The 46,690-nt window shown below is 35.8% G+C and carries 43 protein-coding genes, 2 tRNA genes, 1 pseudogene and 1 riboswitch; of the genes and pseudogenes, 12 read left to right on the top strand and 34 right to left on the bottom strand.

Translation table 11 applies throughout. The features are described from left to right. The first annotated feature begins 447 nt into the window (after window positions 1-447). From G5W_RS0115495 to G5W_RS0115485, 4 genes are all read left to right on the top strand, one after another. A complete protein-coding gene (locus G5W_RS0115495; RefSeq protein ID WP_010098079.1) occupies window positions 448-1,701 on the top strand; it encodes a methyl-accepting chemotaxis protein in 1,254 nt (417 codons plus the stop codon). A gap of 201 nt (window positions 1,702-1,902) precedes the next feature. After that, entirely contained in the window at window positions 1,903-2,433 is a 531-nt protein-coding gene (locus G5W_RS22950) for a LytR/AlgR family response regulator transcription factor (RefSeq protein WP_050801687.1), read from the top strand. Between the two features lie 15 nt (window positions 2,434-2,448). Next, window positions 2,449-3,048: an AfsR/SARP family transcriptional regulator gene (locus G5W_RS22945; protein ID WP_157998056.1), complete on the top strand. Its 600-nt coding sequence runs from the start codon at window positions 2,449-2,451 to the stop codon at window positions 3,046-3,048. A gap of 305 nt (window positions 3,049-3,353) precedes the next feature. Next, window positions 3,354-5,348, top strand: a complete 1,995-nt coding sequence (locus tag G5W_RS0115485; protein WP_033445727.1) for a bifunctional diguanylate cyclase/phosphodiesterase — start codon at window positions 3,354-3,356, stop codon at window positions 5,346-5,348. A gap of 102 nt (window positions 5,349-5,450) precedes the next feature. Here G5W_RS0115485 and G5W_RS0115480 read toward each other — a convergent pair whose 3' ends face one another. From G5W_RS0115480 to G5W_RS21345, 16 genes are all read right to left on the bottom strand, one after another. Beyond that, window positions 5,451-6,092, bottom strand: a complete 642-nt coding sequence (locus G5W_RS0115480) for a class D sortase (RefSeq protein ID WP_010098075.1) — start codon at window positions 6,090-6,092, stop codon at window positions 5,451-5,453. A 24-nt stretch (window positions 6,093-6,116) separates the two neighbouring features. Beyond that, window positions 6,117-11,084 (bottom strand): SpaA isopeptide-forming pilin-related protein, encoded by a 4,968-nt coding sequence (locus tag G5W_RS21365; RefSeq protein WP_010098073.1) that lies wholly within the window; start codon window positions 11,082-11,084, stop codon window positions 6,117-6,119. Between the two features lie 277 nt (window positions 11,085-11,361). Beyond that, window positions 11,362-12,510: a Ger(x)C family spore germination protein gene (locus tag G5W_RS0115470; RefSeq protein WP_010098072.1), complete on the bottom strand. Its 1,149-nt coding sequence runs from the start codon at window positions 12,508-12,510 to the stop codon at window positions 11,362-11,364. A gap of 1 nt (window position 12,511) precedes the next feature. Then, window positions 12,512-13,948 carry a spore germination protein gene (locus G5W_RS21360; protein ID WP_010098070.1) on the bottom strand — a complete coding sequence of 479 codons (1,437 nt, stop codon included), beginning with the start codon at window positions 13,946-13,948 and terminating at the stop codon, window positions 12,512-12,514. Window positions 13,949-13,964: 16 nt separating this feature from the next. Continuing rightward, on the bottom strand, window positions 13,965-15,026 hold the full coding sequence (locus G5W_RS0115460) for an endospore germination permease (RefSeq protein ID WP_010098068.1): 1,062 nt from the start codon (window positions 15,024-15,026) through the stop codon (window positions 13,965-13,967). A gap of 190 nt (window positions 15,027-15,216) precedes the next feature. Further along, window positions 15,217-16,419: an aspartate kinase gene (locus tag G5W_RS0115455; protein ID WP_010098066.1), complete on the bottom strand. Its 1,203-nt coding sequence runs from the start codon at window positions 16,417-16,419 to the stop codon at window positions 15,217-15,219. Between the two features lie 130 nt (window positions 16,420-16,549). Further along, window positions 16,550-16,727: riboswitch (Lysine riboswitch) on the bottom strand. A gap of 267 nt (window positions 16,728-16,994) precedes the next feature. Continuing rightward, the gene (locus G5W_RS0115450; protein ID WP_010098064.1) at window positions 16,995-17,630 is read right to left on the bottom strand and encodes a hypothetical protein; all 636 of its coding nucleotides are present in this window, start codon (window positions 17,628-17,630) and stop codon (window positions 16,995-16,997) included. Window positions 17,631-17,680: 50 nt separating this feature from the next. Then, the gene (locus tag G5W_RS0115445; RefSeq protein ID WP_010098062.1) at window positions 17,681-17,998 is read right to left on the bottom strand and encodes a hypothetical protein; all 318 of its coding nucleotides are present in this window, start codon (window positions 17,996-17,998) and stop codon (window positions 17,681-17,683) included. A gap of 133 nt (window positions 17,999-18,131) precedes the next feature. After that, window positions 18,132-18,356 carry a hypothetical protein gene (locus tag G5W_RS24030; RefSeq protein ID WP_010098061.1) on the bottom strand — a complete coding sequence of 75 codons (225 nt, stop codon included), beginning with the start codon at window positions 18,354-18,356 and terminating at the stop codon, window positions 18,132-18,134. 311 nt (window positions 18,357-18,667) lie between these two features. Next, on the bottom strand, window positions 18,668-19,450 hold the full coding sequence (locus G5W_RS0115430; protein WP_010098060.1) for an ABC transporter permease: 783 nt from the start codon (window positions 19,448-19,450) through the stop codon (window positions 18,668-18,670). Next, on the bottom strand, window positions 19,447-20,184 hold the full coding sequence (locus G5W_RS21350; protein ID WP_010098059.1) for a fluoroquinolone export ABC transporter permease subunit: 738 nt from the start codon (window positions 20,182-20,184) through the stop codon (window positions 19,447-19,449). The genes G5W_RS0115430 and G5W_RS21350 overlap by 4 nt, the downstream gene beginning before the upstream one ends. Continuing rightward, entirely contained in the window at window positions 20,165-21,034 is an 870-nt protein-coding gene (locus G5W_RS0115420) for an ABC transporter ATP-binding protein (RefSeq protein WP_010098058.1), read from the bottom strand. Before G5W_RS0115420 ends, G5W_RS21350 begins: the two co-directional genes overlap by 20 nt. Then, window positions 21,031-21,528 carry a TetR/AcrR family transcriptional regulator gene (locus G5W_RS0115415; protein ID WP_010098056.1) on the bottom strand — a complete coding sequence of 166 codons (498 nt, stop codon included), beginning with the start codon at window positions 21,526-21,528 and terminating at the stop codon, window positions 21,031-21,033. Before G5W_RS0115415 ends, G5W_RS0115420 begins: the two co-directional genes overlap by 4 nt. A 410-nt stretch (window positions 21,529-21,938) precedes the next feature. Continuing rightward, the gene (locus G5W_RS0115405) at window positions 21,939-22,193 is read right to left on the bottom strand and encodes a hypothetical protein (protein WP_010098053.1); all 255 of its coding nucleotides are present in this window, start codon (window positions 22,191-22,193) and stop codon (window positions 21,939-21,941) included. After that, on the bottom strand, window positions 22,150-23,049 hold the full coding sequence (locus G5W_RS0115400; protein WP_010098052.1) for a hypothetical protein: 900 nt from the start codon (window positions 23,047-23,049) through the stop codon (window positions 22,150-22,152). Before G5W_RS0115400 ends, G5W_RS0115405 begins: the two co-directional genes overlap by 44 nt. A 101-nt stretch (window positions 23,050-23,150) precedes the next feature. Beyond that, entirely contained in the window at window positions 23,151-23,915 is a 765-nt protein-coding gene (locus G5W_RS21345; RefSeq protein WP_010098051.1) for a DUF7683 domain-containing protein, read from the bottom strand. A gap of 353 nt (window positions 23,916-24,268) precedes the next feature. Between G5W_RS21345 and G5W_RS0115390 the strand changes: the two genes are divergently transcribed. Further along, a complete protein-coding gene (locus G5W_RS0115390) occupies window positions 24,269-25,123 on the top strand; it encodes a hypothetical protein (protein WP_010098050.1) in 855 nt (284 codons plus the stop codon). A 149-nt stretch (window positions 25,124-25,272) separates the two neighbouring features. On the opposite strand, the gene G5W_RS22940 is transcribed toward G5W_RS0115390, so the two are convergent. Further along, window positions 25,273-26,256 carry a DUF5667 domain-containing protein gene (locus tag G5W_RS22940; protein ID WP_010098048.1) on the bottom strand — a complete coding sequence of 328 codons (984 nt, stop codon included), beginning with the start codon at window positions 26,254-26,256 and terminating at the stop codon, window positions 25,273-25,275. Further along, the gene (locus tag G5W_RS0115380; protein ID WP_010098046.1) at window positions 26,226-26,762 is read right to left on the bottom strand and encodes a hypothetical protein; all 537 of its coding nucleotides are present in this window, start codon (window positions 26,760-26,762) and stop codon (window positions 26,226-26,228) included. Before G5W_RS0115380 ends, G5W_RS22940 begins: the two co-directional genes overlap by 31 nt. Window positions 26,763-26,966: 204 nt before the next feature. Between G5W_RS0115380 and G5W_RS0115375 the strand changes: the two genes are divergently transcribed. After that, entirely contained in the window at window positions 26,967-27,815 is an 849-nt protein-coding gene (locus G5W_RS0115375; RefSeq protein WP_010098044.1) for a hypothetical protein, read from the top strand. A 499-nt stretch (window positions 27,816-28,314) separates the two neighbouring features. Here the strand turns inward: G5W_RS0115375 and G5W_RS0115370 are convergent, their stop codons facing one another. The 6 genes from G5W_RS0115370 to G5W_RS0115345 all read right to left on the bottom strand — a co-directional run bounded on the left by G5W_RS0115370 (window position 28,315) and on the right by G5W_RS0115345 (window position 32,991). Then, window positions 28,315-29,292 (bottom strand): ketoacyl-ACP synthase III, encoded by a 978-nt coding sequence (locus tag G5W_RS0115370; RefSeq protein ID WP_029191161.1) that lies wholly within the window; start codon window positions 29,290-29,292, stop codon window positions 28,315-28,317. Between the two features lie 233 nt (window positions 29,293-29,525). Next, on the bottom strand, window positions 29,526-29,870 hold the full coding sequence (locus G5W_RS0115365) for a hypothetical protein (protein ID WP_010098040.1): 345 nt from the start codon (window positions 29,868-29,870) through the stop codon (window positions 29,526-29,528). Between the two features lie 318 nt (window positions 29,871-30,188). Further along, on the bottom strand, window positions 30,189-30,551 hold the full coding sequence (locus tag G5W_RS22935; RefSeq protein WP_010098038.1) for a YxeA family protein: 363 nt from the start codon (window positions 30,549-30,551) through the stop codon (window positions 30,189-30,191). A 212-nt stretch (window positions 30,552-30,763) separates the two neighbouring features. Further along, a complete protein-coding gene (locus G5W_RS0115355) occupies window positions 30,764-31,480 on the bottom strand; it encodes an ABC transporter membrane protein (RefSeq protein WP_010098036.1) in 717 nt (238 codons plus the stop codon). Continuing rightward, window positions 31,480-32,271: an ABC transporter permease gene (locus tag G5W_RS0115350; RefSeq protein ID WP_010098035.1), complete on the bottom strand. Its 792-nt coding sequence runs from the start codon at window positions 32,269-32,271 to the stop codon at window positions 31,480-31,482. The genes G5W_RS0115355 and G5W_RS0115350 overlap by 1 nt, the downstream gene beginning before the upstream one ends. A 3-nt stretch (window positions 32,272-32,274) precedes the next feature. After that, a complete protein-coding gene (locus tag G5W_RS0115345; RefSeq protein WP_010098034.1) occupies window positions 32,275-32,991 on the bottom strand; it encodes an ABC transporter ATP-binding protein in 717 nt (238 codons plus the stop codon). A gap of 525 nt (window positions 32,992-33,516) precedes the next feature. Between G5W_RS0115345 and G5W_RS0115340 the strand changes: the two genes are divergently transcribed. Both G5W_RS0115340 and G5W_RS0115335 read left to right on the top strand, forming a co-directional pair. Further along, entirely contained in the window at window positions 33,517-34,233 is a 717-nt protein-coding gene (locus G5W_RS0115340) for a LytR/AlgR family response regulator transcription factor (protein WP_010098033.1), read from the top strand. A 64-nt stretch (window positions 34,234-34,297) separates the two neighbouring features. Next, window positions 34,298-35,215 (top strand): sensor histidine kinase, encoded by a 918-nt coding sequence (locus G5W_RS0115335; RefSeq protein ID WP_010098031.1) that lies wholly within the window; start codon window positions 34,298-34,300, stop codon window positions 35,213-35,215. Window positions 35,216-35,443: 228 nt separating this feature from the next. Here G5W_RS0115335 and groL read toward each other — a convergent pair whose 3' ends face one another. Continuing rightward, on the bottom strand, window positions 35,444-37,066 hold the full coding sequence (groL, locus tag G5W_RS0115330; protein ID WP_010098030.1) for a chaperonin GroEL: 1,623 nt from the start codon (window positions 37,064-37,066) through the stop codon (window positions 35,444-35,446). A 51-nt stretch (window positions 37,067-37,117) separates the two neighbouring features. Continuing rightward, window positions 37,118-37,402, bottom strand: a complete 285-nt coding sequence (gene groES, locus G5W_RS0115325; RefSeq protein ID WP_010098028.1) for a co-chaperone GroES — start codon at window positions 37,400-37,402, stop codon at window positions 37,118-37,120. 252 nt (window positions 37,403-37,654) lie between these two features. Here groES and G5W_RS0115320 point away from each other — a divergent pair, with 252 nt between their 5' ends. From G5W_RS0115320 to G5W_RS21330, 3 genes are all read left to right on the top strand, one after another. Beyond that, window positions 37,655-38,365, top strand: coding sequence for a CPBP family intramembrane glutamic endopeptidase (locus tag G5W_RS0115320; RefSeq protein WP_010098026.1), 711 nt, complete (start codon window positions 37,655-37,657; stop codon window positions 38,363-38,365). Between the two features lie 6 nt (window positions 38,366-38,371). After that, the gene (locus G5W_RS0115315; protein ID WP_010098024.1) at window positions 38,372-38,566 is read left to right on the top strand and encodes a YdiK family protein; all 195 of its coding nucleotides are present in this window, start codon (window positions 38,372-38,374) and stop codon (window positions 38,564-38,566) included. A 71-nt stretch (window positions 38,567-38,637) separates the two neighbouring features. Beyond that, window positions 38,638-39,450 carry an aminoglycoside adenylyltransferase domain-containing protein gene (locus G5W_RS21330; protein WP_010098022.1) on the top strand — a complete coding sequence of 271 codons (813 nt, stop codon included), beginning with the start codon at window positions 38,638-38,640 and terminating at the stop codon, window positions 39,448-39,450. Window positions 39,451-39,525: 75 nt separating this feature from the next. Here G5W_RS21330 and G5W_RS22415 read toward each other — a convergent pair. Beyond that, window positions 39,526-40,180, bottom strand: a pseudogene (locus G5W_RS22415) (redox-sensing transcriptional repressor Rex). A gap of 279 nt (window positions 40,181-40,459) precedes the next feature. Here G5W_RS22415 and G5W_RS0115300 point away from each other — a divergent pair. Further along, window positions 40,460-42,385, top strand: coding sequence for an ABC-F family ATP-binding cassette domain-containing protein (locus tag G5W_RS0115300; RefSeq protein WP_010098017.1), 1,926 nt, complete (start codon window positions 40,460-40,462; stop codon window positions 42,383-42,385). Window positions 42,386-42,609: 224 nt separating this feature from the next. Here the strand turns inward: G5W_RS0115300 and tsaD are convergent, their stop codons facing one another. From tsaD to G5W_RS0115265, 7 genes are all read right to left on the bottom strand, one after another. Beyond that, window positions 42,610-43,617: a tRNA (adenosine(37)-N6)-threonylcarbamoyltransferase complex transferase subunit TsaD gene (gene tsaD, locus G5W_RS0115295; RefSeq protein ID WP_010098014.1), complete on the bottom strand. Its 1,008-nt coding sequence runs from the start codon at window positions 43,615-43,617 to the stop codon at window positions 42,610-42,612. Next, complete coding sequence (gene rimI / locus G5W_RS0115290; protein WP_010098012.1) at window positions 43,614-44,063, bottom strand: ribosomal protein S18-alanine N-acetyltransferase; 450 nt, start codon at window positions 44,061-44,063, stop codon at window positions 43,614-43,616. Before rimI ends, tsaD begins: the two co-directional genes overlap by 4 nt. A gap of 1 nt (window position 44,064) precedes the next feature. After that, a complete protein-coding gene (tsaB, locus tag G5W_RS0115285) occupies window positions 44,065-44,760 on the bottom strand; it encodes a tRNA (adenosine(37)-N6)-threonylcarbamoyltransferase complex dimerization subunit type 1 TsaB (protein WP_010098011.1) in 696 nt (231 codons plus the stop codon). A gap of 17 nt (window positions 44,761-44,777) precedes the next feature. After that, a complete protein-coding gene (gene tsaE / locus G5W_RS0115280) occupies window positions 44,778-45,233 on the bottom strand; it encodes a tRNA (adenosine(37)-N6)-threonylcarbamoyltransferase complex ATPase subunit type 1 TsaE (protein WP_010098010.1) in 456 nt (151 codons plus the stop codon). Window positions 45,234-45,237: 4 nt separating this feature from the next. After that, on the bottom strand, window positions 45,238-46,209 hold the full coding sequence (gene thiL, locus G5W_RS0115275) for a thiamine-phosphate kinase (protein WP_010098009.1): 972 nt from the start codon (window positions 46,207-46,209) through the stop codon (window positions 45,238-45,240). Window positions 46,210-46,352: 143 nt separating this feature from the next. Further along, a tRNA-Asp gene (locus G5W_RS0115270) sits at window positions 46,353-46,429 on the bottom strand. 4 nt (window positions 46,430-46,433) lie between these two features. Then, a tRNA-Met gene (locus G5W_RS0115265) sits at window positions 46,434-46,510 on the bottom strand. Window positions 46,511-46,690: the final 180 nt, after the last annotated feature.

The following is a 46,690-nucleotide window of genomic DNA, read 5'->3' as shown; positions in this document are numbered from 1 at the left end:
TATATAAGAGGGTATTACAACATGTATAAAGCGGTAAAACGAACATATTTTTAGCATTAATAATACTTGTACAGAAATTGTAAAGTTGAAAGTGTAAAAATAGTACTACCTTAATATTTCAACAGCAAAGGAAAGTGTTTAGATGCAAAGATATAAAAATAAAATCATGTTATATTTCTCAGCCTTAATCGGTCTGATTTCGGTAATTGTACATATTCTGCACAGAAATATTGGCTGGTTAGATACCTATTTAAGTATTTCGCCGTATCATACTTTACAGACCAATCACTATTTTCTTTAATTAATATCTTATTGACCATTCCTATTTTACTTGTAGTCATAACGGGCGTATTATTCAGAAAGGACCCAACCCACATTGCCATACCGTGGCTAGTAATGTTTTCATTGACATTTGGTAGTATTTCTATCATTGCAGGTGGCAATGGTATGGTAGAATATCATTTTTCTATTTTTATGATACTGGCAAGCTTAGTATATTTTGAGAATATTTATTTAATTATTGTAAGTACCGTAATTTTCGCTATCCAACATCTGCTTGGATATTTTGCTGTCCCTGAATTAATTTGTGGTACTGACAATTATCCATTCTTACTACTCATGATACATGCCTTTTTCCTTATTATTACTTCAACTGTAACCATTATACAGTTAAAAGCAAGGCAAAACTTTAATAAGATTATGATAGAAAAGGAAGAAAAGCAAAACTCTATCATAGCGGAATTAATGGAGAAAATTTCAACTACTTCTACCGAACTTCTAACAACCGTAAATAAGTTGGAAAAAGACGGCATAGATTCTAATAATACTTCGAATGAAATTAACAAATCTGTACAAAAGATGGTTTCTGGTACTTTACATCAACTGGAAGAATCCGAAAATAGCTTTACCATACTTGATAAAATACACATAGATGTACAACAAATTATTGAACAGACAACATATACAGTCGATTCCTCTAAGCGAACATTAGACCAGGCATACAACGGGAATGAAAGTATGTTAATTACGGAACAGATGATGAATCATATTAACGGTGCTGTTCAACAAATAGACCATGTAACAGATCAATTAAATCGTAATTCTAATCAGATGCATGATTCCTTATCTCAAATAAGCAGAATCGCAAGCCAAACCCATCTATTAGCACTAAATGCTAGTATAGAAGCTTCTCATGCAGGTGAGGCAGGAAAGGGATTTGCTGTTGTTGCTAAGGAAGTAAGAAAACTAGCAAATCAATCACAGCAGTATGCTACAATGATATCCAGTGTATTAAACAATTTATTTGAAGATACGAAGAACATGAGCACTGTTATGGATATGGGTAAAGAACAAGTTAATCGTGGAATTGAACAAGTACGATTAACTGGTGAACTATTTAATAAAATTGTTCTAGATATTAAAGATGTTGTAATGGAGACAACTAAATCATCACAGCTAACGAATGCAATTGAGCTTCAAATAGCTAATATTCAACAATCTTTATCTAACATGCAAAACGTTGCAACAGAAAATAACGCCGGAATTCAAAGCATATCGGCATCTGTTTCAAATCAACTAGAAACTACAGAAAAGTACAAAGAGGTAACAGCAGACCTTAAGGAGACGGCTATTTCTCTTATCAAACAGCTAAATACAATTAAAGATGAGCAGCTGCTGATTCACCAAGTGAAAAAAATCTAATAATTAGAAGTTACTTTCTTTATTCCCTCCCAAATTAAATAATACAGGAAACACACTCGCACTAAAATTTATTCATTTGTGCGAGTGTAACTATTTACATCTATAATATGTATATCCCTTCTCCTTCGATTAGATCCCGTTAGACATAAAATAAAGACTTGGGTAAAATTACTATATAATTACTAGGGGGGGTTAACGAGCGTGAAAGCAATTCTTGTGGATGATGAACCACTTGCATTAGATTTCTTAGAAATACAATTAAAAAGGGTTAGCAAGATTTCTATCGAAGGGAAATATAGCTGCTTCAACCTAGAGGAGAATAAGGAGCTAATAAAGCAAGTTGACATCGCTTTTCTAGATATTGATATGCCAAATGTAAAAGGAATCGAACTGGCAGCGGAAATGCTCCATATCAATCCAGATCTACTAATCATTTTCGTAACTGCTTATAATGATTACGCCACGGAAGCTTTTGAGCTTACCGCCTTTGACTATCTAATCAAACCAATTCATCTCGATCGTTTACGTAAAACTTGTGAACGAATTAATTCTACATTGTCTTCAAACATTACTTCTCCAGAAGCAATGGATAAAGATTTCATGATTCAAGTCGGGGGAGAATTAACATTTAAACTATCGGACGGTACAATTATTAGACCGGAATGGCGTACGTTTAAGGTAAAAGAGCTTTTCCTCTATCTACTCCACGAGAGAGGCAGAAGCATTTTATAATCTGAATTGGCTGAGTTGCTTTGGCCTGACATACTCCCTGAAAAAAGCCATTCACGTTTATATACAGCAATCTACCACATTAGAAAAGCGATAGCGCCTTATGATAATCATTTGTCGTTAGAAAGCACGGATGAAGGATACATACTTTATATAAAAAACTCTTCTATTGATTTAGTAGAATGGGAGCATCAACTTAGTTTATTACACCAGTTAAACTCTGAAAATATCATTCTATTTGAGAAAGCAATGGAGTTATACAGCGGTCCCTACTTAGGAAAGTACGACTATATATGGGCGGAATCGGAACGCTACCGGCTAGAACAACTTTACATCAATCATGCTCTACAAGCGGCTCGTTTTTATGAACAACAGGCAAATTATCAACAGGCTATTCAGTGGTATTTCAATGTATGTAATATGCGACCTGATCATGAGGAAGCAGTCCTTTCATTGCTAAAATCCTTAGACAGATTGGATAATTCCCCTCTTATCACCTACTACTATCAACAATTAGAAAAGGCGATGGCTGGATTACAATTAGAAGTAGATAAAGAGATTAAGGATTGGTATATGAAATGGATTAGAAAGTCTCCCGCTATCCAAGAGAAAAATTAAAACATTTACACGATGCTTCTACAAGTTCAACTGACTTGTGAGAAGCATCTTTTTTGTATTTTGGCATACCATTCAAGGTTTGGTTACATTTCTTTAGAGATTATCTTTTTTCACTCCTATCAATCTTGCCAATTCTTGTAATATCCTTTCCATAAGACTATTAACCATTTATAAACATGATGTTGTAGAGAAATTGTATAGATATAGGGACTAAACTGTAATAACTAGTTTATATAGGACTATAAACCTAGTTCTCTCTTTATATTCGGAAAGATTAGACAGATTTGGAGTGAAATACAGTGTATATGGAAGGAAGTTATAACTATTATATCGTTGCGCTCTCCGTATTGATCGCAATTTTAGCATCTTATTCAACCTTAAATATTACAGCAAAAATTTCCTTTGCACGTGGAAGAAATAAATATTTCTGGTTATTGGCAGGCTCAATAGTCATGGGAGCTGGCGTATGGTCAATGCACTTTATAGGAATGCTAGCATTTCATTTACATGTTTCCATGGAATACGATGTATGGCTCACCTTAATATCGATGTTAGCTAGTGCAGCATCCTCATTTATTGCCCTTTATATCACCATGCCTAAAAATATAAGTGCGAACAAAATAGCATTAGGTGGCTTTTTCATGGGGAGTGGAATTGTAGCAATGCATTATATTGGTATGAAAGCTATGATCATGCCTGTTACACTAACATATGACATAGGATTAGTAATACTATCCATTGTAATAGCGCTAATTGCCTCTTATGCAGCATTATTTTTGTTTCTTCGTTTTAGAAATCAATCTTCTTCCAGTTGGTTAAAATGGTTGTCAGCAATCATAATGGGATTTGCCATCTGTGGGATGCACTATACAGGGATGAAAGCGGCTAAGTTTCATAATAATTCAGGATTGATGGAGCACGAGCACTCCTCTGATCCTTTTCTTCTGTATGGCGTAACAATTACTATTTTTATTCTCTTGTTGATTTCATGGGGAGCGATATTCTTTGATCGGAATGTGTTAGAGAAAATGGCTTATCAAGATGCGCTAACAGGCTTACCTAACCGTCATGAAATGAATCGTTTTTTTGACCAGCATGTAGATGATGAAGTAATTGGAGTACTGTTCATAGACCTAGATCAATTTAAAGCAATAAATGACACATTAGGACATGATATAGGGGATATTCTCGTTCAAGAAGTTGCCTCTCGATTGCGACAGTTTATCAGTAAAGACCAGAAAGCCTACCGGATTGGCGGCGATGAATTTCTAATCATTGTGAAGCAATGTAACGAGGACCGAGCTGAAAAATTAGCGGAAGAAATTCTCCAAAGTATTAAGCAAGTATACTATATTGAGGGAAACCAATTATATATAACAGCTAGCGTTGGAATTAGTATTGGTCACGTAAACAACTCGACGATTCTTAAAACAGCGGATACAGCTATGTACAAAGCCAAAGGTTTGGGAAAGAACCGATATTGTATCTATAACGATGAAATGGGTAAGATAGAGGTTCGAAAGATGGAACTAGAGAGAGATTTGAGAAGAGCGCTTGAGAATAACCAGTTTTATCTCGTCTACCAGCCAAAATGGAATGTAGAGTCGAACGGTTTATACGGGTTTGAGGCGTTACTACGTTGGGAGCATCCTCGACTTGGAAGCATTCTTCCAGGGGAGTTTATTCCGATCGCGGAGGAAACTGGACTCATCATTCCTATTACTAGTTGGGTGCTAGAGGAAGCCTCTCTACAAAGTAAAAAATGGCAAAATCTTGGGATAGTCCATCCTATTTCGGTTAATCTTTCTGTACAACTTTTTCAACTAGATAATTTATCGGAATGGATTCATTCTATCTTAAAAAAAACCGGACTAGAACCTCAACTGCTCGAATTAGAAATCACCGAATCAATGGTACTATCTGACATCAAAGAAGTAATTTCTCAACTTCAGCGTATTCGAGCTTTAGGTGTGAAGGTCTCAATGGACGATTTCGGAACTGGGTACTCGTCGATAGGTTTACTAGATTTGATTCCGATTGATACACTTAAATTAGACCGGTTGTTTACCAATGATTTAGATAAACCAAGTAAACGTGCGATTATAAATGCTATTATTCTAATGGCTGATAACCTCGGACTAGATGTGGTTGCAGAGGGAGTCGAAAATCAAGATCATGTTAAATCATTAACCAACTTGGGATGTCATGTGATGCAGGGCTACTTCTATGGGAAACCTATGCAAGTATCTGAAATCGACGAATGGCTGAGAAAGCAGGCTAATCATGTAACCTACCAGTAACTTATAAATGGAATTCCAAGTATAATGACATTAACAACCCATTAAAAAACACTCACCTAAGGTATATTTACTTTAGGCGAGTGTATGCTAACATATTAACTATTAGGAATCCTCTTCTTCCTTAACCTCCGCGATATATGCTAGTTCACCTGTAACTGCAATTCGATTTCGGCCGTCAGTAGTACATGTAATGAGCGTTACTTCCTTTTTACCTTCTCGATCGGAAACTACCTCTACCTCGGTCGGTTCTATCTCGTTTATTTCTTTAACCTTATAAACATATTTATTACCCTGGGCATGCAGGAAAATCTCATCGTCTTTCTTAACTTCAGGCAAGTTAAGAAAATAATCTTCATTCAAATAGCCTCTATGTCCAGCTATTGCGAAGTTCCCTTTACCTACTACTTGATTTGGTTTTAATTGTGTTAATGCGATACTCAAATTCAATTCGTTTGTTTCAGTAAGAACTTTCTCTTTCAAGTCAATAGAGGGGATTTCCAATTCTATTACGTTTCTAAGCTCTTCATTAGAAAATGTACTATCAATTTGCTTTTCAAGTTTACGGTTAGAACTAGATTCGTAATTAGTTTCCATTAGTTCCCCCTGTTCTTTAATCAGCTCTAAAGCTTCTTCTAACGCTTGACTGTCCCTGCTTTGTTTCCATCCATCGTATATAGGAATGGAAAGAAGGATGAACCCAATGAGAAGTAAAGTAATACCTAGTACTAATTTTCTACCAATCATGTTAGCCCATCCTTCCCTTCTATGTTACACTTCTGATTTTGGTTGTCTTCTTAATACATATGCCCCCATAATGATCGAGAGTAGGCCAAGTAAAATCATATACTGATACTTATTCTGACCTGTTTGGGGTAGCTTAGAAAGCCCACTATCTTCATCACCGGATACAGAACCATTCTTACCACCTGTCAATTGATTTCCATTGCTTGGATTTTTTGATGGATCCTTCTGTGTACCTCCACCATTTCCACCTTGTGAAGGAGTGGACGGTTTATTCGGTTGATCAGGACCAGAAGGTGGGTCAGTTGGATTTCCTGGTTTATTTGGATCTACCGGTGGCTCTCCAGGTTTGCCTGGATCACTTGGATCCACTGGTGGTTCACCTGGTTTATTCGGATTACTTGGGTCAACTGGTGGTTCACCTGGTTTATCTGGATCACTTGGGTCATTAGGTGTTCCTGGATCTTCTGGATTCTCTGGCGGTGTTATACCTCCGCCTCCAGTTGGAGCTTTCGTATTTTTAACAACTATCTCTAGCGTTTCTTTCTGGTCGACAGTAATCTCAAATTCTACTGGTTCCGTCAATTTCCTGTAGCCTCTTGGTGCTTTTGTTTCCACTAATTTGTAGTTACCGGGTGCTAGATGATTAATTTCTATTTTACCTTCATCATCAGTCACAAGATTAGTAAGAATCACATGACCTTCCAGATTCTGAAGATTGAATTCAGCACCAGATAATGGTTTATTGTTCTTGCTATCTACTTTTGTAATAATCACATGACCTTTTGCCTTGTTTTCTACAGTGAGCTGTAGAATTTCTGTTTGACCTTTTTCTATCGTAAATTTAATTGGTGTTTTGTCAGTTTCATAGCCTACAGGTGCTTCTACTTCTAAAAATTGATAGTCACCTGGTACCAAGTTATTTAAGATAATCTGTCCATTTTCATCAGTTTGGTGCTGGCTTAACTCGGTTCCATTCTCATCTTGTAAAGAAAATGTTACATCCCCAAGTACTTTTGTTGAATCTAAAAAGTCTATTTTCGTTAGTTGAACGGCACCTAATTGAATTTCATTCTCAAAGCTAATTTGTACTGTATCCGATTTGCCTTTTTCCATGGTGAATTCTTTAGGTGTTGAATCCAGGATATAGCCAAATGGTGCTTTTGTTTCTATCAATTGATATGTGCCTGGCTGTAAGTCAGAAATAATAATCTCACCGTTTTCATTTGTTCTTAGTCCAGATTGGAGTTCAGTTCCCTTACTATCTAGAAGTTTAAATTCCGCACCTTCTAAAACAATTAGCGGATTCCTTTCATCCACTTTTCTTAACAGGACAGAACCCGTTTTTAAATTAACCGCCCTAACCTTTACCATTTCAGTATTTTTCTCACCAATAGTAAAGTTAATTGGGGTATCATCAAGCTGATAGCCAGCTGGTGCAGTTGTTTCAATAAAACGATACACACCAGGTTCTAGATTGTGAACCTCCACAACTCCTGTTTCATTTGTTATCAGATTGGTCTGGACCGTTTCATAGCTATCTCCTGACTTTTTTTCTAAAGAGAAGACGGCTCCTTCTAGTGCAAGGTCTTCTTCATCAACTTTCTTCAACTGGACAGCATAGATAATTTTCTTGTTTTCAACAGTTTCCACATTGCCCGGTTTCTCTTCATTATCCGCTTCGAATGGTTGGTCTATTGTTACGTCTCTATCAGCAATACCAACATATCCTTCTGGGGCTAAAACCTCTCTTAGGATGTAGTCACCATATAACAGACGATCAAAGAAGACTTTACCATTCTCATCTGTTATCTTAGTGGCAAGAATTGCACCGCTCTCAGGGTCGATTAAGGAGAACGTCGCACCTGGCAACAGTTTTCCATCTGCGGCATCCTTTTTCACTACAGTCAGATTACCTAGCTCCCCAGTTCCACTACCAGCTCCACCAGTCCTCTTTATCTCAATCAACTTGCTAGAAGGAGCTTGTGTTACGATATTTTTACCACTAAATTCCGCTTCATTTTTAACGTTAGTACCTGCAGCAGCAATGATTCGTGTTTGGTACTCCAGTATATATGGCTTATCTACCTTCGTGTTGAAAACTAATGTAAATGAATCAGGGTTTTCTGTAAACGTGACCTCATAATCCGTTCCCTTTTCTAATTCATTTCCCTTTTCAACTTTCCCATTGCCAACTACCCGAGCCTCATATAGCTGTAATGAGTCATGTATCAGTACTTGGTGTTCATCTAATGTATCAGTAATTTTCGCTTCTTCCACATCGGACTCGGCAAAATTAATATCAATTTTCCAGTCAATTACTTTGCCCTTCTGTACACCAGATTTATCAATGTACTGGCCACCAAATGGTGTAGTTACCGTAGCGCTCAATTCTGTTACCTTATTTTCGGCGTCTAGGAGTGTTGCTGTATTTTTATATTCTTTTGCAACTAGGTCGACTCCATCGACAGATGTTTTGTATTCGATTTTATAAGGTGTGTTGATGGAATTTTTGAATTCAATTCGGAAACTATTCTCAGTTGGGTAGGAAATTTCATAATCCTCTCCTTCAACCGCTTCACCTAACTCGACACCGTTACTACCACCGGTTAAAGACATTTTATACACAACGAGGGAGTCTGTTACTAGTTTTTGATTTCCTAGAATAGTGTCCTCTACAACGGCTTTACCGAGTGTTTTTAGGTTGTAGTTAATGCCCACATTCCAAGTAATTTCTTTACTCACTGCATTATAAGAACCGTTCTTAAAACCGTTAGATTGTGTATAGTCATCCGGAGTGAAAGCTGCTCTTGCCGATAAGTTTCTCTCTTGCCCTCTTGTATCCTTCCAGGTCATATCCACCTTATTTTCCAAGAAGTTTAATTCCTTATTTGACCTTGCATCATAGTCAAATTCCGTTTTATATTGAATGACAATTTCCTTTTTAATTGTTTTATTGAAGCTGATTGTAAAACCATCAGCGTCTTCCACTACTTCATAATCCTCGTTAGCGGAAAGTTTGACTCCACCTTCTGTTACTTCCAATGTGTTTGGTTTAAATATTAGTCCGCCATTTGTGAACGTATCCTTGATTATTACATCGTCCATTTCATGCTGATCCCTATTCACACGGATTGTCCAGCCAATTTCCTTACCGGCATAGTCCGGAGTTCCATGGCTCTTGAATAGAATTTGTGGACTAATTTTCCGACCAGCTCCTACCCATACATCATGTGTACCAGAAGCAACTTCATTTTTGATCTCTTCTTCTGTATATACACGATCTATCGATGTTGTCTTATACGTAATCTTATACGCTTTATTGATAGATTGATTGAATGATAGTTCAAAACCGTTCTTTCCTTCTTGCGTTTTCTTTTCCACCGTATAGTTCGTAAAAGGACTTTCACCAGTGACCCTACCTGTTTCAGGATCAATTGTCACTTCTTTTACCGTGATAGAACCCTCCACCAATTCCTGACTATCAGTGAAAAAGTCTTTTAAGAAAGCCTGACCTTGAGCTATATTTTTCTCATTATAGTTGTAACGAATTTCCCATTCAATGGATTGCTCTAGTCCATTATAATTTTTGGCTTCCTTCTCCAGTGGCTTCCCACGTTGTATAGTTACCTCCGCAGTGGCACTTGAATCAGCCTGATCCTTAGCAGACATTGTCGCTCTATTAGAGAACTTCGTCATATCTTGATCAGTTATGTTCGTTTCGTAAACCACCCGGTAGGCCGAATTAATATTGCCTAGGTTCAACGTAAAATCTTCTGTACCAATTTGATTGGCAGATACTTCTTCCCCGAGTTCAACACTACCATTCCATTTTGTCTTTAATTTAAATAGTTTAATGGAACCTTCTTTTAATTCCTGCCCATTTTGAATTAAATCGATTAATTGTACACCAGTTAACGTCTTAAGGTCCTTGTTAAAATCAATCGTCCATGTAATGGTTTCACCGTTATATACACGATTCGGTATGCCCTTTTTCTCAATTGAAGGTCCACCCGGATGAAAGTTAACAGGAATTGTTGCAGATTCCTTTCCTTCAATTGGTGTAATGATAATCTGACCGTCCTCAATAATTGTCTCACTATCAATTTCGGTCCAAACTTCTAGATCACCATTTATGTTGGAATAATTGGTAATAACATCTGTAAACTCAATAGTAGCAATTCCATTCATGTTAACCGTTAGATATCCAATAACCTCGTTATTAAAGTACATTTCCTGACGAATCACTTCATTGTAAACCTTTAATTGTTGTGGTAATTGAAACGTAAATACAGCACCTCCCCTATACGGATGACCATTTGCTAGTGCCCAAGTATAGGTAATGCCGATAAGGGTTTCCTTATCCACAACATCGGTGCTTTCATTATTTTTTTCGAACTCTAACCCATAACCAGTTAATATATTTTCTGGGATAATTTGCGGTTCTTCGGAGGAGCTTTCGTCTCCTTCTTCTTCACTAACAGGCGTAGGTTCAGCTGTCTCCTGTTTCGTTACCTCGTCATCAATAGCAGCTTGCTGGCTAGGGTTCTGTTTTTCTTCTAATGATACATTTAGCTGGGCAGGGTGCACTGCTGCTACATCAAAAACCCCATTCGCAGACTTTTTATCTAAGATGGATTCATTAAAATGAACATTAATTATCGATGAGTTTTCAGTAACCACATACGAACCAACTTCTACATCATCAAAAGTTAATGTTCCATTTTGAGGTTGTTCGATAGAGACGGTTTCAGGAACAATCGCTGTATAGATTTCACCAGGCTCAACATTCACATCTTGAACCGACCATGCCACTCTAACAATTGCCTCACTGGCACCATCCTCTGTGAAAACATCACCATTGGTGTCTACTACCGATACACTTCGTATGACACCCGCATCATTAGCTAATACCTTACCTTGAAACGAAAAGGCTGGTAGGATCGTTTCTAGGATAAGAATGAATGCCAATAATATGTACAGTTTTCTTTTCACTCTACATTCTCCTTTCTTAAAGATACGAATAATATCTTATAGTTCCGTTCTCTACAAAATCTCTACAAATTTTAAGAAAGGATGAAAGTTATAGACTACTGTTTATCAATTTGAAAAAGCCTCTCAGAGTTCCAATCACGAGAAGCGTATTTCACTACTGTATCATTCAAACCCTTTACACAACTCCAACTAAACAGTGTAATCTTCCCAAGTAACCCATAAAATAATTTATTTTAACTAGATACTATATACTACAGTCCCATTAAAGAGCCATCTTTTAATTACTCTTACCCGCTCCAGCATGCCTTAACCCTACCTTTATATTTACTTTCTTTAATATATCCGCTGGAATGTTTAGGTCGTTTTCCTTCACATTATCTTTCCAATAATTAGTATGTTGTCGAAAAAGCTCATGTTCAAAATTAAACATATCTGTTTGTCGTTCCACACTTAAGCGATAAAGATCATATATCTCTTTTTTTATCGTTTCTTTAATCTCATCAGTTAATGTATCAATTGGCAGAGGTTCTTTGTCATTTTGGTTGGAAACATATCCTTTAATATCGACACTTAATTCAAAGTCAGGCAACCCTCCATTAACATTTGCTTTCAGTTTTGTTTTTAAATCTTCAATAACAATAAAGATATGTCCCCCAAGTTCATCACTTTGAATCGTAAGTGAAGTCCGTTCTGTATCAGCAGTGATCCACTGAGCTCCCTTTAACTCCTCTAAAGGAAAAAATCCTTTATATGCTTCACCTTCCATAAAAAATGCACCATCATACATGAGCTTGGGATCGTTTTCTTCATTTTTTACCCATTGTTCCTCATTAACAGCAATTGATGGTAAATATGTTGTAAATGCCGGTTCGAAAGCTTCTCTTGCTAACCGATGTAATGCTATCGGTCTAACTAGGGAATATTGTTTATAGATATTTTTCGGATTATGAAGAATTGTTTCTAATGCACCTTTATTATAAAATCCTTGTGTAGATAGGATTTCCTTCATTTCTCCCTTCGTACCAAATACCCAAGGTGTTAAGCGAAATTCATTATAACGAATGATTCCATCAAAGATTCCTTTGAATCCATTTTCTATTGCAGATTCCGTCAGTATAATACTAGAAACATGGGACCAAATAATTCTTTCTTGTGCAGTATTGTACAAAGCGTACAAGGCATCATTTAAGGTGTTTCCTGTAGATTGGGATACCCAAATATCAGGCATTTCAGTTGTAGCACCTTCCACATTCGACAGACTAGTGAGACTAACTAGCTGGACATAAGTCACATATTGATTGTCTTGGTAATCAATTCCGATTGCTGTTGCATAATTCTTTTCTTGGATCTCTTTAATATCATTACAACCTGTTGTCAGTAATACGGTCCATACAAATATAGAAAGAGGTAGAATACGTCTCATCATTTCACTTTTCTCCCTTTTTTTGCTTTCCTGTTTGACGTCCAACTTTAATAGGGCTGATTAAGAAAATAGAGAGTATCTTATTAAATTTAAACGATACAACCGGTTCTACGTAGGATAGGGAATAGGATTCTAGTCTCGATAGGTAAACAACAATAGTTACTACCCCTAATAGGAAACCATATATACCTAATAATCCCGAAATGATTACCATATATAGACGTATAATCGTAACTGTTCCAATAATGGATTGATTAACTAATGTATAGGTAGCTACTGTTGAAAGAGCAATTACTACTATTAAAGTCGCAGAAGCTAAACCTGCTCTAATTAATGCATCCCCAATGATTAATCCACCAACAACAGCAATGGTTTGTCCTACTGGCTTAGGCATTCGAATACCTGCTTCACGTAATATTTCAAATAATGCTAGTAGAAACAAAAACTCCAGAAAAAAAGGAAGAGGCATTCCACGTCTTGCTTCTACAACTGTTGCCAAGAGATTGAATGGAATTAGATCGATATTAACAGATGCTATCGAGATCCAAAACCCCGGTAAAAAGATAGCAATCAATAAGCTAAACAACCGAAACACACGTTGAAATGCTACAAGATAATAAGGATAATGGATATCTTCAGGAGACTTCAAAAGGCTAAATATATTGACAGGCCCTATCAGAACTGTCGGCGAACCATTAACCACTATAATAAATCTACCTTTTAAGAGACATTCTACTGCAAAATCCACCCTTCCACTGGAATCATATAATGGAAATAATGACATTTTTTTATCAGATATCCATTGCTCTAATTGTCCACTACTGATAACACTTTCTACTTGTAAAGACTGTAAGCGTTGTCTTGCCTCTTCTATCGTTGATAAACTTGCTTTATGATGCAGGTAAAGTAATGAAACGGATGTATTACTAAGTGATCCTATTTGAAATGTTTCATTGTATAGGTATTCTGTATTTAATCGTTTTCGAATTAACGAAACATTCGTGTCTAGCTCTTCCGTAAATCCATCTTTTGGTCCTTTAATAGCAATTTCAGTAGAGGATTCCTCAGGTGTTCTTTGGGGAACTTTTGCTGCATTAAGTGCATATAATTGATGATCCCCTTCCTTATAAAAAATCAAATAGCCCGAAAACACCCGAGACATTACATCCTCAAACTTCCCAATCCTATACAAAGGTGGCAAATCCAGACTATTTCTATCCCCATCTTTACTTTTCAATTTTGTCATAATGGTTCGGTAATAATCATTAATTTGTATGTTATCTGTCATGCCTCTCAGATAGAAGCTAATGGATTGATTCGATGGTGTATTTGGATAAATTACTATATCAGCATAATTCGCTAAATAGTTCTTTAGTTCCTCAATCGTTAGGGATCCTTTATGCAATAATTTGTCCAAGTACATTACATCCTCAGTTGGCATTACCTCACCACCTTGTTTAACGTTCCTTTAATTTTGTTACTATAAGCATAAACATTGTAAAAGCTACACCAAATATAGCTGAAGCATAGTAGAAGTATTTTTGAATAAAATTTTGCAACCATATATCGCTGTTTTGCGGTAGTATCATCAAAATAAGAACTAAAGTAATTGCAGTAACAATAGTCCACTTTACTTTTTTATTTGGTTTGAACCACATGTCCCATAAAAGAAATATGCAAAGTGTTAATCTTATAAATGTTCCAGATATCATTTGAAATACCGCTAAGAAATCCAAATGCGAAACATGCTGACCTATTGTTACCAGACGCCACTGTTCAAAAGCTGGAAAGCGCATCTGTGATGCTACTTCTGCCCCAAAAGAGGCAATCGATCCCATGGTTGGGCCGATAACTAATATTGCTAGTGTGCTAGTGAGGAGAAACATGCTCAGATAGGATAGTGGTTTTTGAATACGGTCTTGAATTAATAACACTAAAATAATATCAGCACCAGCACCTAAAAAGATAAATACACCTCTAATCAGTGGTTCAGACCCTTCCAATAATGCCGGAAATATAAAACTATAATTCTTTTCATCAAATGTAGCAATCGCTACAAAGTCGCCTAATATAAGAACGAAAGGAACGAGTAAGAGGGCTGAATAAACAATTGTCTTCAAATTGGCACCAGCAGACCAAATACATACGATTAGAAATACGAATCCTATTACCCAAATTGAAGTATCCTGTAGAAAATATATCTGAACGGTATTTACGAAATCATTAAATGTTATTAAAGCTATGATGGAAATATAGATGGACAATAACACTAATAGAATAGAAGTTGCTGGTCCCCCTATTCGATTTTTAAGCCAAATAGAATACTTTTGATTCTTCGACCTTTTCATAATAATTACTAATAGGAAAGACCAAAGAATCAATACAAAGTAACCGATCAAGGCGGATAGCCATGCATCTCTATGGGCAACTTGCAATAAATGAGGAAGTAAAATGACATGATTAGAAATTCCTATAAACATAATTAACAAAAAGAAAATTTGGACTCTTGAAAACTTCATTGATATTAACTTCCTCTGAATATGTAATAGTTTATTTTTATAATAACCACCCAAGTCAATACTATTCTGGTCAACAAGAATAATGGGGATGTCGATAAAATAATCGCCATATTCTTCGGAAACAAGTGAAAAGGAAAATGCTTCTTACAAGCAATCAAACTTGTGAGAAGCATTTTCCCATAAAAATTTATTATAATTCAAACCGCTCACACAACAGCTGAACGGCTCTTTCCCCGTTAAACGCATCCACGACATACGAGATGCTAATTTCCGATGTCGTAACTTGATAAAATGGAATGTCTGATTCAATTAAAGTTCGGAATACCTTAGAAGCAACACCAGTCATATCACGCATCCCCGAACCAATAACGGATACCTTCACAAATCGATTTTCAATCTTGAAATATAGACCCGGATAATTCTCTTTTAATCGGGAAAAAATCTTTTGAATTTGATGTTCCTCAGTGTCTTTCATCGTGAATGATAGCTGTAATCCTTCATTATTCGCTATTTGAGAAATCATATCTACATTGACTTCCTCTTGTTCTAAGTTAATAAATAACTCATCCAGTAGCTGTATATTATTCTCCGGATAGTTCAAAGTTACATGAATCATATCCCTATCAAGTGCCACACCAGTAATGGCTTTTTTCTCTAGCATTTCCATTGTTGACATTACCCATGTTCCCTTCTCTTCTGATAGTGTTTTTCCTAAATAAATTGGAATGTTGTAGTTTTTTGCAATTTCTACGCTTCGTGAAACGAGTACCCCTGAACCTAGCGCACTCATTTCCATCATTTCCTCATACGAAACTACTTTAAGCCGCTTCGCACTAGCATAAATTCGCGGATCTGTACTATATACTCCCGCTACATCGGTATAAATCTCACATGGACATTGCTGTGCTGCCGCAAGTGCTACTGCTGTCGTGTCAGAACCGCCACGTCCGAGAGTGGTGATTTCATTATCCGTATTAAACCCTTGAAAGCCCGCAACGATTAGCACATTATATGTACCAAATAGTTCATCAAAGAGCTTTGCATTAATCTTAGAAATTTTACTCTTTAAATGATGGCCAACCGTCTCAATGCCAGCTTGGTAGCCTGTAAGTGGCTTCGACTTTACCCCTAGGTCATTGAGTATGATAGATAGATAGGAAATGGTCTGCTGCTCGCCTGTAGTAAGTAAAACTGCCAAATCCTGTTCATTTGGTGATGAAGTAATCGAGCTTACCTGCGCTAATAGCTCATCCGTCGTCTTACCCATTGCACTAACGACTACGACTAGCTCCTCCCCTTGCTCCACACGATCCTTCAAGTATCTAGCAATATCTTTAATCTTTTCCAAACTACTAACACTCGTTCCACCGAATTTAAGTACCTTTCTATTCATAAGCTTCCTTCTTTCCACGGATGGTGCTGTCACTTCCTAGAAATGGTCAGAATTTGTTTAGAGAAAAATCGTCCCAATATAACAAAAAAACAAGCCGGGGATTCCGACTTGTTTATGATCTGTCCTATATACAAGTGGAAGCACTCCATTATTACGAGAATAATGACAGACTGCATACTCTTAATATACAATCCAACGAAATCCTATCTGCAAACAGAATTCCATTTCGGCAAAGCCCCCTTTCACTTACTACTAGTTGCAGCTTTACATAGTAAGTTACTGATGACCTTTGCTCCTCATCCATTAAGTATTCAATTCATGTTGTATGTAAGTATACGAAAGTTTCTTAAGATTGTAAACTGAAATGGATTAACTTTTTAGTAACTAGATAAAATAATTGTCATTAATAAAATATACATCAATAAAAAGAGGTCTCCAAAGTGTTATCGAACAGATTGAAGCCTCTTTACCTACTAATACCGATACGCTTAAAATCAATACCTATCTATTTTACAAATAAAATCTAATCAAATTCCATCCAATAAGATTCAACTTGAGCTACTGCTCCAAAATAATTAGTTCGATATAATGTTACCAACGATTGCCCTACCACTTTCTTCTATCACTGAATTACCATTAATACTAAGCGCACTTAGTGAAACCAATCTTTTACTATTTATCTGCGTAATTGCTTTATATTCTCGATAATTCACTGACTCTTCGTTAGATTCACCAACATTCGCAAGGGGATTCTCTAATGTTTCTTTAGGATCTACGTTTACTGTTATATCATTTGTTTGCGAATAGGTCTGTGCTTTTTCCTGTTGTTGTGTTTCAACTTCCCAGCTATTTCCCTTCCCCTGATAATTTGAATTTGTTCTTGGTTCAATATTTCCCTCTCTGGCTAATACTTTTTTTGCAAAACTATTTTTTTCTTCACCACTTGCATATTCATGCTGCTTATTTCGAGTTTGATACTTTGAGGAAACTACATTAGGGAAAGATGATAATTCTCCAAAGCCACTTATACTCTTGATATTTAAGGCTGTTAACCTACCACGATGATCATATCCCTGTATAGAGCCACTGAGACTATTGACTTTATTTATTCTCAAAATAATATTCTTCCCATTTCTTAAGAACAGAACATAGATGTTTCCAGGCATTAATGAATCATGTATCAAAGTAAAAAAGCTCTTATTTCCACTCATCCCCCCTCACCCTCTCCGATTATTTTGCTCTAGTAAAGACAGTAAATCTATTAAGCGTCGTCACGTAATGATTTAATCAAATCACTAAAAGATTTGCGATTTTCATCTAATAAGTCATCTAATCTATCAAATAAAGAGTCGATATCAACTTCATCATTTTTTCTAATAAAGTGCTGGTAGAATAAGAGCATCGCATAAGCAATACCAGTATTATCAATATAAACAATACCATTTCCACTTTGTTTGACACTTGCATTACCATTTTCATTTATTAGTTCGGCAGTGAATTTATTTTCTATTTGTTCAAGATATTTTTGAACATGATTTTCAACTATTTCTTTTATTAATTTTTCTTGGCTTTCTTCCACTGAGCATCACCTCTCTTTATATTTGTATGAAACCAAATTGGCATTGTATAGGCTACTATAAGAGTATTAAAAAACCTAAAGAACAGGGAAGTTCCTCAGGTTTTTTGTGGAGACTACTCTAATCAAAAGGCGATTAATCTTCTTCTAAAGTGGAATTACCACTTTTCACAACATAAGAATTACCATTTTTTACTTCAATATAAAACTTTTGTTCATTTTCTTGATCTTGTTCGTTTTCTTGTTCCTGCTTGTTTTCTTGTTCGTTTTCTTGTTTGTTTTCTTGTTGTTGCTTTTGCTGTTGCTGTTGTAATTGAGACTCTAAGAATGCGATTAACTCTTCAATGTTAATTAAGCTCATGGATGACTCCTCCTTTCTCATACAATACACAACATCATATGAACAACACTTTACATTAGAGTGGTCAAATGAACTGATATATTTAAATCATTTAGAAATCATTGTTCAGGAAGCTAAAAAAATATGAAGAGGTAATTGCAAATAACACATTGGCATTACTATAATTCATATCAAATGAAGTAAGTATCTGTGACATTCTTTAGAACCTCGTTCACTGAAGGGTGCCTTGGCTAGATGAAGACATGAGTGTGGTGAATAGGAAGAAGCTTAAAGCCCAAGTGTATAATCAACTTTTTCTAGTAAAATGGCAATTATAGGCTTTTCCTTAATTTTTGATAAAAGAAATATAGGAATATCGAAATGTTAGTCACTCCGCCTAGATACAATATTGCCCAGTTATCTATTAATCCGAAGTATTCACCTGTAATACTCGTATAAGATAATTCAACAACCCATGTCACTGGAATAATATAGGCAAACCCTGTCCACCAGCTTTCAAACATATACGTTACTATAGGTGCGACCGAGAAAATCGAAATCAACTTTGCATAGCTTATTCCCTCTACCTTATTTTCACATAACGATGCTAGATACATTGTAATCAAAGGTCCGAATAAAGATACTACTACTAGTACTATCAACAATAGCCCCCAGTTAACCGATTCTTCCCCTATTAAAAATAAGAGTACAAGAACAGTAGAAATAATAAACGATATGATTAAAGGCAAGGTTACTCGATATCCTATAAATCCCAGTTTTTTCATCGGTGTAATTGCCATGTAATTAATGATTCCATCATCTTTTTCGTCCAACAAAAGAAAGCCTGTCAGCATGCCTATCATCATAGGTACAATCAAGACTATAAAACAAATGATTAAATCAAAATGATCCATCAACTGAAAATAGGTATACTTTGACAGCTGGATGTCCACAAATGGTATACCGAACTTGACAAGAATAAACAAATAGATCGGAATCCCTAGTACTAGTACCATTAATGGATCTCGCAGTACATTTTTCGCATCGCCCTTTAAAAACAGTTCCACTTGTTTTATATGAACTCTTCCTGTTTGAACATCCGCCCCTTTTTTCATACAGACATCTCCCTGACTTCTCCCGTATTGGAGAGAATATATTTTGAAAAGCGTATGTAAGCTATTCGATAAGCTATAAGCCCCCATAAAGTAAGTAATCCTACATGTATCATCACACTACTACTCGGTATGTGAATGGAAAAAATCCCTCCCTCTCTCCCCATTGCATACTCCAAAAGAATTAGTGCAGAATAGCTAGGCATAATCTCAAATAAACGAAATGAAATCCAATCTAAATAATTTAATACTGGAATATAAAACATAATCATACTAACAATTGCTCGGAACATAAAATGATTCATGGATGGAGAGTCGACAGCAATTACTAACCCGCACGAAGTGAAAAAGAAACTACAAAGAAGTATGGCAATCGATAAAAAAGTAACTGAAACAGTTGTATCAAGTGTAGAATACACAATAAATAAACTAGTCAGCCACGCAATAAGAGTTAAGGATACTATCTTGGACCATAAATAACTCTTTAGTTTTACTGGAGTAATGAAAAGATAGGTTAATAGCTGTTGATTTCGTTCCAGCATAACAATGGCTCCGACAAAGAAGAATCCTAACGTTCCTGGGTCTGTAAAGACAATAAATATACCCCAGAGACTGCGGAACTCCATAGGAATGAGTAGTAGAACTGTTATATAGATAGCTGTCACGAATGCATACACATAATAAAACCCATGCCTGAACTGGAATCGTACATCCTGTTTAATCAGTTTCCCTATCATGAAGTGCCCTCCCAGTTACCTCTACAAAGATATCTTCTAATGTTCTTTCAACCGTATGAATCTTAATCAGTTCATCTCCTTTTAAGATTTGTTGGAATCGCTTGTTCTGACCAAGTAGTTTTAATTGAAAATACTCTATATTTTCTTTTCCTTCTTCTTTATGTAAAACTGCAATTTCTTTTCTACTAAAAGCCTCTTTAAGGTTTTTAGGAGAATCTATTAATTTAATCTCACCCTCGACAACAAAAGCCACTCTATCACACAATGTTTCCGCAACATTCATATTATGAGTATTTAATATAATTGTTTTACCTCTTGCTTTTTGTTCTAATATAAATTTCTGCACTTTTTTCACATTAACTGGATCGAGTCCTGATGTTGGTTCATCAAGAATAATAAGGTCTGGATTATGTAGAAAGGCTCTTACAATATTCAAACGCATTTTCATCCCCTTAGAGAAATTTGAAACTCTAATATTTACTGTGTTTTCAAGAGCTACTTTTCTCAAGAGGTCTTCCAAATTTAATCTGGTGTTATTATAGAATCCTGCAAAAAATTCAAGGTTTTCTAGAGCTGTAAATTTCTGATAAAAGTTCGGTGTTTCAAAAGCCACACCAAGCTGTCTATAAAACTTACTGGATGCTTTACTCACATCCTGATTGAGGACTTTTACATTCCCTTGAAAATCCTTTAAAACACCTATTAGTATTTTCTGTATCGTACTTTTACCGGCTCCAGATGGACCCAGAAAGCCAAATATCTCTCCTTCATTAATAGATACATTAATATCCTTAATTGTTGGTGAACTATTCCCTGGATAAGTGTAAAATAAGTTCTCAACCTGTATCACGTATTTTCTCTCTCCTTAAACAGACTCAATGCAATCCCCTCTGCCATAAATTGAAGGGTTTGATCGTAAAGACTTTCACCGATTTCACGTTTGTGAATTGTCATAAGAAAAAAAGCACGCAATGCACTAGTAACCACTTCATTTGATATATTGGCATCAATTTTCCCTTCGTCTTTCCATTGCTCCAATAATGGGTTAAAGCTTAACATATCACGATCACTATGTTCTTTGAGTAGATCATTCGGGAGTTTTCGCACTAATATTTCATACTCATCTGTTGTAAACAGCCTTTGAATTAACGGATAATTTTCAATTTGTTTTACTGTCGCGAAGATTACATTCGCAAAAACAGTTGCTGTTATCTCGTTTGAATGTTTAAGTATATCGATAACATTCTGCTTAATTTCTTTCTCATCCTGCTCCAATAGCAGAAAATAAATAACCTCTTTTGATTCGAAAAAATTATAAAAAGTACCTTGAGCAATTCCTGCCATCCCAGTTAAATCCTTTATACTGGTTTTTTTAACCCCAAAGAACTAAATAGTTCTCTTCCAGCCGACATCAGCTTATTTCTAATAAACTCTTTTTCATTTTCATTAAACCCTCTTGGCACAACGCTTGCCTCCATCTCAAACTAATTTGAATATGCGTATACATACGACTATATGAATAAAAAATAAAAATATTCATATACTCATAATATTTCTTCACATACCTAGTGTCAATATTTATTTTCCCCAAATTGTGTGACTAATCCAGGGTTGTTGCCAATTCATATACTATGTATCCCCTCATGAGAGATACAAAAAAGAAGCTTCCCACAAGTTTGCTCTACTTATGAGAGGCCTCTTTCTATTTCAGTGAAATGTGTTTAATGCGGTTATGTTAGCCAAATGATAACACTTCATTCAGCTTTACCAATCTTTTGAAACCAAGAATATAATTTCATACCATAGTATAGAAACAAAAATGAACCGATAGTCATCATTGCATAGCCTTGTACCGCGGATTGAAAAATTGCTCGTTCATCTGGAGAAAGCTGGATACCAAGCAGGATGCCTAAATAAATAATGATAGAATCTCGTAACGGCTCATACCATTTGACTTTCCTCTTTTTATATAAATAAAAACTGTGAAAGGATAGTAAATAAAAGAGCAACGAATTCTCCAGAACTATCACTGAAGGACTTATCCACTATCTCCCAATGAGGAAACCAAGCGCATATCATAATAATCTGTGCCATAGATATAAGAAGTGTAAAGTATATACCGTTCTTTTGTCCTCTCTTCTCTTTTTCCTCGACCAATACTTGCTGTTCTTCTGTTAAATAGATATTTTCTAAATCATCTGCCTCTGAACCTATTACAAAGGAAAGTGAACCTTCAAACTTCTCCTTTGGAATGGACTCGATAACTTCTGGGTTGTCTGGAACCGCAGTTAAGGCTTTATCTGTATGAAAAATATCCACCCCATGCTTTTGAAATACTTCAATCCATTTATGTAGTGATTGTTGATCCCAATGAGAAAAACTTGTAACCTCTAATCGATTATCTGTACTGACACCACGGATTACTATTTTTGCCGATCGTACTGGAACAAGCTTTGTACTATCATGATGAACACTATATTTGTACTTTGCCATCATACGATAGTCCATTCCAATTAAAACATAAGTCATCTTCTCATAAGGTAGAAAAAATTTGTGTTCTACGCCTTTCCTTTTGTCTTTTGCGTAGTAATCATAACCTTGTTCACTAACACTGACCTTTATAATAAGGTCTAGGTATTTTCGTAAATTTTTGTAAGCAAACCATGAAAGTCCTAGAAAGACAACACCAATTGCAAGTAAAAGAATTGAGAACCCCAGCCCAGTCTCTGAGACTTCTAGAGCAGTTAAAACAAACATACCCATTCCTAATAAAACGAAAAGGGAGATTAACCCAATATGGCAACCAATAGCCCACTTTGGCAGCTGATTCGTAAAGTTCAAATTATCTTTCGTTTGCATTTCCATAAGCCGATACCCCCTCCTACTTCCAATTTTACCAGACACTGCATAGCACGAATTACGAATTCTAATTTTTTTAAAGATAATCGAGACTCATTAGAGTGTTTTCAATTTCCCCCAAAAAGAAAGTAATTATATTTAGAGAAGTCTAATTTATGTTCCATATACTGTTGAAAAAAGTCTTTGTTTTTACTAGTTATCCGAAAGGAACCAACAACTGGATGATCCTCTGAGAGATTAAGAGCTTTTTGAAATTCTTTTAAAGGTACCATTGAAAGGTCTTCATCACCTAAAATAGACTCATTCTCTTTAGCTGTCCATTCTATTGTTCTCATAATATCTTCTTCCGCAAGATAATATGGAGATTGATATTCTTCTACAAATAGTCCATTTTCCCTAGCGAAATCAATTCCTAATTTACACGGTTGATTGGAACCAATATACATATAGTAATCGTAGCCAAAGTGAACAAAGAAATCATCTCCTGAAATTAGAAGGCAGTGAATAAATTCACGTAATACCATTTGACAAATTATAGCGATATCTTTTTCACTGACGAGTAAATCTTCTTCAAGGATCACTTCCTTGAATTTTTCTTCAAAGAGTTCAGATGATTCATCTTGAAACCGTTCATTATCCAATAGTACTACTCGTAAGGAATTTATCTGGGATTCTTTCATAAAGCTTAAAATAGTATTAATATAAGAAGCTTCTACCTGAAAATAATCTACGATAGTAAATACCTCACCATCAAATGTCTTGCCTATTTGCGAAGAACTTATCCATTCCTCTTTGGTGTATTCTCCAAATGAATTCCTATATATAGGGTTATACTTGGTTATGCGGTATTGATAGTTAATTGCACTCGCCATTATTAGCCCACCTCCACTTAGAAACAAATCTACATTTCCCTATTACAGCTCAACCGTAATATAGTTGTTCGAATATATATTTTCTATAACCTAATATCTTTTCCAGAATACGAAGATCGATACATATCAAAATAAAATAATCTTTTATTTTATAATACAATATATTTTATTGTCAAATGATTTATTTGTGATACCTTCGAAAGAATGTTACAATAATCGTACAATACTTAATTAGCTTCGTATACCAGATTCTATTTTTGCTGAAGGACTTTGGGTACGTTTTTTTATACCTAAACTCGAGTTTGAATGTAATAACATAATCCAAGTATTACTACTATAAGGAGGGCTTGATAATGAATTTAATTAATAAAGAAGTATCGCATAAGCGATTTGGTAAAGGAAATATTGTGAATCATAACGATTCTATCATTGAAATACTTTTCGCCACCGAAAGTAAGAAGTTTGTTTACCCGGATGCGTTTGGGAAACATCTAAAATTGCATGATAAAAGTGCCGCGCATTCACTTAACATGATTATACAAAAAAGGGAATTGGAACGGGAGAAGGAAGAACAAGAAAAAGAAGTAGAGAAAAAACTCCAACTAAAAGAACAACAACTACGCTTGGAACATGAAAAGCTTATGAAGAATCATAAACTCCATCCCCAATCACAAATGGTATTTTGGTGTGATGAAGAAGAACTTGCTAAAGTCTTTACAGAGTGGAAGGTTTTTACTGACGTTATAAAAAGCGGCGTAAATAAGGGAGAGCCCAAAAAACCTACCCGTATCTATCCTAATAGTATTTGTCTTTTAACAGAGAGAGATGCTAGTAAGCCAGAAAAAGACAGACGTATCATCGGGCTTTATATGGTAAGCAAGGATTTCATTGGTAAGTTTTGTGAAGACGGTTTAATCCCTGCTCACTCCGAATACAGACTACAACTGACAGATCAAGAATCGGATAGGATGCCATTTTGGAAATACTATGTAAATGAAAAAACTCCGCACAAAATGACTTGGAATACAGGGAAATACCGTTATTTTGATAATGAATGGGTGGCCCAAATATTACGTGATATCGTTTCATTGAAGAGTGACACAGTCGATAGTGAACTAGCACAGAGATTTTTTGACTATTACTGTAGGATGAATCAGATTAGGAAAGAGGAGTTAGCTGAGCCTAATGGTGCTTTATTGCGTGCCTAGACTCTTCGTATCTCACGAATTACTGATGTGATAGCTAAGGCGGGATCGGTATAGAAAAAGGTCAGGGGATTGGCTCGTGACCTTTTCAACTCGATGATAAACACACTCCCATAATGTTTTTTCATTATAGCTTTATTTGTTAACCCCTGCTATTCATTATCTTTTCCGTTACCTTTACCCTGATTACCTTTTTCCTTATTCGGATTGCCTTTGTCGGAATTCCCTTTAGTGATTGATTTTACTTTTTCTCCAACCTCCTTATTTAGTTCTACCTCTGTTTCTACTTTGGAATTGCCTCCATCGTTACGATTGGCATTGGTATTGCGATTTTTTCTTTCACCAGCAGGATTAGTAGATGCTTGTGTCTCATTTTTCGGTTCTAGGGTTGGCGTTCTCTTTTCAACCTGCTTTTCTGGAACAGTATTTTTCCCCTGACTGTTCTGTTTAGCCTGGCTCGCCGTTTCTTGTCCTTGACTCGTTTGAAGTTTTTCTTTCATACTCTTTGGAGGAACAATAGGCGCCCCCTCTTTCTTTTCTACTTCAACCATATCCCTATCAAAGTCTTTCTGGTCCTCTCGTATCGTATTTCGTAACTCATTCACCTTATTATCGTCTGGGATTGTAGATGCAATTTGTTCTTCAATTTCCCTCACCTTACCTAACTTCTTCTCCATTTTGGCATAAGCCTTCTCCACATTCTTTGCTAATGCCGCTTTTGCCTTTGGGTTCTCTACTTTTTCCATTGCCAGTAAGAGTGCAGTAATATTTTGACTGAATTGGGTTTGCAGTTCTTGATAGACCTCACTTATAGGTTCCGTTGGTTCAGCATCCCCGTCTTCCGTAGGATCTACCTTTCCTTCAGTGTGTTCTGACAGGATTTCGCCTTCAGGTATCACCTCTGCCTCTTCCGACAAAGATTGTTCAGTCCCTTCTCCTTCCGTTACATAATCAAGTGCTAGTTCCTGGCTTTCGAGGGCTTCGTTTAACAACTCCATTGCACCTTCCATATCGCCAGCTTCAAATAATGCATTAGCTTCTGCTATGCGTTCATTCGCAAATTGGCTGATGAGTTCTGCTTTAGCGGTGTCATCAAAGGTCATGGCTAACTGTACTTTTTCGGCAATGACTTCCACAAAGTAAAAAAATCCCCGGGAACAAGACCTGGTTCATCCAATGGCACTTCTTCGGATTTTGTATCATCTGTAATTAGTTCCTCAACAATCGGCACTTCTTCGGGCTCTTCCTCGATTGAGTTGGTAGTTGTGGCTTCATCTGTTGGAGAAGTTTCTGTTTCAATAGGTTCATCAGATGTAGCTGTTTCTGGTTGAATATCCGGATTATTATTCGTTTCAACTTGTGCCTCCCCATCCAGCTCATTTGCAAAGACGGGGGTCATTCCCCCAGTAACCATAATGGATGTCACTAAAGCCCCACTCATCATCACCTTAATCGTTTTGACTTTAAGATTAGGAAACTTCTTTTTGACATATCCTACGGCTACACGGTTAATATCTTCTTCTGCTTTCTCCGTGAATCCAAACTCATCCGCAAACTCTTCAAGTGCCAAATAAGGTTTCATAATTAGAATAACCTCATAAGCACCGCCCTCTGGTTTTAATAAGTGTCTGTGAAAATACATATATTGTCCAGCCTCCATTATTTTTGAGAATTAGTTTTCCCTAACACCGAAAAAATAAAGACACATTATGGCTTAATTAGAGATTGGGGAATTAATGATGAAATCCCAAGATTTGACTACACCGAATATTTTTATAATCGCAGGGAAACATAATGCAATCAATAAATAGCGTAGAATATGTGAGTAAGAAAGGAACTGTGATTAATGGGTCCTGCATTTTGGAGTAATACGATATGGTATATTCTCCTCGGGTTAGTAACAATCATTGTATTATTCATTGTTTTCATCAAAACACCCAACCGTAAACACGTACTTTCTCTATATTTAACAGTATGTGGAATCACTTTTTTTGCATTCGAAATGATTACTTTAATGTGTTTGAAGGCGTACATATATTTCCCGAAAATCTTTACTAATCAACACAATGATTCGGTTGTAGGGAATTTGTTTTCGCAAACTTCAGTTTCGGCATCTGCCATCCTGATTACTGTCTTTAATGTTAAATTTCACTGGCAATTAATCATTGTTCTAATTTACGGCGGTATCGAAGAATTGTTTATTCTAATGGGAATATATAAACAAAATTGGTATCGGACATGGATGACTAGTATCCTTCTTCTCATTTTATTCCGCATCGCAAAAATAGTAAGCACCATCTTATCAAAACACCTAAAGCGCACTTGGCGCTACATCTTTATCTTCTTTGGATTGTGTACTTTGCACTTCCATTTAGTAACTTGGGCATCCAAGGCTGTTGGCGTTCGCAGTTTCAATGAGAATCTGTGTCCAGATAATGATTGCAGTATTGCTGTTATTGCTGCGACCTATCACCTGCTTTTAGGCATTAGCACAATGATCCTGTATTTTATGAACATCAAGTGGAATTGGAAAGCTGCGGGGATATTTATTCTTTATATCGCTCATTTTATTGCAGAAAAGTATCAAGTCTTATCAAGCGCAGATTGTTGGTTTTTTATTTTAACCTCCATTAGCATTTGGGGAATGTACTTGAATATTTACATCCTCGATCGATTATATCCGAAGCCCTTGTAGTTTGACTTGGATATTAATCAAAATTTTATAACGAAACCGGTAACTATTACTGCTATTGTTACAGGAGAGTTATGAAGGGTGTTAAATCCTTCCGTTTCACCTATAGCTTTTATTTAATTCTTCGATAACCTTTCATTCACTCGAGATATGTTGGAGCCCTAGATCATTTGGTTAATTCAATCATTCTAGTTAACTTTATAAAAAAATGAAAAACTTATAATCTTTGAAAGGCATGGAGTTTATACGCTTCAAAACATGGTCAAATTTTATTCATGAAAAAGCCTCTCAAAAGTTCAGAAAACTTTCAGGAGGCTTTATTTAGTCATTTCTAATGGTGAACAAATAATGTTATCATTCTCTCTTTCACCTTACATTAAAACCCATCATAGCATGGTTTGGAGGAGCTATCATATCCTACCAAATCATGCCCCCGTGCGACAGAGATGTAACATCTTTAAGTAAGAAGAGTCTAATTGCATTTCATTAGCATATGATAATTTCAATATTTAAATAGCATGGCAACCATTTCATGTCCAGCGCCGATAGTCCAGAACAAAACAGTATCTCCACGTTTAATTCGACCATGCTTAATACCTTCATAAAGACAAATAAATGGGCTACTTGTAGTTGTGTAGCCATATTCATCTCCTACATAAACAATTTTCTCTTCTCGGATATTAAAGTGTTTTTGTATTTTTTTAATATTCGATAAAGCAAATTGTGAAAAACAAAATGCATCAACATTATCAATCTTTAATTGGTTGCTTTCTAAAAGGTTTTCAATCATTTCACAAGCTACAGGAATCGCCATTGCCCCATCGAATGGTAAAAATTCGATATGCTCTACATTTCCAATAGTTTGTGAAAATCCTTTTTGAGGATATACAATATTATCTTTATTCGTTGAATCTACTTCATACAAGGCATCAATAAATCCAGTATTTTCATCTGTTTTTTCTAAAATTACTGCAGAAGCCGCATCAGCAAAATTAGCGTATGTAATTTCTTGTTCTGGATTTGAAATCAAACTATTTGCATCAGAACCAACTACCAACGCTTTCTTTACACGAGGGTTCGACATCATATATCGTGAAGTTGTTTCAACAGCAAGTGTCATACCTGCACAATTAGCATTACTATCAAAAATGATTGTATTATTTTTTGCCCCAATAGCTTCATGGACATACATAGCATTAGTAGGTAAAGTACGTTCTGGGACTTGTGTAGAAAATACAATCATGTCAATATCTTTTCCTTCTAATTGAGCTTTCTCTAATACTCGTTTAGCAGCTTCAATCCCCATTGTAATCGTGTTTTCTTGTTTATTATCAATGATATATCGGTCTTTTCTTCCCATCACCTCTAAGAAATGACCGATATTTTTCCCTTGTTTCTGAAAATGCTCGATATAAAAGTCGTTTGTTACTACATTCTCTGGATGATAAACCGCTACTTCTTTAATCATGATGTTTGGCAATTGCATATTTTATAATGCTCCCTTTTTAATGATACGTAAATCATTTGATGTAAAAAATTTTATTAATCAAAAATTTTATCACGGAAATGAAGAAAGAATTCAGAAAGAGTTTGATACCAAGAAGGAAAGAACTCTCGTCTGAAGGGGCTTGTTCTACTGCACTAAGTAAGAATCTTCACGCTTAAGCTAAAAAAACTAAACAAGAGCCTACCAGTGGCCCTCGTTTAGTAATACTAAGCTTCCTCTACTACTTCTGCCTGAGTAAGATCAATACTTCGTGCAATTCTTGATAATTGCATTTTTAAAATTGAATTTCCCTTAATAGTATATATAATTTTTTTGAATCCTGTCTCTTTATACATTTTCATAACTTCTGTTAGATTTTGGCTCATCTCTTGTGTTAGTACCTTCATATCAGTACAGTCTACAAACAATTCATATTCTGAACCATTAATAGGACCAATTTTAGATTGATAATCACTAACAAACAACTCTGCATCTGCCATCGTCATTTGCCCCGCTACTGTCATATTTACTATTTTCTTAGCTGAGTTTACTGAAATAGTTGTTTTTTTCATAGTTGATAATCTCCTTTATAATGTAATATTCAAATTTTTATTATATCAAAATATTTAACTTCTGACAGTGAAAAGAAAATTATTCAATAAATTTTAATATTTGTCGAATTAAATATACTTTTTCTGCTTCAAGAACTTACAAGAGCATTGTTTATAAAAAACAAAGTGAAATTAGTCGTAATATAACAGTTTTTAAGCAAAAATAGAGGGCAAGAGTCCGGTGCAATACCAAACCCTAGCCCATGGAAGCTGCTAAATACCTTATTTAACTTTGATATAGTAGCACCACCTAATATGCAAAATCTTAAAAGCACTTCATTATTTGAGCTTAGATAATGCATATTCTGGTATCTCATCCTTTTGAACTTCCTCCCAGTATTGTCCTGAGCTTCCCTGTGCATACATTCTTAAATAGGCATCTGGGCGTAGTTCTCTATCCGTGACTCTGACAATTTTTTGTTTCTTTCCATCCTCAGTGTAACCTGTAAAGGTATAGCGGTAATTTCCATTCCAAAGCTTTTTATAATTGTCTGATTTAGTTTTTACATAATGGGCCTTATATTCGTCGTCTACTATTCCATCAATTGTTGGCTTGAGCCCAATCGTTGTATTTTCAAAGTAAACTATCCCAATAATACCCAATATAACTATACCAGTGATAATAGAAATCCATTTTTTCATCTATAACCCGCTCGCCTTCTCAAGTAATTTACCTTCTAATCACATTCTATAAAAACAAAGAAGGGAGAGAAATTGATTCTACTTACAATTCCCTTACAACACTGTAAGGTTAATGGTGCTTTTTAATCTTCCATCTGTCTATATAGCAATCTTAATCCAATATTTTTCTTGGTATTTTTAGGAGTGCTAGTAATTGATCTCTTTCTACCAAATTAACGAACATTACGATATAAAAACAACCAAGCAGAAATAGCAACTAATAATACTGCCCATGAAAACTGAACCACTAGTCCCAACCATTTGTCCAGATAGATACTTACTGTAGGTATATAAAATAGATTCATTGTAGCAAGAGTTGGTAGAAATTTTGCCACTTTAGATATTATAAACAGCATCTCACCAAGTCCCACAATAAGCGGGAGCATAATAGCAATCGGTATTATCATTGATTTTGTCATTATAGATAAGGTAGAGACAATCCAGGCTAATAGGGTCCAACTAAGTAAGCCAAGAGAAACACTTCCAATTACCTCTAACATGTGACCACTTGTCCAATCAATATCATGTTGAAATGAAAGAACAATAAAACTAAGTATACTCGAAATAACACCGGTAATTACTACGATGATTGTAATGTTCATAAACTTCGTACATAATAATTTTATTCTTGCTGGTTGTGTAAGAAGTGTTGTCCTTAGAGCAGAGTGCGCATATTCTTGTCCAAAATACCCTGCACTGGCAACAACAATTCCAAGTTGCCCTAAATAAAGGGCTTGTAAGCAAAGAGAAAGTATCCCCTCTCCAACCATCTTTGATGTATCGGATATTAATAAATAGAGAATGGGAACGAAATTAGCACCCATTATACCTAAAACACACCAAACATAAGTAAAAAATTTTGTATTCTCACTACGGAGCACAGCGTACATTAATATTTTCCTCCTACATCTTTACGAATAAAAGTGTAATAAGAAGTTAACAAAGCTAACATCACCCATATCATCAGTACGATACCGCCTTTTAGTGGTTCATGATCAAGTACGTCTGTTGGTGTGGCAAAGAGAAGGTTACCTGCTGCCACCGGGAGATACTCCCCCCAGTCCCACCTTTGTGCTAAATAATTCCCGAGATTGAAAACCTGAGGAACTAAGAAAACTAGAGGTACAATGGCATTTCGAAAGAGCATTCCGATGCCAAAAGAAAGTAAGGTTAGTAAAATCCAATCGAGTGTTGAGAAACCAATAAACTGCCAAGCGATTGAACTTAATTTAATTGGATCTAGTCCTTGTTCTCCCAAGCTGAAATGCATAATGGATATGGTAGCAGCAATGGATAAAATTGATACAACTATACTGCATATCAATAGTGCAAGTACTTTTGACAAGAACACTTGAATACGATTACTTTGACTTAGTAACGTTGTACGTAATTCATGATGTTTAAATTCACTTGCCCCTATCATTCCTCCAAAGACAACAATCGGTAATATGCCAAATAATACGACTTCAAATCCTAGATAATCTACAGGTGGAATAGCTTCTGCCAATACATCAGGGTGAGTTTCTGGTGTTGCATCTAAACCAATTTGCACATAGCTCTTGGCAACTATTATTGCAAAAAGTGGTTGAACTACGACAACTAGAGCACATATTACCCACCACCCTTTACTTGAGCAAATCTTTATCAGTTCGGATTGTATGGTTTTATGAAATATTTTCATTTATTAGCCACCTTCTTCTGTAAGAGAGAAAAATACGTCTTCCAATGATTCCAGATTCTTCATTACATGTTGAAGCTCACCCTGCGCTATTATTTTTCCATGATGAATAATAACGACATCATCCGCTACAGCCTCCACTTCAGAGAGAATATGTGAGGACAACAGAACTGTTTTTCCCAAGTCTGCTTGCTGTCGAATAAACTTTCTAAACCAGCGAATACCTGTTGGATCAAGTCCATTGGTTGGTTCATCTAGAACGAGGTATTGTGGGTCCCCGAGAAGTGCTGCAGCAAGCCCAAGTCGCTGCCCTTCCCCTAACGATAAAGTTCCCAGCCTAGCTTTGCCTTTATCTGATAAACCGATTATTTTCAATACATCAGATACTCGACTGAATGGAATTCCGTTACTTTGTGCGATGATTTTCAGATGCGTTAATACCTTTCTAGAAACATTACCACCAATACCGTCAAATGCCGCTCCTACCACTTTCAACGGAGTATCAAGTGATACATATTTTCTGCCACCAAATGTTGCCGTTCCTGTTGAACGATCAAGTCCTAATAAAATACGTAGTGTTGAGCTCTTTCCTGCACCATTTGGTCCAAGAAAAGCTGTGATTCTCCCTTGTTTCGCTTCGAATGATACGTCTTTTAAAATATCTTTTTCCCCATGTTGCTTACATAATTTCGATATAACAATATCGTTCTTACTATTCGTCAATATAAATTCTCCCCTCGAAATAATAGTAGTCACAGTTAACACAAGTTTCGTTTCATAATTAGAGCCTCAACATAATTGAAACCAACTAGAAATTGATAATCTAGTTGGTTTCATATTACTTTATCTTTATAGCTATCTTTCTCTTATGTAATAATCTGCATGTTATATGTAACTTTTGAAGATTATCTTGTATTAATAAAGGAATACAGGGTGAGGGAGCTTTATTATTATATTACTGTTTGGTATGGGTAGAAGTATTCCTTATAGACCGTTTTTGTGGTATTCTTGTCCCAGTATTCTCCTATTAAATTGGGAATTGGACAGGACAACCTTCTTTCTACCTAAAAAGGAGTTCTCTGTCCTTTTGAACTAAATTAATCAACCTACTGCCTAAGCAAGGATTTCTTCATCTAGAAATAACCACTTTTGATATATTCCACATCATGTCTGACTACATTACATCATTTTTCGTTTATAGAGCACCCTTACATCAATACAATTTACCATTATCAAGGGAGTGATACGATGGTACTAAAAGTTGCTATTTGTGATGATGATCCTATCATTACAAAAGCTATCGAAGAATTAATGTTAGAATATGATTCCTCGTTATTTGATATCGATATATTCTACAACCCATTTCGTTTAATTGAATTCCTTAAAGAAAGTACATATGATTTGTTTATTTTAGATATGGAGTTTCCTAATTTATCAGGGTTAGACATTGCCGAGACTATTAGAAAGAGTAATTATACTTGTCCAATTATCTTTATTACTAGTTTCAAAGAATATATGGAAAAGGCTTTTAAAGTGAACACATTTGATTACCTGTTAAAGCCAGTAACAAAAGACAAAGTATATCCTGCCTTGATTCGCGCTATCAAATATTTAGATTTAGATGATTCAAAATTTACGTTTACTTTTAACAAAGTGTTTTACAGTCTTTCGTTTAGCGAAATCGTTTACTTTGAAAAAAATAAAAGGAAAGTACTTATTTACACACCTACTGATACATTTGAAACGCTTCAATCAACCAGAGACCTCTTATCCAAAGTTAATGATAATTTTGTTCAGGTCCACACCTCGTTTATTGTAAACGTGAGGTATGTTAAACAAATTAGCAATAATACGATCATCGCTAATTTAAATGAGAAGGAAACTATTGAAATACCAATGAGTCGTAAGTTTGTGGATAGTGCTAAAAAGAAGATTTTGATGAAGTTAAGAGACTTAATATACTAAATGACATTATTAAACTTTACTATTTTTATCTGCATTGTTACTCTTTGTCACAGGAGGGGAAGGTATGGTTTTAATAATATTACTAATGGTTGTAGCTGTTCTAGTCGGAATTGTTCTACAAAAGTATATATTTAAGAGTCCTAAAAATATTTTTCTCTTCATGGCAATATTTTCTATACCAATCTTATCCATCCTTTCGTTAACTACTTCTGTATCGCAAGTTCAATTTATTAATCATCAAAATGTTATTTCTATATTTATTACTGCATTTATTGTCTATATGAATATTTGTATACTATTTCTTTATTTATCGCTCAGAAATTATTATGGAAAACTGGAAAAAACGACAACTCAAAAAGAAGTATTTAAATCGGAATTGAAATTCTTTAAAGAACTAAAGGAATCACAATCTAAACTATATTCCATGAAGCATGACTTAAAAAATCAATACGTAATTCTATTAGGGATGTTAAGTCAAGGAGATATTGCTGGAGCTGAAAAATATCTTCAAAATTCCATACAGAAAATCGATCACAACGATTATTTTTTTACCAATAACTATGTGTTAAACTATCTTCTTAATGAAAAAGTGTCTATTGCTAAAAGCAATGGAATTATATTAAACGTGAAATCTTTCCTTCCAGAAAAAATCAAGTTAGATACGGATATTTTTGCAGTTGTACTAGGAAATTTAATCGATAATTCTATGAATGCAGTCTTACGTTTACCCGATCCCAAGGAAAATGACATATCACTTCTGATTAAGCACTTTGATAATAACCTACTTATAGAAATATCAAATGTATTTGATACCGCAGAGCTTCATACTCGAAAGAATAGAAGACTCGAAGGAATAGGAATTAAAAATGTGAAAAAAATTGTGGAAGAGCATGGTGGCATTTATAATCAATGGATTCAGGATAATAAGTATATCGTAAGTATTCTTTTACTTAATGCATATGAAAAAGAAGATGGAGAATAGAATAGACGAATAGGCTAACTTCTACTAGGAAAACACTGTGTTAAATTGTTTTTTCCATACAAGTAATTCATTATACTTAGTCATAAGAAATGAAAAAAGGGGGGCATCTCACAAGTTCAGTGAACTTGTGAGACACCTCCTTTAATTTACCTCAATGTATGCAAAATGTTAGCATTTCACTCTCATCTTACATCAAAACCCACTTATATCAAGGGTTGAGACAGCTGATTACATCATGCCGCCCATACCACCCATATCCGGCATTCCGCCACCAGCATTCTCTTCAGGAATGTCAGCTACCACAGCTTCAGTAGTTAGGAACATAGCCGCTACAGATGCAGCATTTTGTAATGCAGAACGAGTAACTTTAGTTGGGTCAACGATACCAGTGTCAACCATGTTTACCCACTCACCAGTTGCAGCGTTGAAACCAACACCTACTGCTTCGCCTTTTAGACGTTCAACAATGACAGATCCTTCTAGACCAGCATTGTGAGCGATTTGACGAACTGGCTCTTCTAGTGCACGAAGAACGATTTTTGCTCCAGTTGCTTCGTCACCTTCAAGAGCAAGATCAGCAACTTTGTTGTATACGTTCACTAGTGCAGTACCACCACCAGCTACGATACCTTCTTCAACTGCTGCGCGAGTTGAGTTTAGAGCGTCTTCGATACGAAGTTTGCGTTCTTTTAGTTCTGTTTCAGTTGCAGCACCAACTTTGATTACTGCTACACCGCCAGCTAATTTAGCAAGACGTTCTTGTAATTTTTCTTTATCGAATTCAGAAGTAGTTTCTTCTGCCTGTGCACGAATTTGAGATACACGAGAAGTGATTGCTTCTGGGTTACCAGCACCTTCTACAATTGTAGTGTGTTCTTTTGTAACGACAACTTTAGAAGCTGTACCTAATTGTTCGATAGAAGCTGTCTTAAGCTCAAGACCTAGGTCTTCTGTAATTACTTGACCACCAGTTAAGATAGCAATATCTTCTAGCATTGCTTTACGACGGTCACCAAATCCTGGTGCTTTAACCGCTACAGCGTTAAATGAGCCACGTAGTTTGTTTAATACTAATGTTGCAAGAGCTTCCCCTTCAACATCTTCCGCAATTAGTAATAATGATTTACCTTGTTGAACAACTTGTTCAAGTACAGGTAAAATTTCTTGGATAGAGCTGATTTTCTTATCTGTAATTAAGATATAAGGATTTTCTAGAACAGCTTCCATTTTATCTTGGTCTGTTACCATGTATGGAGAAGCATATCCACGGTCAAATTGCATACCTTCTACTACTTCAAGTTCAGTAGTAAATCCTTTTGATTCCTCAATTGTGATAACACCGTCGTTACCTACGCGTTCCATTGCTTCCGCGATTAGGTTACCTACTTCATCATCAGCAGATGAAATTGCAGCAACTTGTGCAATAGATTCTTTTCCTTCGATTGGTTTAGAGATTGCTTGTAGTTCTTGTACTGCTGATGCTACAGCTTTTTCAATACCACGACGGATACCCACAGGGTTTGCACCTGAAGTTACGTTCTTAAGTCCTTCGCGGATCATTGCTTGTGCTAGAACTGTTGCAGTTGTTGTACCATCCCCTGCAACATCATTTGTTTTAGAAGCAACTTCGGATACTAATTTAGCACCCATATTTTCGAAAGCATCTTCTAATTCAATTTCTTTTGCAATCGTTACACCGTCGTTCGTGATTAGTGGTGAACCGAATTTTTTATCTAACACAACGTTACGACCTTTAGGTCCTAATGTTACTTTTACAGCATTTGCTAATGTATCTACTCCGCGTAGCATTGCGCTACGTGCGTCTTCACTAAATTTAATTTCTTTAGCCATTGAAATGCCCTCCTCAAAGTTATGTTTATTTTAACGATTAATATAATGTAATTATTGAACTACTGCTAAAATATCACTTTCACGTAGAATTAAGTATTCTTTTCCATCGTATTTCACTTCTGTTCCAGCAAATTTAGAGAAGATAATACGATCTCCTTCTGAAACTTCTAGTGCAACTCTTTCTCCACTGTCCGTTACGCGGCCAGTACCTACTGCAACGATGCGACCTTCTTGTGGTTTTTCCTTTGCAGAGTCTGGAAGCACGATACCGCTTGCAGTTTTTTCCTCTTGTTCAACAAGCTCGATTACTACACGATCTCCTAGTGGTTTAATCATGAAGAAAACCTCCTTAATTCTTTTTACTTAATATTTTGTTATGTTTGTTAGCACTCTCGATGTTTGAGTGCTAATTCCAATTATTATAATAAATAATTTCACTTGTTTTTGCAAGTATCGTGTCACCAATTTTTAATTTTTTCTTGTCCAAGATGATTCTATTATAATGTACAGCTTGAATATGATAAAATACACAAGAATTGTTTTTGACTATTCATTATAAAATATGTAGAAATAAGGAGCTGAAAGCAATTGCCAAATCGGTACTGGTGGGTGATCCTTTCCTATATCATCATGCAGCTTTCCGTTATAGTAGCTTTACCCATCATTAAACAAATCTTTCCTAACTATGTACTCGAAGCTACCATCTACTATCAAATAATCAGTTTTGCAATAGGAGTAATTATTGTATTAATCTTAATGAAGCCAGATATGAAAATGGCTCAAACAAGAAATAGGTTCAATAGTGAAATGGTAATCTGGTCTATTCTTGGTGTCTTTATGGCTTATTTTGCGCAAGCAATCGCTGTGATGATTGAGACATTTGTACTTGGTATAGAGCCAGGTTCCGAAAATACACAAGGTATCATGGAAATTACACGTACCGTTCCACTATTTGCTATCGTACCAGCAATTTTTGCACCTATTTTGGAAGAAGTTATCTTCAGAAAAATAATTTTCGGTTCTATCTATAAACGTTCAAACTTCTTTATAGCCGCTTTACTATCGGCCTTTATCTTTGGGATTATCCACGGTGAAGTAGAACATATATTAATCTATACTTCAATGGGGTTTGTATTTGCCTTTTTATATGTGAAGACGAAGCGTATCTTAGTTCCGATTCTTGTACATATGACGTTAAATACCATGTCCGTAATTCTACAATATTCCGTTGACCCAGAAGAGATAGAAAAAATCCAGCAACAATGGAATCAGATGCAAATGATTTTAATCGGAGGTTAGTAATTGATGAGAGTTAGTCCTAGAACAATGGCACTATTATACTTTGCCTTAAGTATCTTATTCATATTCGGAGCCATTCAATATGCCGAGGAGACGGTTTGGAACTTCCTTACTATTTTCTTAGCTTTTATAGCTACATTAGATATTATGGCAGGAATACGATATTTACGTTTTCATTATAAACTTAAAAAGTTAAAATAAACTTTTTAATAAAAATTTATTTTAACTAATTCTGTTGAAATTTTATTAGACCGATAAAGGGAGAAATTTAATTGGTTTATCATTTGAAGACAAGTTCATCAGATATGAAAGAATTTATTACTAAACTGAAAAAAAAGATTTCAGAGATAGTTAGCGATGATTTGATTGGTATCTATATTCACGGTTCTTTAGCTATGGGAGGATTTAATCCAAGTAGCAGTGATATTGATGTATTGGTTGTTACAAAAGAGTCGATTACGATTGAAACTAAAAGAAAGTTAGCAAAGCTCTTCTTAGATTATTCTGGTACTCCATTCCCTATTGAGATTAGTTTCCTGAATACGAAACAATTAAAAGTGTGGCAACACCCTTGCCCATTTGATTTTCATTATAGTGAATTTTGGAGAGAACGATATACAAACGATTTATTGAGTGGAACAAACAAATTTTTGAATGATGATGTTAATACTGATGTGGATTTAGCAGCTCATATTACTATCACTAATAAAAGAGGAATTTGTATTTATGGTCAATCCATTGAAAATGTTTTCCCTATAATTCCTGCCTCAGATTATCTATCATCCATTATGGCTGATTTCAAGGACTGTTTAGAAAACATGGAAGAGGATCCTATTTACTGTACGCTAAATATGATTAGAGTTTATTGGTACTTATTAGAAGAAGTTATTTCTTCAAAACAAGAAGCTGGTAACTGGGGCTTATCTACATTTCCCAAAGAGTTGAACAACACTGTTAAAAAAGTGGTTGAATATTACTCAAACGATAAAGATAGTTATGTTTTCGAGAAAGATGAACTTGTACTGTTGAAAAATTACATTTCAAATAATGTAGATGAGTTATTAGCTAAAAATGGAACTTCTTAATACCGAAAGTCCCTTGCTCTGTTAAAAAAATCAACATTATCGTTTTTACATAGCTACTAAAAAAGAAGAGGAGGCCTAATGCGCCTCTTCTTTCGTTGTATTATCTAACGGATAATGTTTTAAGAAGTAAACTAACGCTTGTAACTCAATTGCTAGATCAATATGGTGTACTCGAACATCATCAGGTACCGTAATACGAGCAGGTGTAAAGTTTAGAATACCTTTAATTCCTTTTGAAACCAAGCGTTCCGTTATACGATCCGCTTCTACAGCTGGAATTGTTAAAATCGCTACCTTCACATTTCCAATCTTATCTTCCAATTCGTCAATATGATAAATTGGAACCCCACCAATTTCAGTTCCTGCCTTGTTTGGATCCGCATCAAATGCAAGCATTATTTTGGTATTGTTGTTTTTCATAAAATTATAATTTAAAAATGCAGTTCCTAAATTACCGACACCTATTAAGGCTACAGCTGTAATCTCGTCTTGATCCAATGTCTTTCTGAAAAAGCCTAATAAGTATTCCACATTATACCCATAACCCTTTTTTTCCAAGAGCTCCGAAATAAGAGAAGTCTCTTCTAATAGTTGCAGAATCCACCTTCACGGCATCACTTAATTCCTTAGATGACACACGGGTTTTTCCTTGTAACTGTAAATTATTCAAAAAGCGGTAATATAATGGGAGTCGTTTTGCAGTAGCTTGTGGAATTTTATTTTGATCCAAACCGATTTCCTCCTTACCTATCCATGCTAGCTTACCATATTTTAGAAAAACCGTATTCGCTTGTCCTTTTGCGAATGCGCTCGTTTTTCTTATGCAGGCGAGAAAGATTTTTATACTTTCCTATCTGCCTAAAAAATCTAGTCCTATAGAGGTACGTTTCCTATTAATTGTATTTTAACAGATTATTCTTGATAAGTCGTGATTATTTTCACAAGTCTACAATAATATTGCCCGTAAACCTACTTATAGGATAAACTTAAACTACTAGAGGTGACATATATGATAATCATGCAATTAAATGATTTATCCAAATCATTTGGTGCCGAAGAAATATTAGCGAATATAAAAATAGAAATAAAAGATAAAGATAGAATAGCAATTGTTGGTCGTAATGGAGCAGGTAAATCTACATTATTAAAAATCATGGCTGGAGAAATGTCCTATGATAGTGGAGAGTTAATCAAACCGAAAGACCTTACCATAGGTTATCTATCCCAGCATACCGGCTTAGAATCCAACAATTCCATATGGAATGAGATGTTGGAAGTATTTAAGGATCTCCTTCAGCAAGAGAAGAAGCTACGTGAAATGGAAACTAAAATGGCTGACGTTAATCAATTAGAGCCTAGCGAAGCTTCTAAACTCTTAACAGAGTATGATCGTTTACAACAGGAGTTTGAAACCAACGGTGGCTATAGCTATGAATCCGAGATAAAAGCGGTTCTTTCTGGTTTAAGCTTCCTTGATTACGATGATCAGACTCCAATTAATGAATTAAGTGGTGGTCAAAAGACACGTCTAGCACTTGGTAAACTATTACTAAAAAAGCCTAACCTACTCATTCTAGATGAACCTACCAACCATTTAGATATCGAAACGCTAACATGGCTGGAAAAATATTTAACAGGTTATCCTGGAGCGGTAGTCATTGTATCACATGATCGATACTTTTTAGATAAGACGGTCTCTATTGTTTATGAAATATCTCGTCATCGTACAAAAAAATATCATGGGTCTTATAGTAATTTCCTAGATCAAAAAGCATTAAACTTCGAACAAGAGATGAAAGAGTTTGAAAAACAACAAACCGAGATTAAAAAACTAGAAGAATTCATTCAACGCAATATTGTACGAGCTTCCACAACTAAACGTGCACAAAGTAGAAGGAAGCAATTAGAAAAGATGGATAAAATGGATCGCCCTTTAGGGGATGAGTCCTCTGCTTCCATTACATTTGAAATTACGAAACGGACCGGAAATGATGTGGTAAAAATACATGATCTTTCCTTCCGCTATGATGCTAACACTCAACCTATTTTTGAAAATTTATCCCTTCATGTTAATCGTGGGGAAAGTATCGCCCTAGTAGGGCCAAATGGTGTTGGAAAAACCACTCTTCTTAAGAACATACTTGGGAAGCTTAAACCTGCAAGTGGAGAAATTCAGTTAGGGTCTAATGTTCAGATTGGCTATTATGATCAAGAGCAAGCTAATCTGAGTTCTCATAAAACCGTCCTGAATGAGTTATGGGATGAATATCCTTCTGTAAATGAAAAAGATATTCGAACAATACTCGGTAATTTTTTATTCTCTGGAGATGATGTTCTTAAGCCTGTCCAATCGCTTAGTGGTGGTGAAAAGGCTCGTCTAGCTCTTGCTAAGCTGCGAATGCAGAAGGCAAATCTTCTTATCCTTGACGAACCTACGAACCATTTAGATATTGATAGTAAAGAGGTCCTAGAGGCGGCTCTAATTGATTTTCCAGGAACGATTATATTCGTCTCCCATGACCGCTACTTTATCAATAAAATTGCTGATAAAGTTGTTGAAATGCAACAGGAAGGTGCGACTGTTTATTTAGGGGATTATGATTACTATGTAGAGAAAAAACAAGAAGAAGAGGAAATTCAACGTCTTGAGGCTGAAAAAGTGCAGCCTACTGTATCGAATGAAAAGAAGTTGAGCTTTAAGGAAGAGAAAAAGCGTCAAAGTGAACAGCGAAAGCGCGAACGACTAATAGCTAAACTAGAAGAAGATATCGAAAAACTCGAAGAAGAGCTGGCTTTTATAGAGGAAAAAATGACCGAACCGGATGTATATGAAAACCATGAAGTTGCATTGGAATATACAACAAAGAGCAATGATGTCAAACAGCAGATTGAAAATTTGATGGAAGAATGGTCGTTACTTCAGGAAGAAGAATAAATTGATGAGGCAGGTTGTAGAATTACAACCTGCTTTTTAGTTTTAAAACTTTATAACAGATTATCCACAGTAAATAGGACTTATAATTACTTGTTTTATAGGTTATTAACAAAGTTATACACATTACCCACATATGATATTCTAGTTATCCACAATTTTTATCAACAATTAAAACACTAATACAATACTAGATACAAAAAAATACCCACAAGCCTGTGGATATTTTATCGTAATGTTAGAGATGGGTTCGCATTCAGGTCCATTGCTGAACGTCTACCTTGTTCATAATTGATTGTCCCAGCAGCAGCAATCATTGCCGCATTATCTGTACACAACTTTAATGGCGGGATTAATAATGGGATATCCGTTTCAGAAAACTTTGCTTCTAACTCCGCTCTGAGCCCCTTATTAGCTGCAACCCCACCAGCAACGATTACTTGCTTCACTTGATATTGTTTTGCTGCTTTCAATGTTTTCGTTGCTAATACTTCTACAACACTTGCTTGAAAGCTAGCCGCAATATCTTCCTGCTTCAGGGTTTCACCTTTTTGATTCGCGTTGTGGATTCTGTTAATAACTGCTGATTTTAATCCACTGAAACTAAAGTCATAACTATCTTCTTCTAACCATGCTCGAGGAAAATCGATTGTTACTTCTCCTTCAGCTGCTAGTCTGTCAATATGTGGACCACCCGGATATGGGAGGTTTAGCATTCTTGCTACCTTATCATATGCTTCTCCTGCTGCATCATCTCTAGTCTCACCTATTACTTCATAGTTACCATGCTCTTTCATTAAAACCAGCTCTGTGTGCCCACCAGAAACAATTAATGCCAATAGTGGAAACTGGAATTCCTCTTCTAAGCGATTGGCATAGATATGACCTGCGATATGATGTACTCCAATTAGTGGTTTTTGCTTTGCAAAGGCTAATGCTTTTGCAGCATTTACTCCAATTAGTAGTGCACCAACTAAACCTGGACCCTCTGTAACACTAACAGCATCAATGTCATCCCAGCTTAGTCCCGATTCCTCAAATGCTTCTTCTAAAACAATCGTAATCTGCTCAACATGGTGCCTTGAAGCAATTTCTGGCACTACTCCACCGAATCGTTTATGACTCTCAATCTGCGAGGCTACGACATTCGATATAATCTCTTTTCCATTTTTTACGATTGCAACGGCTGTTTCATCACAGCTTGTTTCAATTCCAAGTATATATGTATCCTTCATGTTAAATTCACCCACATCACTATAGCATCTTCATGATTATCCGTATAATACCCTTTCCGAATTCCTCCAGGTACTAGACCAAACTTCCGATACATTTTTTGTGCTACGATATTTGTTACCCTAACTTCTAATGATAATCGGCTTACTCCACGACCAATAGCAGTTTGTAATGCAAATTGGAATAACTTTTCTCCAAGTTTCATCCCCCGATATCCTGGAAGTATTGCGATATTTGTAATCTGTGCATCATCTAATACTATCCACATACCAACATAACCAATAATTTTTTGTTCTAATTCCATGACAAAGTAGAAAGCATGACGGTTCTCCGTAATTTCCTGTTTAAAAATATCCTCACTCCATGGGGAAGTAAAGGATGCTATCTCTACTAACATAACTTGTTGGATATCCTCTATTTCCATCTTTCGAATTGTAAGTTCAGCCATTCTAGTTATCCTTCTGCTGTTTCAGCCAATTTGCTTCAGCTTCTGCTAATCGTAAGTAATTCGGTGTAATTGTATGTGTATCTTCTGGATCCTTACCAGCTGCTGCAATGGCAATATCGCAAGGTCTTGGAGTATGATAAGTCATTTCAGGTATTATGGCATTGTCTCCTAGTCTTTCACGAATTATTTCAGCGTTCTTCTCAATATCTGGACTAATAAAAATTATTTTTTGATTAAACGTTGCTAATTTGTCTAGCCAGTCAGCAAATAAAGTATTTTGATCCTTTTCCACTAAATCAATATTACCTTCTCTACTTTCATATAAACCTGTGTATACTAGTCCCCTTCGCGCATCAAAGAATGGACAAATAAACGAATTAGAAAAATTAGCTCGGTAAGCAAGTACTTCTAAACTGGATACACCTACTATAGGAATGTTTAAAGACCATGCTAAAGTCTTAGCTGTCGTTAGCCCTATTCTTACCCCTGTGTATGATCCAGGTCCTTTTGATACTACAATTTTATCCAATTGATTTACGGATAAGTTTACATTTTCCATTAAATACTCAATAGCAGGCATTAATCTAACGGAATGGTTCTTCGCAATATTCGTTATGATTTCTCCTACCAGTTCCTTATCCTTTAAAATAGCGACACCTAAAGCTTGGTTAGATGTATCTATTGCAAGTGTATGCATCTATGTAACTCCTTTTATCATGACAATATCTGTCTTACAATGTTATGAAAATATTCCCCTATAGGTACAAATTCAATCACTCTAGATTGTTCCCCTTTATATCTAATTGTAATATCTAATCTCTCTTCTGGTAAATAATCTTCAATAAACTGTGCCCATTCCACAACGGAAACGCCATCACCATGGAAGTACTCATCAAAGCCAATATCTTCATCCGAACCTTCTAAACGATAGACATCCATATGGTAAAGTGGCATTCTACCCATGTACTCTTTTATGATGGTGAAGGTCGGGCTACTTAACGTTCTTGATATGCCTAAACCTGTCGCTATCCCTTTTGTAAATGTTGTTTTCCCAGCTCCTAAGTCACCTTCCAATGTTATCACATCACCAGGTTTCAGAAGGGAAGCTAGCTTCTCTGCAATAGATAGAGTTTCATCTACCGTACTAGCCTCCATTTTATACATTTCCATGTTATCACCTACTTAAGTGGTTGTACCCTTTTTTCTCTAATTGTTCTATTTTACCATTAATCCGTTTCAATAACACGTGCCCAGAAGCTTTAGGAGGTGTTACTAGACCAATATCTGTAACGAGCATATTCATTTTATCCGCTATTTCTTTAACAGTCATCCAATGTTTTTTCGGTACGGTACCAAGAATTTCATAATCTTCCCCACCAAATAATTTCCATTTAAACTGATATTCAAAAGGAAATTGCTTGAAAGCTGGGTGTATCGGTAACTTATCCTCATAAATTTCTATAGAAACACCTGAAGCCTGTGCAATTTCGTTTGCTTCACTTGCAATCCCATCACTGATATCATTTAAAGACAGTCTAGAAATACTCTCTAGCGCACACGAGAACTCTACCCTTGGTGTTGGCAATTGATGTCTCCGAATAAAGAATTCTTGTGCCAAATATTCACCTGGATTATTCAGAATATGTAATCCTGCTTGAGAATCTCCCAAAGTTCCAGTGGCAAATACAACATCGCCTTCCCTTGCCAAATTACGGTATCTTGCTTTTTCTTTATCTACATATCCTATTATCGTTACGGATACAACTAATTCTTTGCCCGCAACTGTATCTCCACCTATTAAATCCATCTTAAATTGATCTGCCAGACTTTTCATGCCAGTATATATTTTTAATATGTCTTCCATTAACCAATCTTTTGAAATGGTAATACCGACTAAATAAAATACCGGTTTTGCCCCCATTGCAGCCATATCACTAATATTTGCGGCTAAAGCCTTGTAACCAATTTGAAAAGGTGTCATCGTATGTTTTGCAAAATGGATGTTCTCGACGAACATATCTTTAGCTGTCACTACATCGTTCCCCATTGGAGAAAAGACTGCAGCATCGTCTCCAACACCTTTTGCAAGGGTGGACTGTCTATAATAATGTTGCTGTATTGATTCTATAAAAGAAAACTCATCCACTTAGATCACCATTCTTTCTATTATGGACTATATCCATGATAGCAAAAACAGTGGCCAGATACTATTGAATCAATCGATAAAATAAAAAAACATGATCATCTAAGAGATCATGTTTGTGTTTAATATATAATTTGTAAGTAAAGTGGCGGTCCGGACGGGACTCGAACCCGCGACCTCCTGCGTGACAGGCAGGCATTCTAACCAACTGAACTACCGGACCAATTTGGTTGCGGGGGCAGGATTTGAACCTACGACCTTCGGGTTATGAGCCCGACGAGCTACCAGACTGCTCCACCCCGCGATAATAAAAAGTATTTCTTTTGTTTTCTCACACCATTAAGAGTGTAAGTATTTTGATAGTGACCCCTGCATCTACAAGCATATTCGTAGAAGTGATTGCTTCGGGGTTACTCGTAGCGGACTCGGTAGATGTAATGCTTGTTGCTCCACCCCGCGGTAATATAAAAATATAGATTTTTAA

This window comes from Ornithinibacillus scapharcae TW25 (assembly GCF_000190475.1).
Lineage (GTDB): Bacteria > Bacillota > Bacilli > Bacillales > Amphibacillaceae > Ornithinibacillus > Ornithinibacillus scapharcae.
Note: the sequence above shows the minus strand (reverse complement) of the source record. Positions and strands in the feature narration are given on the sequence as shown.

Coding starts and splice junctions, on each gene's coding strand:
- G5W_RS0115495 (WP_010098079.1), top strand. CDS start 448: ATGGTAGAATATCATTTTTCTATTTTTATGATACTGGCAAGCTTAGTA.
- G5W_RS0115485 (WP_033445727.1), top strand. CDS start 3,354: ATGGAAGGAAGTTATAACTATTATATCGTTGCGCTCTCCGTATTGATC.
- G5W_RS0115480 (WP_010098075.1), bottom strand. CDS start 6,092: ATGATTGGTAGAAAATTAGTACTAGGTATTACTTTACTTCTCATTGGG.
- G5W_RS0115470 (WP_010098072.1), bottom strand. CDS start 12,510: ATGATGAGACGTATTCTACCTCTTTCTATATTTGTATGGACCGTATTA.
- G5W_RS21360 (WP_010098070.1), bottom strand. CDS start 13,948: ATGCCAACTGAGGATGTAATGTACTTGGACAAATTATTGCATAAAGGA.
- G5W_RS0115460 (WP_010098068.1), bottom strand. CDS start 15,026: ATGAAGTTTTCAAGAGTCCAAATTTTCTTTTTGTTAATTATGTTTATA.
- G5W_RS0115455 (WP_010098066.1), bottom strand. CDS start 16,419: ATGAATAGAAAGGTACTTAAATTCGGTGGAACGAGTGTTAGTAGTTTG.
- G5W_RS0115450 (WP_010098064.1), bottom strand. CDS start 17,630: ATGAGTGGAAATAAGAGCTTTTTTACTTTGATACATGATTCATTAATG.
- G5W_RS24030 (WP_010098061.1), bottom strand. CDS start 18,356: ATGAGCTTAATTAACATTGAAGAGTTAATCGCATTCTTAGAGTCTCAA.
- G5W_RS0115430 (WP_010098060.1), bottom strand. CDS start 19,450: ATGAAAAAAGGGGCGGATGTTCAAACAGGAAGAGTTCATATAAAACAA.
- G5W_RS21350 (WP_010098059.1), bottom strand. CDS start 20,184: ATGATAGGGAAACTGATTAAACAGGATGTACGATTCCAGTTCAGGCAT.
- G5W_RS0115415 (WP_010098056.1), bottom strand. CDS start 21,528: ATGGCAGGAATTGCTCAAGGTACTTTTTATAATTTTTTCGAATCAAAA.
- G5W_RS0115400 (WP_010098052.1), bottom strand. CDS start 23,049: ATGGAAATGCAAACGAAAGATAATTTGAACTTTACGAATCAGCTGCCA.
- G5W_RS21345 (WP_010098051.1), bottom strand. CDS start 23,915: ATGGCGAGTGCAATTAACTATCAATACCGCATAACCAAGTATAACCCT.
- G5W_RS0115390 (WP_010098050.1), top strand. CDS start 24,269: ATGAATTTAATTAATAAAGAAGTATCGCATAAGCGATTTGGTAAAGGA.
- G5W_RS0115380 (WP_010098046.1), bottom strand. CDS start 26,762: ATGTATTTTCACAGACACTTATTAAAACCAGAGGGCGGTGCTTATGAG.
- G5W_RS0115375 (WP_010098044.1), top strand. CDS start 26,967: ATGGGTCCTGCATTTTGGAGTAATACGATATGGTATATTCTCCTCGGG.
- G5W_RS0115365 (WP_010098040.1), bottom strand. CDS start 29,870: ATGAAAAAAACAACTATTTCAGTAAACTCAGCTAAGAAAATAGTAAAT.
- G5W_RS22935 (WP_010098038.1), bottom strand. CDS start 30,551: ATGAAAAAATGGATTTCTATTATCACTGGTATAGTTATATTGGGTATT.
- G5W_RS0115355 (WP_010098036.1), bottom strand. CDS start 31,480: ATGTACGCTGTGCTCCGTAGTGAGAATACAAAATTTTTTACTTATGTT.
- G5W_RS0115350 (WP_010098035.1), bottom strand. CDS start 32,271: ATGAAAATATTTCATAAAACCATACAATCCGAACTGATAAAGATTTGC.
- G5W_RS0115340 (WP_010098033.1), top strand. CDS start 33,517: ATGGTACTAAAAGTTGCTATTTGTGATGATGATCCTATCATTACAAAA.
- G5W_RS0115335 (WP_010098031.1), top strand. CDS start 34,298: ATGGTTTTAATAATATTACTAATGGTTGTAGCTGTTCTAGTCGGAATT.
- groL (WP_010098030.1), bottom strand. CDS start 37,066: ATGGCTAAAGAAATTAAATTTAGTGAAGACGCACGTAGCGCAATGCTA.
- groES (WP_010098028.1), bottom strand. CDS start 37,402: ATGATTAAACCACTAGGAGATCGTGTAGTAATCGAGCTTGTTGAACAA.
- G5W_RS0115315 (WP_010098024.1), top strand. CDS start 38,372: ATGAGAGTTAGTCCTAGAACAATGGCACTATTATACTTTGCCTTAAGT.
- G5W_RS0115300 (WP_010098017.1), top strand. CDS start 40,460: ATGATAATCATGCAATTAAATGATTTATCCAAATCATTTGGTGCCGAA.
- tsaD (WP_010098014.1), bottom strand. CDS start 43,617: ATGAAGGATACATATATACTTGGAATTGAAACAAGCTGTGATGAAACA.
- rimI (WP_010098012.1), bottom strand. CDS start 44,063: ATGGCTGAACTTACAATTCGAAAGATGGAAATAGAGGATATCCAACAA.
- tsaB (WP_010098011.1), bottom strand. CDS start 44,760: ATGCATACACTTGCAATAGATACATCTAACCAAGCTTTAGGTGTCGCT.
- tsaE (WP_010098010.1), bottom strand. CDS start 45,233: ATGGAAATGTATAAAATGGAGGCTAGTACGGTAGATGAAACTCTATCT.